Here is a 44,510-nt window from a genome sequence, read left to right on the forward strand (position 1 = left end):
GCATTCTTCAGGCTATAGCCTTACAGGATCAATCACCACCTCCCTAGGAGGTGGTTTAGGGGTGACAACAAAAAAAGGACCCGAAGGTCCTTTTCTGAGGGCAGATAACCTGACGTTACCGGCCGTAATCTGGAGCGGGAAACGAGACTCGAACTCGCGACCCCGACCTTGGCAAGGTCGTGCTCTACCAACTGAGCTATTCCCGCAATGCATTTCCTGTTATCCGTAATGACTGAAACACAGGTAATGTCTTGATGTGCAGCATTTTACTGCCCCGGACGTATCCGTCAACCTGTTTATACCGCCCCACGGTGTGATTGCTGCTATTTACGCCGCTTTGCTTACTGATCGAGCAGATCTTTACGCGCAGCGCTCAGATACTGGAACATCGACCAAAAGGTCAGGACCGCTGCAATATACAATGCCAGGAATCCAGCCACTTCCACCAGATGATTAGGCCGCCATAACAATGCGACCAGCGCCATCATCTGTGCCGTTGTTTTCACTTTGCCTATCCAGGACACCGCAACACTGCTGCGTTTACCAATTTCAGCCATCCATTCACGCAATGCAGAAATAATAATTTCACGGGCAATCATGGTCGCGGCCGGCAGCGTGATCCACCAGGAATGAAAATGTTCCGCCACCAGCACCAATGCAATAGCCACCATCACTTTATCGGCCACGGGGTCAAGGAACGCACCGAACGCCGTCGTTTGTTGCCAGCGACGCGCCAGAAAGCCATCAAACCAGTCGGTAATGGCCGCAATCACAAAAAGTAATGCGCAACACGCCGGAGCCCACTGAAAAGGCAGATAAAATGCCAGCACGAAAAAAGGGATCAGCACAACCCTGAATAACGTGAGGTATATCGGTATATTAAATTGCATAGGGCATTAACAGCCTGGAAAGGGTGATGTTTGCCACTATGTTCCTACATTGCCCCCCCCGTTTCAATGCTACTGTTTGAGAGAATGGAATATTTTTTCTGCCAGCGCACGCGATATGCCCGGGACTTTGGCTATTTCATCGGCGGTGGCATTTTTCAGTGGCTGTAATCCCCCCATATATTTCAGTAACTGCTGACGTCGTTTCGGGCCAACCCCTTCAATTCCTTCCAGACTGCTCGCCGATTTAACCTTCGCCCGTTTCTGCCGGTGGCCGGTTATCGCATGATTATGAGATTCATCACGGATATGCTGAATAACATGGAGTGCCGGTGAGTCAGGGGGTAACGACATCCCTTCCCCCTCTGGCTCCAGAAACAGTGTTTCCAGCCCGGCTTTGCGGTCACTCCCCTTGGCAATCCCCAGTAATAAAGGATGTGCTTTATTCCAGTCGACCTGCAACGAGGCAAACACCTCTTTGGCCTGCCCCAGCTGCCCCTTACCGCCATCGATAATAATGACATCCGGGATATTCTTTTCTTCCAGAGCTTTTCCGTAGCGCCGTTCAAGAACCTGATGCATCGCTGCATAGTCATCGCCGGGGGTAATGCCATTGATATTGTAACGACGATACTCCGCCCTCACCGGGCCATTGGCATCAAACACGACGCAGGAAGCCACCGTTTGTTCACCCATCGTATGGCTGATATCAAAGCATTCCATACGCCGGATATTTGGCAGATGCAGAAAATCCGCCAGTGCTGCCATACGCTGATGCACGGTGGATTGCTGGGCCAGCCGGGAGGTCAGAGCCGTCGCCGCATTGGTTCGGGCGAGTTTCAGGTAACGCGCCCTGTCCCCGCGGGGCTTACTTTGCAGGGTGATCTTCCGTCCTGCCAATCCGGACAAAGATTCACTCAGCAGGCCGGTTTCAGGCAGTTCAAAATCCAGCAGGATATCGCCTGGTAAGGTACGTAACTCACTGCCCTGCAGATAAAACTGTCCCACAAAGGTCTGGATTACTTCGGCCAGTTCGGTATTTGCCGGCACTTTAGGAAAATAACTACGGCTTCCCAGCACTTTCCCCTGGCGGATAAATAACACATGCACACAGGCCATTCCCGAGTCGTAGGCGATACTGATAGCATCGAGGTCATCTCCCTGATTGGAAACAAACTGTTTTTCGGTGATCCGTCTGACTGCCTGAATTTGATCCCTGAGCAGTGCCGCCCCTTCAAAGTCCAGATCGGCGCTCGCCTGCTCCATACGGGCGACCAGCTGACGCAGGACCTGGTCATCCTTCCCGGAAAGAAACAGCCGTACATAGTCCGTCTGTTGCCGGTAATCCTCTTCGGAAACCAGTCCGCTGACACAGGGTCCGAGGCAGCGTCCAATCTGATATTGCAGACAGGGACGGGATCGATTCCGGTAAACATTGTTTTCACATTGCCGGATAGGAAACACTTTCTGTAATAACGCCAGGGTCTCCCGTACGGCCCCTCCGTTAGGAAAAGGCCCGAAATACTCCCCTTTCGCGTGTTTAGCTCCACGATGGTATGCCAGCCGCGGATGCTTATCGCCGCTGAGAAAAATAAACGGATAGGACTTATCATCACGCAATAACACGTTATAGCGCGGCTGATAGAGTTTGATGTAGTTGTGTTCAAGCAGCAGTGCTTCTGTCTCACTGTGGGTCACGGTGACATCGATATGCACAATGTTCGCCACCAACGCTTCGGTTTTACGGCTGCTGACCTGTTTGCGGAAATAGCTGGTCAGACGTTTTTTCAGATCTTTCGCTTTACCGACATAGATCACCTCATCGCCAGTGCCATACATTCTGTAAACACCGGGCTGATGGGTCACTGTGCGGAGAAACTCCGCAGGGTCGAACGTATTATTCACTTCATTCACTACGCGTTACCGGGTTTGAGTGGACAGAAAAAGAGCCTTGCGGGAGGATACTCTCCCGACAGGTAGCGGACTGCAAATACCCCGGGAAGTCTGTGTGCTTCCACGACATCTCAGGTACTGAATTGTGATTCACGGTCGTCATTTCAAGTATCCTGGCAGGGTATAACGAAAAAAAGCAGCTTATGAGCGCAGCTGTACTCTGATGCCTCCTTCCGGCCGCGAATATCGCCGCGCGCCTAAGGATCTCTTCTTTCAGAGCCTACAGTCATGCCGCCTGCCCCGGTAAACCGGACAGCATAAGCAGCCATCCCTGCCGTTCTCAGGACAGTACTTATCTAAGTATAAGCGATTCTGTGCAGATGACCGGTCAGCCGGTGGAATACAGCACAGAGCGCCATGATCTCAGATTTCGGCCATTTCGCCGCGCATTCCATAGCTGACGGCTATTCTGTCACTTTTGATCGGCGGACAGGGCTGAAAATAATGAACCCTGTATTATGATTCTGATATAATCCACGCATTATGGCGATAAAATGCCGTTTAACGGAGTCGGAAACAATGAACTACGCAGAATTTTCTACTGAAAAAAGCCCTGAAGCGCTATCCCGTGAAGTCACTTGTCTGAAAATGATGGTAACTATGATCCTGCAATCTATGAGCCAGGTAGATTCAGGCAAAGCTATCTTAAAAATGGAACGTTATCTGGCGACGGCCGGTGATAACGAAGATACCGCATTACTGGCTGAAACGCTGCGCCAGATTAAAGCGGGCTATCTGCAATAACGCTGAGTCGTCCTGCCTCAGCCTGAGGCAGGATAATACGCTCCCCGAAGCTCCCCGGCCTTACCCCCTCTTTGCTTTTTTCCACAGTGATATTGCCCGTTACTGCAGGTTTTGCCGGTAATTCCGTTGAAAAAAAGTGCGGTTGGACGGCATTCCCGACAAGCTGTTTTTCCGGCAACGCAGAGTATGATAAAAGATGCCTGAACTATTAAGAGATGATGACACAGGTGGCCTGCTCATCAGGCTCTCCGGGAATAACTCTAAGATAACAACAAGAAAGCTATTGCAATCACAGGAACAGATGCATGACACAACATTCTGACAACGATGTGACCGGTGAAGGTTCACACAAGCTGCGGCGAAATCTTCACAACCGTCATATACAGTTAATTGCCATCGGCGGTGCTATCGGTACCGGCTTATTTATGGGATCAGGGAAGACAATCAGTCTGGCCGGCCCGTCCATCATCTTTGTCTATATGCTGATAGGCTTTATGCTGTTTTTCGTCATGCGGGCAATGGGTGAAATATTACTTTCTAATCTGAATTATAAATCGTTCAGTGACTTTGCGGCCGAATTACTGGGGCCCTGGGCCGGGTATTTTACCGGCTGGACCTACTGGTTTTGCTGGGTAGTCACCGGCATTGCAGATATTGTCGCCATCACTTCCTATCTTCAGTTCTGGTTACCGGATTTTTCTGTCTGGATGAGCGCATTGCTATGCATAGCCACCTTCCTGATCCTGAATATCGCAACCGTGAAGCTGTTCGGTGAAATGGAGTTCTGGTTTGCTATCATCAAGATAGTCGCCATTATTGCCTTGATTATTATCGGGATCGTGCTGGTTGCCGTGCACTACCATGCCCCGGGACGACCTGAAGCCGCTCTCAGCAATATCTGGACCCATGGGGGACTGTTCCCGAAAGGTCTGAGTGGCTTCTTTGCCGGCTTCCAGATTGCCGTCTTTGCCTTTGTCGGCATCGAACTGGTCGGGACAACGGCCGCAGAAACACGCAACCCACAGAAAGTGTTACCCAGAGCGATCAACGCGATCCCGCTGCGTATCATCATGTTTTATGTCTGTTCATTACTGGTGATCATGGCTGTCACCCCCTGGAACGAGGTTGTCCCGTCGCGCAGTCCGTTCGTGGAGATGTTCGTACTGATTGGTTTACCTGCTGCTGCGGGTATTATTAATTTTGTGGTGCTCACCTCGGCGGCGTCATCAGCCAATAGTGGTATCTTTTCAACCAGCCGTATGCTGTTTGGTCTGGCCGGACAAGGGGTCGCCCATCAGCGATTTGCGCATCTGTCCAAACGAGCGGTGCCGGTCAACGGCTTGCTGTTTTCCTGCTTATGTTTGCTGGCAGGGATCGCGCTGATTTACCTGATCCCGAATGTGATGACCGTTTTCACGCTGGTCACCACCGTCTCCGCGATACTGTTTATGTTCGTCTGGTCTATTATTCTGTGCAGTTATCTGGTCTACCGTAAAAAACATCCGGAATTGCATGCCGCCTCGGTCTTCAGGATGCCGGCCGGGAAACTGATGAGCTGGGTGGGACTGCTGTTTTTCGCCTTTGTGCTGGTTCTGCTGAGCCTGCAACCCGATACGCGTCAGGCACTGATGGTAACCCCGATCTGGTTTATCCTGCTGGCTATCGGCTGGAAAATGCAGCAGCGTAAATTATCTTAGTGCTTTAACTCCGGGTACGGCATCTTCGCTTTCCGGTGCCGTCCCTGGGGTTATCACACATCAGCTGCCGGTAATTTTTTCTTTTTCCAGCGCAGTTCACTGATCACAACCGCACAAACAATCAGGCAGCCCCCGGCCAGTGCCGGTAAAGGGAGCCTTTCTCCGGCAATTCTGCCGACAATGCCAGCCCATACCGGTTCTCCCGCATAAATAATCGTCGCTTTTGTCGGCGAAACACTTCGCTGTGCCCAGTTCATCGTCAGCTGGATCACCGCGCTGGCAAGCCCCAGACCGCAGGCACTGCCCAGCACCGTCATAGTCATGTCAGGAACCGCTTCCCCGGCGGGCAGCATAAACAGAAACGAAAAAAGTGAGGCCATCAGAAGCTGGATCAGTGTCAGCCGCCGGGTCTCAGTAGTCCCCGCAAAATAGCCTATCAGTAAAATCTCTGCCGCAATCGCCAGCGTACTGGCCAGGGTGACCATTTCCCCGGCCGAAAAGCCTGATGCCGACCGGACAGAGACGCCGGACAGCAGCAACAATCCGGCAAAAGCCAGAACAATCCCGCACCAGGACATAATACCGGGCGGACGGCGGAAGAATAACCACTGCAGTAATGGTACCAGAGGCACATACATGGCAGTGATAAAGGCGGACTGGCTGCTGCTAATCGTTTTCATCCCCAGCGTCTGTAAACCATAGCCGATAGCTATCGCCAGCCCGATACTGCCTCCGGCAATCCAGTCCCGGAGGCTGGCCCCCCGCAGGGTTTTCAGGGAAAACAGCGAGAGGATCAGGGCTGCGGTACCAAAGCGCAGACCGACGAAAAAGAACGCACCGGATACCTGTACCGCATGGTGCACAATAAGAAAGGTTCCCCCCCATAGCATGGTGATAAAAATTAATATCAGCACAGGTCGGGAGAACAACGGGTCAGTGGTATTGTTAGCAACAGAAGACATCTTTGAATAACCAGTCGCGGGAAAAGGAGAGATACCGGGTGCGGTATCGCCGGGCGAATAACCTCTGCCATCGCCGGGAAAGCGCATTGCAGAAACGTCCGGGGTCTCAGAAAAAAAACAGCTCTGCATCACTGCAAAGCTGTTCACTCATTTATGGGTGCTCCCGCCTGGCAGGATAACACGACGCTGACAGCCGATTACCGGCTGGCCGAATGACCAGCCCCTGCTCCGCCACCGTTTTTATCGGCTGACGGGGAATGCCCGTTCTCTGCCGCAGATTTGTCCGCAGAGCGTGCCCCGGCGGGGGCATCAGGGGCTGCCGGCGAGGAGGCTTTCGGTGCCGGCGAGGCTGAGTTCCCGTCGGTGGCAGATCCTGACGCCGCCGGCGTCGTGGCAGCGGTACTGCTGTTGACCGCAGCCACAGGTTCGGTCGGTGCCATATGCGGCTGCATCACGGTCCCCTGCAATGCATCATTCAGCACATTGGTAAAGTCACTCCAGGAACAGTACCCGTTGCTGTCGGTCGGACAGCCGGTTAACTGCAGGGTGACTCGCTCAGGCGGATGCGCAAGGCTCAGAATATCCGCATTGCGAAGCTGCTCTGTGCTCTGATAGACATATTCTATCTTCAGCAGATCTTTATTATTTTGTTTGTCATGCCAGCGTTCAAACATCAGCTGGCCCCCTATCGGCGTCTGTTCATACTGTCCGGGTAACTGATAGGGCTTCACCTTCAGCGCCGCCAGCAGTGAGGCGATATTCGAATCGTGGCCGACCATAAAGGTAAAGGCCGGGGCGGCAGATTTATCCTGATCGATTAACTGACTGCGAATGTAGTCGACCAGTGGGGCGGCCACGTCGTGGGCCACTGCCGGCGTAGTGAATAACACGTCCTGGTAAGCATTTTTAATGGCTGATAAGGCTTTCCATTGCTCAGGCGTGGTGATTTTCCCCCACGCCACCTGGTCTGCAGGGAAGCCCTGGTAATATTGCAGGGTAAAGGCATCCACCAGCGCATTGCCGGTCTTCAGCGGCCCTTCCACCGACGGTTCTTTGCCTTTGAACAGGCTGAATTTATTATCCGCCCCGGTAAGGCTGCATTTATCTTTGCCTTTACACTGAGGCGAGTTGGCATAGCCGACCACGTCTGCCAGTTGTTTGTAAGCGGCCTGCAGTGACTGCTGTTTTTCTTCCTGCGCCATTTGTTCGGCGGCCGTCTTCTTAAACTCTGCACTGTCACTGTTGATGATCGGATTAAAGACCGGATCCATGGTGCCCATATCATCCTGATGTGTTACCGCAATATCACACCCCGGGAATGCGCCGGTGACAAAGTACTGCGCGGTGGCGACGGTACGTTGCAGACTGTTGGCGTAAACAAAGACAGAATTCGGATCAGGACATTGGTTTTTACTGATAACACCCTGTTGCTGAAGCCAGTCATGGGTATATTTCCCCATGTAAATTTCCAGCACACCACCGCGGGTGGTCAGCTCTCCCCCCGGCACCTGCCACTGGGGCCACTTTTTATCAGAAGATTGTTCAAGGATACTGCCGCCATTGGCCAGCGGTGCCCGGAGGTTATGACGACTGAGGATTAAAACCTGCTCCAGTTGCATACCACCGTCTGCGGCAAGCGCATTCAGACTCACAGGCAGTGCTGCCAGTACAGCAAGTGTACACAAGCTCAATTTCTTAATCATTGTACCTATTCCATGAATTCTGAGGGTGTGGAAAAAATTTTCTGACTTCGTCCGGTCATCAATAGCACCTGGCCAGTAACACTGCCGGGGAAGAGCGCCGGATCAAAGACTTTCTGCCACTATATCAAACTTCCCGGACTACGTAAGGGGGAATCGGCTGAATGCCTGTCTGACAGAGATGCGTTGTGACCGGGAGAGTTTACTACAGATAAAAAAAAACCAGCCATCAGGCTGGTCTTTTTCAGAATTTGGCGGAGGAGGAGAGATTCGAACTCTCGGATGGTTTCCCATCGGCGGTTTTCAAGACCGCTGCCTTCAGCCGCTCGGCCACCCCTCCGTTAAGGGCCAGAATAAAATTTCTTTTATCCTGTAAAGCAAGTTATTCACTGCGTGAATAGATGGCGGAGGAGGAGAGATTCGAACTCTCGGATGGTTTCCCATCGGCGGTTTTCAAGACCGCTGCCTTCAGCCGCTCGGCCACCCCTCCGCAATGAGGCGCACTATAAACATCCCCTTCTGTGTTGTAAAGCCCCCTTTGTATCATTTGCCTGAAAAACAGCCGATTAGGCTCTGAGTGCTGCCTAAATCAACAAATTGTGCATCTGTTCAGCAATAAGGCGGGTAAAGATGGGTAAAACAACTTCATACGACAGCCAGCGGACAGTATCCTCCGTCTATTAATAAAATGACCCATCACTATGTTAAGGAGTCTGTATGGACAGAATTCTTGCCCCCGGACAACACAGCCGTTTACTCAGTACCCATAAAGTCCTGCGCAATACCTATTTCCTGCTGGGGCTGACGCTGGCGTTCTCCGCCATCACGGCCACCGCCAGTACCCTGCTCGCATTGCCCGCACCAGGGATGATCCTGATGCTGGCCGGCTTCTACGGGCTGATGTTTTTAACCTATCGTCTGTCGGACCGGCCTGCGGGGATCCTGGCGGCCTTCGCTTTTACCGGATTTCTGGGGTATTGCCTGGGCCCGGTGCTCAACAGTTTTCTTTCCGCCGGTATGGGTGAGGTGATTGCTCTCGCGCTGGGCGGCACGGCACTGGTGTTCTTTTGTTGTTCGGCCTTCGTGCTGACCACCCGTAAAGATATGTCCTTCCTGAGTGGCATGATGATGGCCGGGTTTGTCGTGCTGCTGGTCGGGATGATCGCCAACATTTTCCTGCACCTGCCGGCTTTGCAGATGGCTCTGAGTGCACTGTTTATCCTGTTCTCTGCGGGTGCCATCCTGTGGGAGACCAGTAATATTATCCAGGGCGGCGAAACCAACTATATCCGTGCCACCGTCAGCCTGTATGTGTCCCTGTACAATATCTTTGTCAGCCTGCTGAGCTTACTGGGGTTCTCCCGCAGTAACTGATGTTTCCACACCTGATACCCTGCCTGCGGGCAGGTATCTTTTTATTCCTGACGGCTCACTGCGCAGTCTTCATTATCCGGCATTGATTTCCCGCGTTGATTACACGGAATTTATTCCCGGGATTCACTCCCCTGGCCTTCATTACACTGCATTCATAGCTTAGCTTTTGTTACACTGCCGTTTTTTAGGCTGCGCGCTACATCACGGAGAGCAGGAAAAGTGAATTTTGCAGGAAAAACCCTTGAGACGGATAGCGAAGGCTATCTGAAACATCCGGCAGACTGGTCTGCAGAACTGGCCACACACATCGCCGGTCTGGAAGACATCACGCTGACAGACGCTCACTGGGAAGTCGTTAACTTTGTGCGTGAATTTTATCTGGAATTTAATACCTCTCCGGCTATCCGCATGCTGGTAAAGGCGATGGCCAAAAAGTACGGGGAGGAAAAAGGGAACAGCCGTTACCTGTTCAGACTGTTCCCGGAAGGACCGGCAAAACAGGCCACAAAAATTGCCGGTCTCCCCAAGCCCGCAAAATGCCTGTAGTCCCGTTTAACGCACCGTAAAGCCCCCGGTCTCCTGGAAAATACAGGAGACATCGGTGACACTCTCTACCCTGGCCGCCGGCGGTCCCCCCGCCTTAATCCACTGCAAGACTTTTTCAACGGCCTCCGGTGATCCCTGGAGCAAAATTTCGACAGAACCATCATCGAGGTTAGCCGCATAGCCGGTAAGACGCCCGGCTTCAGCCTGCCGTCGCGTGCTGTCCCGAAAAAAGACACCCTGCACCCGTCCCGTGACTCTGATTTTCTGCGCTATTCTCGCCATAAATTTCCCCTTTATTACTCTGCGGTTTGCTTTTTTCCGATGCCGGACCGACAATGTCCCCCTTTATTTTCTGGTACCCGATAATTATGACTGCCCGTTTGATTCTTTCCAGAGGACGTGAAAAATCCCTGTTACGCCGCCACCCCTGGGTCTTTTCCGGTGCTATTAGCCGCATCGAAGGCAACGCCATCTCCGGTGAAACCGTGGATGTCTGTGACCATAAAGGTCAGTGGCTGGCCCGTGCGGCTTACTCTCCGCAGTCCCAAATCAGGGCACGTGTCTGGACCTGGCAGGCGGATGAGAATATCGATATCGAATTCTTCGTCAGGCGTATCAGACAAGCCGGTCAGTGGCGTGAGTGGCTGGCCCGTGCCGATGACCTGGACAGCTATCGCCTGATTGCCGGCGAGTCAGACGGGCTGCCTGGCATTACTATCGATAAATTTGCCGGCTACCTGGTGGTACAATTGTTATCCGCCGGGGCCGAATATCAGCGCCCTGCTCTGCTCACTGCCTTACAGCAGTGCTACCCGGAATGTTCGGTCTATGACCGATCAGACGTTTCAGTGCGCAAAAAAGAGGGGCTGCCTCTGACCCAGGGGTTTATTTCCGGCCAGCAACCCCCGGAACTGCTGCCGATCACCGAACATGGTATGAAGCTGCTGGTTAATATTAAAGAAGGCCATAAAACCGGTTATTACCTGGATCAACGTGACAGCCGCTTTGCCCTGCGTCGTTATTCAAAAGAGGCCCGGGTCTTAAACTGTTTCTCCTATACCGGAGGCTTTGCGGTTTCTGCGCTGCTCGGCGGCTGTAAAGAGGTGATCAGTGTCGATACCTCTGACGCTGCGCTGGATGTCGCCCGACAGAACGTTGAACTGAACCAGCTTCCCCTGGATAAAGCGCAGTTTATTCGTGACGATGTATTTAAATTACTGCGGACATACCGGGAAACCGGCGAGAAATTTGACGTGATCGTGATGGACCCGCCAAAATTTGTCGAAAATAAAAATCAGCTGGCGGGTGCCTGCCGCGGATATAAAGACATTAATATGCTGGCGATGCAGCTGCTTAATCCGGGCGGGATCCTGCTGACATTTTCCTGCTCCGGGCTGATGACGGTGGAACTTTTCCAGAAGATTATCGCCGATGCCGCTCTGGATGCAGGTAAAACCGTTCAGTTAGTCGATCAGTTGCGCCAGGCCGCCGACCATCCGGTCATCTCCACCTATCCGGAAGGTTTATATCTGAAAGGTTTTGTTTGCTACGTCGAATAACTTGAAAAAATGCCTCCCGCCCCCACATCAGTGAGGATGAAAAAATCAGCGGGAGGTGTTTTATGATCAGTAGTAAATTTGGCATCGGGCAGCAGGTCCGTCACAGATTATCCGGCACTCTGGGTGTCGTGGTGGACGTTGACGCTGAATTTTCACTCAGTCAGCCGGAAGCCGAAGCCCCCGGCGATGATATCCCCGGAGAAACGCCCTGGTATCATGTCGTGATGGAAGATGAATCCGGCGAAACCGTCCACACTTATATTGCCGAGCTTCATCTGACCGGCGAGACCTATGACGAGCATCCTGATCAACCGGTGCTGGATGAGCTGGCGGCAAATGTCCGGCAGCAGTTACGTGTTCCTCACCGGTATCATTGATGGCTTCCACGGCCTTTTAATTCTGCAGAAAGCCCGGAACGATAAATTTCAATTTTCGGGCACAACTCCGTTATCACCTGCAGCCCCGCATCCCGGGCCTCTGTCACGGCCTGCAGATTGACAGTCCCGGGTTGTAACCATAATGTCTTTGCCCCGATAGCGATTGCCTGCCGTGCAATTTCCGGGACCACTTGCGGATTTCTGAACACATCCACCATATCGACTTTCCCCGGAATTTCTGCCAGGGACGCATAACCCGGCATACCGTCAATCACCTTCCCGGCCACTTTAGGCCCGACCGGGATCACATCATAACCGTGTTCCGCCAGCACCATCATGACCTGCCAGACCGGACGCTGCGGATTAACACTCGCCCCCACCACGGCAATACGACGCGTCTCTCTCAAAATCGCCCGGATCCGGGCATCCTGTCGTTCCAATGTTTTTCTCCGATAGCCGGGACTGCCGATCTGCAGAATAGTGGATCTGCTGGCAGAAGAAATGTACCTATTGTGCCTCTCTGCGGCACAATAAATATGACAAAATGTAAATATTAATGCCATAATGAAACTCAGCTTTTTTTCCGTCACCTTACTTAGCCGACCCGGAGCCAAAATGAAGTGTGTAGCTGCAGTTTTCTGCCTGCTGCTTGGTCTGTATACCTCTGCCGCAATGGCTGTCAGCTTCAGGATAAATCCGGAGATCAACTTACTGGTGCTCGACGGCAATAAACTGCCGGGTAGCCTGCTGAAAGGGGCGGAAAGCATTGAGCTTGAACAGGGCCAGCATCAGATACTTTTTACGCTGGTCTCCGCCCCGCACTCCCCGGTATTTATTCTGACCTTCACGGCAGAAAGTCATATTGTCAGTATGGTATTACCCTCTGCCTCTGTGTTAGCTGAACGCAGTGCGTCAAAAAATCTGCAATTACGGTTAGTGGATGAAAACGGCCTGGATATCACAGCCATTCAGGATCATTTGTCCGAAATACAGGATGAAGATTATGTGCGCGCGGTTATCCGTTATAACCGGCAAAACAGAAAAGCCTCGGTGGCAAAGTTCAGTCTTCCGCCCCGGGAAGCCGGTACAGAGGCAGAAAAAGTATCTGCCGGTTCAGTCCCCGCAGCAGCTGCACCGTCTGCCCGCGGTTCCGTGCAGGCTATCCTGCTCTGGTTACGTGAATTCCGAACCAGTTGAAGCCCGGTCAGCCACCGCGCTACACTGCCTGACACTGAATATATGTTTTGAATAATGAGGGTCGGGGATGGAACAGACGGTCAGGACATTAGCGCAGAAAAAACATATCGCCCTGGTGGCTCATGATAACTGCAAATTATCGTTGCTGGAGTGGGTAAAAGCGAACCAGCAGTCACTTGCCCTGCACAGCCTGTATGCTACAGGGACCACCGGCAACCTGATTAATGCCCACTGCGGCCTGCAGGTAAATCCGCTGTTAAGCGGTCCGTTAGGCGGCGATCAGCAGGTCGGAGCAATGATCGCAGAAGGAAAAGTGGATATGCTGATTTTCTTCTGGGATCCGCTGAACGCAGTTCCCCATGATCCGGATGTCAAAGCACTGTTACGGCTGGCGACCGTCTGGAATATCCCGGTCGCGACTAACCGTTCTACCGCCGATTTTATTATTCACTCGCCGCTTTATACTCAGAATGTGGAGATTGCGATCCCTGATTACCCGCGTTATATGGCCGAACGGCTTCAGGAACCGCTGTTGAAAGATCAGTAATCGCTCAGGGTTTCCTCACCCGCGGAACCCCGAGTTTTGCCAGTTCTTCCACGAAATCTGAAGGCGCCGCTTTGTCATACAATAACCAGAGCTGCTTTCTCGCCCGGGTCATTGCGACATAGGCGAGCCTTCGTTCCTCCGCATCCGGAAAGCTTTCCGTTTCCGGTAACAGCCCCTGCTCTATCACCGATTCCGGGGTACGGGCCGGAAAGCCGTCACTGCCGTCGCTTAGTCCGGTGACTATCACATAGTCGGCTTCCTTACCCTTGCTGGCATGGAATGTCATAAATGATAAGTTCAGCCGGGGCCACCGGGTTGAGGCAATATCCAGCAGCGCCGGACGGAGATAGTGATAACGGCCGAGGATCAGGATGCTTTCATCCTGTTCCGCATAGCCGCTCATTTTATTCACCAGCGCTTCCAGTTGTTCTTCCGGCAGCAATGCAATCGACTTTTTGTTGCCCTTATCCTGACTATTCAGTGTCTTTTTCAGCTGTGCAGGATTCTGCTGTACAAAACGATTCGCCACATCCCCGATGCGCTGACTGAAACGATAGGTCTGATCCAGCACACAGACATCCCCGTCACCAAAGATGCCATGAAAACGGGTTGTCAGGTCGATCTCCGCCCCGGCAAAGCGATAAATAGCCTGCCAGTCATCCCCGACCACAAACAATCCGGTGCGCTTATTTTGTTTTCTGAGTGCATGAAGCAGGCCGGCGCGCTGGACCGAGATATCCTGAAACTCGTCCACCAGGATATATTTCCACGGGCTGATAAATCGGCCTTTTTCCAGCAAGGCGATGGCCTGGCGGATCAGTCCGGAAAAATCGACCGCATCTTCCTCTTTAAGATGTTGTTTCCATGCTTTCAGCAAGGGGGCCAGCAGCCTGAGCCGTTTACCGAACAGCGTGCGGATAGCCTCCGGGGCTTCCTCCGTCATTACGGACTGGGAACCCCCGTGGGTTCTTACCAGCGACACCCAGTGTTCCAGACGCCCCGCCAGACGGTTAACTAATCGTTTATCGTTCCAGAACTCTGTGTCAGCACATTCCCAGCCCAGTTCGTCTTCAATCCACTGTCGCCAGCCATTCGCAAACGATTTTTTCTGTGAGCATTGCTGCTGCCAGGTGTCTGTCAGTAACTGACGACGTAACGCGGCGTCACTCTCCAGAGCACTGATTTTTGGCGGCTTATTACTGCTCTGTTGAATAATATGCAGGGCCAGTGCGTGGAACGTCCTGGCCGTCATCCCGGTTTCACCGGTACATTTCTGTACACGCTGATCCATCTCCTTTGCGGCCTCCCGCCCAAAGGAGAGCAGCAATACCTGTTCGGCGGTGGCGTATTTACGGCGTAATAACCAGGCGGCGCGGGCGGCAAGCACCGATGTTTTACCGCTCCCTGCCCCGGCGAGGACCAGTACCTGATCTTCACCATTGATGACGGCACGGCATTGGGACGGATTCAGCGGACTGGATTCCACGGTCGCAAAAAAATCCTGATAACGTTCGAGTATCTGCTCCGTCCATTGCCGGTTACGCACGGTACGCTGCTGCTCTGCAGAAGTCAGCCAGTTCTGACAAAAGGACCAGTGCGGACGACAGGATTCAAATTCCGCAATCCGTTGGGCCGGCAGAGGTAAGGCCGCGAACCGGCCTTCTATTTTTTCACGTACGCCGGAGATATCCGCACGGGTCAGCCAGCTATCCCGTTGCAGCAAGCTGAGTAATTCCTGGTGCAGTGTACTCAATACCTGGCAGCAGACCCTGGCCATCTCTTCGCTCCATTGCTGCCAGGCATTGGCAAGATGCTGGTAAAACTGCTGGGTTTCCTGCCATTCAGTCCCGTGCAGTCGTACCACCTGGTCATCCGGAAGCTGAAATTCGAGTTCTCCCCATACCATCCCTCGTTTACACTGAATACCCAGTAACTGGTTAAAAGGGATGATATATTCATGACGATCGCCGCTGACTTCCACTCCTGCCGGTAGCAGACGCACCCGATTGTAAGGATGCTGAGCCAGCCGTTTACCCATTGAGGTTGCTTTAAGTTCCATGCATCACGCCATTATCTGAGTTATTGCTTTTAAGCAGTTTAACTGCGAGACCTTTAGTGCTCCAGACAAAAAACAGGTTACAATTCTGTAACTGTGCCATGAAGACTCACGGAGATATATTTAATGAGAGCCGTACTGAATATCCTGAATTTCGTTCTGGGGGGATTTGCGACCACCCTGGCCTGGTTATTTGCCACTCTGGTTACCATTGTCTTAATTTTTACGCTGCCCCTGACCCGCTCCTGCTGGGAAATTACCCGCTTATCCCTGCTACCTTTCGGTAATGAAGCCGTTCATGTGGATACACTCCGCCCGGAGAACAGAAATCACCTGCGTAATACTGGCGGTACGTTACTGAACGTTTTCTGGTTTATCTTTTTCGGCTGGTGGCTTTGCCTGGCCCATATTTCTGCCGGTATCCTCCAGTGTGTGACCATTATCGGGATCCCTGTCGGCATTGCGAATTTTAAAATTGCAGCCATTGCTTTATGGCCTGTTGGTCGCAGAGTCGTTTCTGTCGAGGAAGCGAAATTTGCGCGTGAAAACGCGGTCCGTGCCGGTCGCTGAGGATAACGGTAATAATGAATTTCGGATCTGACCTGCTGAACAGCTGGCACACATTTTTAATGAATAAATTATGGCGGGATCCGGCGAGGATATTTCTTGCGATGACCGGTTGCGTGATCCTTTCCTGGTCATTACAAAATATCACCTGGACCATTCCGTTAATTCTGGGGGTCGTCGCCGCTGCACTGGCAGACATTGATGACCGGCTGACCGGCCGTCTGCGTAATATGCTGATCACGCTGGTTTGCTTTTGTATCGCGACGGTCTCGGTCGAAATTCTGTTCCCTTATCCGCCACTGTTTATGATTGGCCTTGCACTCTCCAGCTGGGTATTCACCCTGCTGGGTGCCCTGGGGCAACGCTATGCCACCATCTCCTTCGGCGCGCTGTTGATTGCTATCTATACCATGCTGGGGATCCATCTGTTCTCCGACTGGTATATTCAGCCGGTATTATTGCTGGCAGGTGCACTCTGGTACAATGTTCTGACGCTGATCATGCACCTGTTGTTTCCGGTACAGCCTGTGCAGCAGCAACTCGCAGCCACTTACACTCAGCTGGCCGGCTATCTTGATACCAAGGCTAATCTGTTCGACCCCGATACCGGCGACAGTGACGAACCGTCATTGATCGATGCCGCACTGGCGAACAGCCAGCTGGTATCACAGTTTAATATCACCAAAACCGCCATACAAAGCCGTCTGAATGGCGAACGCGCGGCACGTAATAGCCGCCGTTCTCTGCTCTATTATTTTGCTGCCCAGGAAATTCATGAACGTGCAAATTCATCCCACGTTCAGTATCACCAGCTGCGTAATGAATGGCGGTACAGCGAAATCTTATTTCGCTTCCAGCGACTATTGCATATGCAGGCTAACGCCTGCCGGCAGATTGCACATTCAGTGACCCTGAAAAAACCGTACCAGCATGAACACCGCTTCGAACGGACTTTTTTCCATCTGGAACAGGCACTGAACCGTCTTAAGGCCCAGTATCCGCAGGACCCCAATACCCGTGCTCTGCAATGGTTACTCCGTAATCTTAAAGCGATAGATGATCAGTTGCTTTCCATCGCGTCGGAACAGGTCCTGAATAACCAGTGGCTGAATAGCGACACCCACCTGTCTCAGGAAGGGCTGACCGGCTGGCAGGATATCCGTGTCAGGTTCAGCCGTCATTTAAGCCCGAAATCGTCGCTGTTCCGGCATGCGGTCAGAGTATCAGTGGTTCTCTGCGTGGGCTATGCCCTTATTCAGCTGGCCGGACTGGAACGGGGATACTGGATATTACTGACCAGCCTGTTTGTTTGTCAGCCGAACTATAATGCCACCAAAAAACGGCTTGCCCTGCGTATCATGGGGACGCTGGCCGGGATCATCATCGGTCTGCCGGTCCTCTGGCTGGTCCCTTCGATTCCCGGGGTACTGATCCTGATCGTGGTATCCGGGGTGCTGTTTTTTGTTTTCCGTCAGGTACAATATGCACAGGCTACCCTGTTTATCACCTTGCTGGCGTTACTGAGCTTCAACCTGCTGGGCGAAGGGTTTGATGTTGCCCTGCCGAGGATCGTTGATACTCTGCTTGGCTGCGCCCTGGCCTGGATGGCCGTGGCCTGGATATTTCCGGACTGGCGCTATCGTCAATTACCGGCAGTGGCAGATAAAGCGATGGCGGCCAATGCCCGCTATCTGTCAGCAATTGCCGACCAGTACCATCAGGGTAAGGACAACAGTATGTCATACCGGATAGCGCGCCGGGAGGCACACAACGCCGATGCGGAGTTAGCTCTGGTGATTTCCGGCATGAATGACCCGACGGTCAGCCCTGACCCGGGGAAAGACCCTGGCTTTCGCATCTCTTGTCTCAATCACAGCCTGCTAAGCTACCTGTCTGCATTAGGTGCACACAGGGAGAAAACAGAACAAAGTGATTTTTTACACCTGATGGATGATGCTGTCAGACTGACCCGGGATACTTTGCAGAGTGATTCTGCAAACATGCAGAATACGCTGGACACACTGCATGCACTCATTGCAGAAATTAAGAGTATTGAAGCCAGTTCTGACAGCAGAGAACCCGTCATTCTTCAGCAGATGGGCCTGGTACTGACACTCCTTCCGGAGCTGGTCTCTGTCAGAGAAGAGATAAGCCGCCTTTAGAGGTCATTATTGCGCTTACAGGCTGAACGGGCGGTAGTCTGCTCAAACTGCAGATACCAGTGCTTCAGCTCTTCTTTTACCCCGGCGGACAGCACCTCCTGGTGCTGTCCGAAGATGGCCCCCTGCAGCGCATACAGTGTTTTTAATCCCAGATATTTATTCTTTTTTCTGAGCAACGTCCAGCTCTGTCTGGCCCCTGTCGCACGCAGGTGACTGACCGAAGTAATCCCCGCCTCCTTCAACAGAATTTCCAGCCGTGCACTCAGGTTAGGCAGATCTTTCAACCGCTGCCGGCTAAGCTGTGACTCTCTGAGAGCTCTGGCTTCCTTCAGGGAGCTGTGTGATAACTCCAGTAAAGCCTCTGATTGCTGCCATAGCAGGGGATCAACCTTATAGTAATTCAGGCTGACACATTGCCCCCGCTTGTGAAAGATAAAGGGCTGCAGTCGTCTGTGCTGCAGATAACTTTGCATTTTTTCACTGGCACGGAGATAAAGATCCCCTTCACTGACCAGAGCAAAAACCACCTTCTCCACCGATAACGAGTATCCACCGAACTGTGTGCGGGACTCGATTTTACCGAGCGCTGACAGCTGTTTCTTTGATTCTTCAATGCATTGGCCTGATGTTTTCATCGTTAACCTCCCTTGTTCCGGCAATAGCATAGCTGTTAATAAAATAATATTTATCAACATGTTAGAAGTTAAACAAAACCGATTACCAGTTCAATGAATAAATGCCGCTCTGACGGGCCAGTTTTAGTTTCTGCGATCTGTTTTCAGAAAAATGGTTGATCTTTATGCATGGTCGTAATACTGTATATCTATACAGTTAATTGCGGATGGTTAAAATTATGCATACTCAGCGACTGACAGCGAAAACCTTTAAGGTGCATCATCACCCGGCACAGACTTCGTATACCCGCGGTTGTATCAGTGAATTAAGTTATCAGGGACAAAACCCTGCCCTGCTGAATATGCTGCTGTTTCCGTTACTCAAACAACTGGGTGAGCAGTCACGCTGGCAGTTATGGTTAACCCCCGCACATAAACTGAGCCGTCACTGGCTTCAGCAAGCCGGGTTACCGCTGGAAAAAAGTATGCAGGTCGCTTCGACTGAACGTATCAGCAGCGTCAATGCCATGATTAAAGCGCTACGTTCGGGGAATTTCAGTGTGGTGATCGCCTGGCTTCCGGAAGGTTTAAGCGACGCTGAACGACAGGAACTCGAGCAGGCGGCAATAGAGGGTCATACTCTGGGATTGATCATGCGTGAAGAAAATACCTTTGATTCTCCCGGCAGACAGGAAAATCGATTGAAAATTCATTCGCCCTTACTACATTAATCTTATTTAAGATTATTCTCATAAAAAATAAGCGGCAGATTATTACATAAGCCAGGTGACTCACCATTCCAGAGCCAGCAATGGGTTACCTTAGATTTCAGTTGTCATCCGGACCGGGAGTTCAGTTTCAATTGTAAGTAAATGTGTTCAAATTACTGTTTTTTTACTGTACAACATCATATCTTACTTGTAACTTTCTAATCTCGTTGTAGACTTTACGTCGCCAGGGTGCTCAATAATCTCCTTTTTTGGCAGAGTACAAATCGAGCGAAATAACCCGGCGAAGGATTACAACCAAGAGCAACATTTTTGCTCATTGCCTATTTTGGATGATAACGAGGCGCAAAATGAAAAAGACAGCTATCGCAATTGCAGTGGCACTGGCAGGTTTCGCTACCGTAGCGCAGGCCGCACCAAAAGATAACACCTGGTACACTGGTGCTAAACTGGGTTGGTCCCAGTACCACGACACCGGTTTCTACGGTAACAACTACCACGTCTCTAACGACCCGCATGAAAACCAGCTGGGCGCAGGCGCCTATGCAGGTTACCAGGTTAACCAATACCTGGGCTTCGAGGGTGGTTATGACTGGTTAGGTCGTATGCCTTACAATGGTTCTAACCACGGTGCTTTCAAAGCGCAGGGCGTACAGCTGGCTGCTAAACTGAGCTACCCACTGACCGACGATCTGGACGTGTACACCCGTCTGGGCGGCATGGTATGGCGTGCAGATAGCAAAGATTTCGTCAACGGTAACTCCGACCACGATACCGGTGTTTCTCCACTGGCAGCCGTTGGTGTTGAATATGCTCTGACCAAAAACTGGGCAACCCGTCTGGATTACCAGTGGGTTAACAACATCGGTGATGCAGGTACCGTGGGTGCGCGTCCTGATAACGCCACTCTGAGCGTAGGTGTTGCTTACCGTTTCGGTCAGGATGATGTTGCTGCTCCGGCACCAGCTCCGGCACCAGCTCCGGCTCCGGTTGTTGAAACCAAGCACTTCACTCTGAAATCAGACGTGCTGTTCAACTTCAACAAATCCACTCTGAAAGCAAGCGGCCAGCAAGCGCTGGATCAGCTGTACACTCAGCTGAGCTCACTGGATCCTAAAGACGGCTCTGTCGTTGTTCTGGGCTTCACTGACCGTATCGGTTCTGCTAAATACAACCTGAAACTGTCTCAGCAACGTGCACAGTCTGTTGTGAACTACCTGGTGTCTAAAGGTATTCCTTCAAACAAAATCTCTGCACAGGGCATGGGTAAAGCTGATCCTGTTACCGGCAACACCTGTGACAACGTGAAAGGCCGCGCAGCACTGATCCAGTGTCTGGGTCCGGATCGTCGCGTAGAGATCGAAGTTAAAGGTATCAAAGACGTTGTTACTCAGCCTCAGGGCTAAGTTAACCACGTAATAAAAAACCCCGCGAATGCGGGGTTTTTTTTGCCCTTCTGCTTTTGCCCCCGCGCGATATCACTGCGCGAACTGCGGTTATTTTTTCTCAGGCTGCCCCAGAATAGACTCCAGGTCATGTTTCAGCGATGACATCTGACTGGCGTATTTTTCCTTACGCTCGGCATCTTCAATTAACTGAACGATGGTTTCAGATAACGTACTGTGACGGCGCCGGGCCAGTCCTGCCAGACGTTGCCAGACCAGATATTCAAGGTCTATCGACTTTTTACGGGTATGCTGATGTTCTGCATTGAAATGGCGCTTACGCCGTGCACGGATAGTCTGTTTCATCCGGTTCACTAACCCGGGATTCATATGCTGGTCAATCCACTGGTTAATATCTTCCGGCTGATGTTCAAAAGAGATAAGCCACCGCACGGCCTCCTGTGCCGCACTGTGCTCCGGATACCGGGTGATGGCTTCCCCTTCCCGATGCTTTTTCACCAGGTAGGCCCATTTCCAGCCGGACTCCAGATTTTCAAGTTGCAGATATTTCATCGGGATCTCATCATCTTCAGGTCACCGATTAAGAATAACAGTTTTTCGGGTTGCTGTAGTAAGGATTAATTATGCGGGTCACCGGAGCCGGTCGCTGTATGCCGCACTGTTTCATCCCCTTATTTTCTGTATAATCGATGGTTTATTAACTCCGGATAAATGCGATAACTTTGATCAGAACTCAACTCCCCTGGCAAGCCTTGCAGCCAGATACTTCCCGTTATCAGTCTGCCTTCACACAGTCTGTCCCGGATGAAGGTGATATCCTGTCATCCCTTCAGCCGCGATTAATGAATGCGCTGGCTTATCTGGCATGCAAACCACGTTCACCGGTACTGATAATCCGCAGTCAGGAAAATAGTGATTACCTGTCCTCTATTGCGCAGGCCTATCTGTCGGTTGATGAATCTGCTCAGGAAGCACGGGGATGGAATTATCGTTCTCAGACGGCAGGCCAGTATACCCTTACCCCGGCCCCCCCCGATACTGCCACCTTCAGACAGCAGCCCGGGGTGCATTACGCGGAGTGGATTGAAAGTGCCCAATTGTTTGGTGTCGTCCGCGGCACGCACGGTCACTGGACTCCGGAACCCGGTTTACTGCATGAAGCCAATGGTGGTGCGTTGATCCTTTCCGTGCGTACCTTAATTGCACAGCCACTGATGTGGTTGCGACTGAAAAAATTTATCTCCCGGGGATACTTCGAGTGGCTTTCCCCGGATGATAAATATCCGTTGCCCGTCTCACTGCCGGCAATACCTCTGAAGGTAAAACTGATCCTCTGCGGTGACCGGGATGCGCTGGCTGATTTCGGCGACGAGGAGCCGGAATTTCTGGAAGATGCGCTTTACACGGAATTTGAGGGGCAGTGGCGCATCAATGACGATCAGGATATGGCTCTCTGGTGTGAAGGTGTCAGAGAGGTGGCATTACGTGAAGGGCTTCCTGCGCTGTCCGACGATGCCTGGCCATTACTTATCGGGGAAGGTTGTCGCTATACCGGTGACCAGACATTATTACCCCTTTGTCCGCGCTGGATAAGCCGGCAGTTAACTGCTGCCTTCACTTATGGCGGCGAAATAACAGCACAGAGCCTGCAAGGAGCTCAGGAAGAAAGTCTGTGGCGCGAAAGCTACCTGCCGGAAAGAATGCTGGAAGAAATCGGTGAGCAACAGATTCTGATTGAGACCAGTGGCGAAGTCATCGGTCAGGTCAATGGCCTGTCTGTGCTGGACTTCCCGGGGCACCCCCGCCCCTGGGGTGAACCTTCACGTATTACCTGTGTCGTGCACTATGGTGATGGTGAAGTTATGGACATTGAGCGTAAAGCGGAGCTGGGGGGCAATCTGCATGCGAAAGGGATGATGATAATCCAGGCCTATCTGATTGCAGAACTGGAGCTCGAACAGCAACTCCCCTTCAGCGCGTCGATGGTATTTGAACAATCTTATTCTGAGGTGGATGGCGATAGTGCTTCACTGGCGGAACTTTGTGCCCTCATCAGTGCCTTATCCCGGCAACCGATTTCACAATCCATCGCGGTGACGGGGTCGGTTGACCAGTTCGGTAATGTTCAACCGGTGGGCGGTCTGAACGAGAAGATTGAAGGATTCTTTGCTGTCTGTGCACAACGTGAACTGACCGGTGAACAAGGGGTGATCATTCCGCAAAGTAATGTCCGTCATCTTTCACTGAGCCAGGACGTTGTTGATGCCGTTAAAGCAGGTCAGTTTCATCTGTGGGCGATTGACCGTGCGGATGATGCGGTGGCTATCCTGACCGGCAAAGAGTGGCGCACGGAAGAAGAAACAGATGATCTGTTATCTCTCGTTCAGGAGCGGATTGCCCGGGCGACCCTGCCCGAACCACGACCACGCAGCGGCTTATTTCGCTGGCTGAACTGGTTCAACCAGAACTAATCGGACTTGCTCAGCGTACAGCTGTACGCTATTCTCCGTCATTCATAAATTTAAGGTTAGAAAACTGACATGGTAGAAAAACGCGAATCCTATACTAAAGAAGATCTTGCTGCCTCCGGACGCGGTGAGTTATTTGGCGAGAATGGTCCTCCATTACCTGCCGGTAATATGCTGATGATGGATCGGGTCATCAAAATGTCTGAAACAGGCGGTAATTACGACAAAGGTTTCGTTGAAGCTGAGTTAGATATTACTCCGGACTTATGGTTCTTTGCCTGCCATTTTGTCAATGACCCTGTGATGCCAGGCTGCCTGGGACTGGATGCCATGTGGCAGTTAGTCGGATTTTATCTGGGCTGGCTGGGTGCCGAAGGTAAAGGCCGCGCTCTGGGTGTCGGTGAAGTTAAATTCACGGGTCAGGTATTACCTACCGCGAAGAAAGTGACCTATAAAATTCATTTCAAGCGCGTTATCAACCGTAAGCTGGTGATGGGCGTTGCAGATGGTGAAGTTTTTGTCGATGGCAAACTCATCTATACTGCCAGCGATCTGAAAGTCGGCCTGTTCAAAGATACCGGCGCATTCTGATAAACCCGCTTTATCAGAATAAAGGGGCCTGAGGGCTAATGCCGATCGTTTAAGATAACCTGATCGATCCAGTGTATGATGTAAAAAGGGTTCATGTTCAACATGGACCCTTTTTAAATGGAACTTTCACCCTCACCGGGCATGAATCCATCTCACCGCTTCTGATGAAGTACAGCTTCTTGCAAATCTTCTCCCTGCTGAGCTGATTCCGCTGGCACTTCCTTTTACCGATACTACCACGCTCCACACACGGAAATGACCTCTTGAGTCCATGGTATGGCTGGTCACCGGCATGGCAGCCTTCTCCCTGATTTAACCCGGCCATTATCCGTCGACGATGATCATCAATATCATTAACAAGGTACAGCGTCTTGATGACACGCTCAGCCTCCTCGCCAGCGCTTATGGACGGGTACTCCTGAGCAGGGAAAGGGAACGAAAGTGAGAAGAGTAAGTCAGGGCCTGAAAACCAGAATATCCTCTTCAAAACAATGCCGTTCACTTAAAGTGACCGCTATCAGCCTGAGGGACATTTTCTGTCTCTTCAGGGCCATGTTCGTCCTTCTGGCTGCAAGGTCCTGCAGCGGACCACTCTCAGTAAAGTGACGTAAGGCAGACAATCATCTGCTGAGTTCCGGAATACGCTGTCATCAGAGTGTCATGTTTATCGGGTATTAAAAGAAGGTGTTACCAGGGGGCATGGGGAATACTACGGGTATGATTGTTTTCACCAGGGCTCCGGCCAGCATGCAGAAGCCCTGGTTTTCTCAGGTCCTCAGGGTTAAGCAAATACTGAGCGTTCGGACATGGCTAGCCGCCATCCTCCGAGCCAATGGGAGCGCGTATCGGTCGTCTGGTAAGGACAGTTCTCCTTTGGACGTCCGGTAATCCCGGCCTGATAGCCGCGTGAATGTGCACGATCTAAGCGGTCTCTTTTTTGTCTCTTCATACCTGCTTTCCCTCATTTCGATTAAGGTGGGACGGGATAGAAAGAATTGTGGTCAATTAATGTGCAACCACCCCCTATTTCTACCGTCTCAGGCAGAAAAGATCAATCTCAAATATCGGCTTCAATTGCGGGAATTTCGCATTGCGTTTTGCGTATTGCTGCTAAGACGGGGCCTGCCCACCTCTCCGGAATTATCTGATTCAGCATTCAGCGGACAAAAAAAAACCGCCTGACGGCGGCGGTTTTTTGTGGGGAGTTACTGGCTTATCTGCTGCGCAATCTGCGCGGCTTCCTTTTGCCAGCCTGCGGACAACGTTCTGACCAGGTCCGCATAACCGTCTTTATCCTGCGAGAGGACCAGAGAAAACGGCTGACGGAACGTTTTGCTATTACTTTGCAGTATCCAGGACCCCGTGATCACAGCCTTACCATCATAACGACCGTGGAAGCCGGTGACGTTCACAGACAGCGTGTCGTAATCATTACTCCCTGTCATGGTACCGCTGACCAGCCAGCCCGGTAATTGCTGGCTGAGATTGCTGACCAGTGATTGCTGTAACTGCTGGTCCAGCGGACTGGCCCAGAGATTATTCGCCGCAATAACGTACTGCACATCACTGGTCTGATAAGCGATCCCGTTACCTGACAGATAATCTGACACAGTCACCGGCTCTACCCAAAGAGAACGGGGTGCGCCGGAGACCTGACTGACAGCAACGTCACCGCCTGCCGACGTACTGACTGCGGGTAACTGGTAGTAATGTTTATTCGCATCGCTGCTACAGGCACTGAGGAGCAGCGCAAAGCAAATAGCTAACCCTTTTTTCACTGTTTTGCCCTCTTCGGCTGTGGGTCATGACCCGGGGAGGCCTCAAATACTAAGGCATTACTTTTGTTATTTAAGGTTTTCAGCACAGGCTGCAGCTGCTGCAGAACCTGATCCAGCCGCTGCATGTCTCCGACCAGCTTGTTGTAAGCCGGTGAACCAGGCTGAAGTCCTTTCAGACTGCGGTTAAGATCACGTAATGTCTGCTGCATATCTGCCGGTAATGTTTTCATTGCCGGACTGCCGGTAATTTTATTCACATTATCCAGAGTAGTTTGTAACTCACGCAGTGTTTTCTGACTTTGTCTCAGCGTACCGGTCGCTTCCGTCAGCATCGGTGCCAGTGGCAGTTTGTCCACCTTGTCCAGAATGCTCATGACTTTCTGCTGCAACTGGTTCAGTCCGCCCGCGACCGTCGGGATCACTTCATAACCCGCGACGCTATCAGGCCCGCTGAACTGCGGCACATTATTGTAGAAGTCTAAATCGACATACAATGCCCCGGTGATCAGGTTTGCCGTTTTCAGGCTGGCCCTTAATCCATGCTGACGCCCTTCCTGCAGGTGCTGCTGCAGGTTAAAGTTATCTCCGACACTGGCCGCAAAGCGATCCGGCTCTATCCTGATGAGGACCGGGATACGGTAGTCATTACCCAGTTTTTCATATTTGCCCGGCATGATGTAAGGCACTTTCGCCACGGTACCCAGACGAATACCCCGGAATTCCACCGGTGCACCGGCTTGCAGACCGCGGATCGACTCATTGAAGAACATCAGGAAGTCGGTATGACGCGTATACATGGATTCCTGAATGGAGTTATGGTCATCATACAGATGGTATTCCGCGTGGTTCTTCGCCGGCTCTCCGAGGGTCGCCCCGTCCGGAACTTCAAAGCTGACACCACCGCTGAATAAAGTCGTCAGTGATCCCATCTCTACCCGCATCCCGGAAGCAGACATATCCACCGCAATACCGCTGTCCTTCCAGAAACGCACATTGGTCGTCACCAGACGATCGTAAGGTGCCTGAATAAACAGTTCATAGCTCATAAGACGTTTATCGGTATCGAATTTACTGGTTTCGACCGAGCCGACACGATATCCACGGAACAGCACCGGATCACCGGCATTCAGTTGTCCGGCTTTCATGCTGTCCAGCGTAATACGAATACCTTTGGCATCCGGTGGTGCCAGAGGAGGAGCATCAAGCAACTGATAATGGTCCGGTTCATCACCTTTGGTACCGGCCTGGAGTTCAATATAGGACCCGGACAACAAGGTGCCCAGCCCGGTGATCCCTTCACGGCCAATCTGGGGTTTAACCGTCCAGAAGACTGAATCCTGATGCAGCATTTTCTCCATGCCATTATTCAGCCGGGCTTTGATTTCCACCTGTTTCAGGTCGTCACTCAGTTTGGCACTTTCCACCATTCCGATATCAACGCTCCGGCTTTTAATGGTCGTTTTGCCGGGAACTATCCCTTCGGCATTACTGGTTATCAGAGTGACTTCCGGCCCCTGATGGGAGAAATGATAAAATAGTATCCATCCGCCAATCAGCAGCGTGACAATCGGCACTATCCATACCGGTGACCATCTCTTGATATTTTCTACACGGACTGTTTCGTGATTATTCTGTTTCAACACCAGATTCCTCAACACGATTTTCGGTTTCACGGTCCCACAACAAACGAGGATCAAATGTCAGTGCGGCGAACATCGTTAAAATAACGACGGTAGCAAACAATAGTGCGCCCGGAGCAGGTGTGATATTCATCAGCCCTCCCATGCGTACCAGTGAAGATAAGATGGCTATCACAAACACATCAATCATAGACCAGCGTCCGACGAATTCGACCACGTCATACACCAGATGCATCTTCTCATTGTCCCGTCGTCCCCTGCCACTGGCATTCCAGCTGAGCCAGCCAATAGCCAGCATTTTCAGCGTTGGCACCATAATACTGGCAATAAAGATAATCATCGCCACCGGGTATGAGCCATCGCTCCACAGGAGCACAACCCCGGCCATGATGTTTGAAGGATAAGTCGATCCCAGCGCGCTGGTCACCATAATAGGCATAATATTCGCCGGCACATAAATCATTACCGATGTCAGTAATAATGCCAGTGTCCATTGCAGGCTCTGTCGTTTACGGGCTTCCCCGCGCGTGAAGCATCGAGGACAGGTACGCCTATCCACCGGTAAGATGGCGGTACAGCAGGGACAGGCGCGCATGCCCTGCGCCAGTCCGCTGACCCCCGCAACCGGGGTTTTAAAGACCGGCAGTTCCGGCTGGATATGGAGCCAGAGTTGCCGCTTATCGACACACTGAAAGGCCCTGAGCTGAAGAATACAGAACAGGCACCAGGGCCAGAAACTGATCCCCAGGCCAATTTCACCGTAGGCCATCAGTTTCACAAAACTGACCAGAACCCCGGCCATAAAGATCTCAGCCATTCCCCAGTTACGCAGATGGAAAAATCCCCGTCCCAGCATGACGCGGAAACCGTGCGGCATTTTTACCCGGTTCACCAGCAGAAGCAGGATCACCAGACAACAGGCAGGGATTACCTGTACCAGCATTAAAAAGATGAATGCCAGCGGGCTGAAATCATCGGAAACCATAATATCCGGTATCCGGGTCAGGGAAATTTCACTGCTTATTCCCGCCACGTGCATACTGATAAACGGGAATAAATTCGCCAGTACCAGCATGAGCAGTGCCGAGATGCCATAGACGGTCGGCCGGACACCAGGGTCCGGCCAGCGCATAGACAATGTGGAATGACAGCGTGGACACACCGCTTTTTTCCCCGTACTCAGGGCAGGTAAGCGGCAGGCCAGGTCACATTGCGGACACAGAACCCATGTGTCTGCATCACTAAGCTGCTCACACCGGGTTATGTTCATGGGGGTTATGCTCCGTTTCTCATATTTTCGAGGGTTTCCCATCGGGCAAAGGCCTCTTCCAGCGCCTGCTCGGTGGCCGTGAGTTGTTCTGTCGCTGCCCGCACTTTATCCTGCGGCTGAGTGAAGAAATCAGGCTCGCTCATTTGCGCCTGCAGCTCACCAATCTGCGTTTCCAGCTGTTCCAGCTTCTGCGGCAACTGTTCCAGTTCACGTGCCAGGTTATAGCTGAGTTTGGCCGGTTTTGCGGCATTTTTTTCGGTATTTTTTACCGGTTTATCTGCGCTGCTGGCCGGTTTCGGACTGACTATTTTTTTGGTCTGCAGATAGGCCGCACGCTGTAACTGCGCATCATGATAGCCCCCCACAAAGCGGCCAATCTCACCGTTACCTTCAAAAATCCAGCAATCTGTCACGGTATTATCCACAAACTGACGATCGTGGCTGACCAGCAGGATGGTTCCCTGGTAACCGTCGATCAGCTCTTCCAGTAATTCCAGCGTTTCAACATCCAGGTCATTGGTCGGTTCATCCAGAATCATTAAATTGCTGGGTTTCAGGAACAATTTAGCCAGTAACAGGCGATTACGCTCACCTCCGGAGAGGGCACGGACCGGTGTCATTGCACGTTTAGGGTGGAACAGGAAGTCCTGCAGGTAGCCCAGCACATGGCGGGGTTTACCGTTCACCATCACTTCCTGCTTACCTTCTGCCAGGTTATCCATGACCGTACGGTCCGGATCCAGCTCTGCCCTGTGCTGATCAAAGTAAGCGACTTCCAGTTTGGTTCCGCTGTGTACCCGACCGCTGTCTGCGGCTATATCACCGAGCATCAAGCGTAACATCGTGGTTTTACCGCAACCGTTCGCGCCGATCAGTGCAATTTTGTCGCCACGCTGGACCTGTGCTGAAAAATCGTTAACCAGTGACCGCCCTTCCACCTGGTAACTGACGTTTTCCAGTTCAAAGACAATTTTTCCGGAACGTGAGGCTTCTTCCACCTGCATATTCGCTTTACCCATCACTTCGCGACGTTCGGAACGTTGACGACGTAACGCTTTCAGGGCGCGGACACGACCTTCATTACGGGTACGACGCGCTTTGATCCCCTGACGGATCCACACTTCTTCCTGTGCCAGTTTGCGGTCGAATTCTGCGTTTTGCTGTTCCTCAACCCGCAGGGCTTCTTCTTTACCGAGCACAAAATTATCGTAATCTCCGGGCCAGGAGACCAGTTTACCGCGATCCAGATCCACAATACGGGTAGCCATATTGCGGATAAACGAACGGTCGTGGGAGATGAAGACAATGCTGCCACTGAATGTTTTCAGGAACGTCTCAAGCCAGTCAATGGTTTCGATATCCAGGTGGTTAGTCGGTTCATCCAGCAGTAAGACTTTCGGGTTACTGACCAGAGCACGGCCGAGCGCGGCTTTACGTAACCATCCACCGGATAACGAAGACAGCTCAGTTTCCGGGCTCAGACCGATATTCTGTAAAACATCGTTAATCCGGCTTTCCAGCTGCCAGAGATTATGGTGGTCCAGCAGCGATTGTAACCGAGCCATTTCATTAAGATTTTTCTCGCTCGGATCCTCCATGACCCGATGAGAAATGGCGTGGTAGGCTTTCAGATATTGCGCCTGATCCGCGACACCTTCCGCCACAAAGTCATAGACCGAACCGGTGATATTACGCGGCGGATCCTGTTGCAGTCGGGCTACCACCAGATCCTGCTCGTACACAATACGGCCATCATCCAGCGCGATTTCCTGGTTGATGATCTTCATCAGGGTGGACTTACCGGCACCGTTACGGCCGACCAGACAGACACGCTCATTTTCTTCGATGTGTAACTCAGTGTTATCCAGTAATGGCGCATCACTGAACGATAACCAGGCATTATGTATACTGATTAAAGACATAACTATTTATTCCTTACCCGTGCCAGTGATCAGCCAGCAATTATGAATATGTTTATTTCTGGCAAAATCCTGTGAGAGGGTTTTTTGCGTAATTTCCTGCGCCTGAAGACCCAGTGCAGCCAGCGCGTCATGATCCATTTTGAATCCGCGCTTATTGTTAGAGAACATAATAGTCCCGCCACGACGCAGGAGCCGTTTCAGAGAGCGCATCAGTTCCGGATGATCGCGCTGAACATCAAAGCTCTCTTCCATCCGTTTAGAGTTGGAGAAGGTTGGCGGATCGATAAAGATCAGATCAAACGTCTCGGTCGCATTTTCCAGCCAGCTGAGACAGTCTGACTGTATCAGTCGATGTGCCCGTCCGGATAATCCGTTCAGTTGCAGATTGCGCTCAGCCCACTCCAGATAGGTCCGTGACATATCCACCGTGGTGGTTGAGCGTGCACCGCCCAGCCCCGCATGGACACTGGCACTGCCGGTATAGGCAAACAGGTTAAGGAAGTCTTTCCCCTGACTCATTTCACCTAACATATGACGCGCAATCCGGTGGTCAATAAACAGTCCGGTATCCAGGTAATCCGTCAGGTTGACCAGGAAACGGGCATTATATTCTTTGACTTCAAAAAACTCGCCTTTATCAGAGAGTTTCTGATACTGGCTTTTCCCGCGCTGACGTTCACGGGTTTTCAGTACCAGACGGTTTGCCGGGATCTCCAGCACATTCAATGTTGCGCTGATCACATCGAATAAGCGTTGTCTGGCTTTTTGTGCATCGACGGTTTTCGGCGGTGCATATTCCTGAATCACGACCCGATCCGCATAGCGGTCGACCGCAATATTATATTCCGGCAGATCGGCATCATAAATGCGGTAGCAATCAATGCCTTCCTGTCTGGCCCATTTATCCAGCTTTTTCAAGTTCTTACGCAGGCGATTCGCATAGTCTTCCGCTATTTCGCCCTGACGTGCAGACGCACCGCTCATCAGCTGGTAGTTTTTCTGTATACAGTCGAGCGGGCCGTTTTTCGCTTTAAACTGACGTTCCGCCCGCAGTTGCAGGCAGCTCAGTAACTCCGGCGACCCACTGAAGAGGGATAATTTCCAGCCGCCGAACTCATTCTTCACAATACGTCCCAGCTGACTGTGCAGGGCTATCAGTGCCGGTTCGCTTTCCAGACGTTCCCCGTACGGTGGGTTACTGAGCAGCGTTCCCTTTTCTTCTTCCGGTAAGGTGTTTTTCAGCTGTAAAACATCCTGCTGCTTAAACGTAATAAACGCATTCATCCCCGCTTTACGGGCATTCGCCTGCGCCCGCTGGATCACAGACGGGTCGTTATCAAAACCATAAAAACGGACTTTTTTCCCCTGCATCGCCCGGCCGGCGCGCGCGCGCGCTTCACTCACCACTTCCTGCCACAGCGCGTCGTTATGTCCTTTCCAGGCCAGGAAGCCCCAGTGTTCACGGTTCAGGCCCGGAGCCCGATCCGCCGCGATCATCGCCGCTTCAATCAACAGGGTACCTGAACCACACATCGGGTCGATCATCGGTGTGCCTGGCTGCCAGCCGGAACGCATTACCACCGCCGCCGCCAGGTTTTCCTTCATCGGCGCCTGACCCGTCTGCTGACGGTAATTACGCTGATGCAATGCATCTCCGCTTAAATCCAGAGAGATACTGACTTTATCTTTATTCAGCCAGGCATGGATGCGGATATCGGGATTGTCACGGTTAACGTCCGGGCGCGGCAGATTTTTACGGGTGAAGCTATCGACAATAGCGTCCTTGATCCGCAGTGCACCGAACTGGCTGTTACGGATCACCTCATTGGTCCCGTTGAAATGCACGACAAATCCCTGATGGCTGTCAAACAGTTCAGTCCAGGGAATCGACTGGGCACCGACGTATAAATCGAGATCGCTCCACAGGCCAAACTCTCCTAATGGCAGCAGGATGCGCGATGCAAGGCGGCTCCACATCAGGCTCTGGTAAAGCGTTTTATCATCGCCCTGATAGTGAACACCTCCCGGCACCAGCTGGATATCCTGAGCACCCAGCGATTCCAGCTCAGTTTTTAATAGTTCTTCCAGCCCACGGCCTGTACTGGCAAAAAGAGAATTCATAATTTTTAGGTCTGCTTAATTGAAAATAGTTGCGCATTATAGCGAATCACAGCGCTATGTCATAAAGTTAGCTTCTTTTTGAAAAGTTACCTCACGGGTTCCCCTATGATTAGTTTATCGCGGTTATTTATTCATCCGGTTAAATCCATGCGTGGCACTGCGGTTTCCCAGTCGCTGGTCCGTCCCGCCGGGCTTGCCTGGGATCGATTGTTTATGATCACGGATACCGAAGGCACCTTCATTACCGCACGCCGTTTTCCTGAGATGGTCCTCTTTACGCCGCTGATAATGGCTGAAGGTCTCTTTTTGCAGGCAAATGACGGCAGTCAGGCTTTGGTCCGGTTCGATGAATTCAGTGACGGCGGGGAAACGACCGAGGTCTGGGGATCACATTTTGATGCTTATATTGCCCCGGAAAGCATCAACCGCTGGCTGAGTACGTTTTTCCCCCATCCGGTTCAGTTACGCTGGATAGGTGAAAACCCGGCCCGTCGCGTTAAACGTGCTCCGGAAGTGCCGCTGGGGTTCGCCGATGGGTACCCTTTTCTGCTGATCAACGACGCTTCATTCTATGATTTACAAAATCGCTGTCCTGCCGGGGTCCGTATCGAGCAATTCCGCCCGAATCTGGTCGTCAGCGGCGCACCGGCCTGGGATGAAGATCAATGGGCAGTGATCCGTGTCGGTGAGGTGACATTTGATGTTGCCAAACCCTGCAGTCGCTGTGTGCTGACCACGGTCAGTACTGAACGGGGAGTGGCTCATCCGTCAGGAGAGCCGATGAGGACCCTTAAGACGTTCAGACAGGCGGCCGATGATAGCGGTGATATCGATTTCGGTCTGAATCTGATGGCACGTAACAGTGGAGTGATCCGTTGCGGCGATAGCGTTGTCATCCTGGCCCGTAAACCGGCCCGTCTCTATGCTGAACAGACTCCGGAGAACACCACTGCCACGCCACCCGCCGCCGCGACCACGATCGATATTACCTGTCAGGGTAAAACCTTCCGCGGCAACAATCAGCAGATTTTGCTGGAACAGCTTGAAAATGCCGGTTTACGGATCCCGTATTCCTGCCGGATGGGGTCATGTGGCTGCTGCAGGCTGACATTAGAAAGCGGAGACGTTACTCCGCTGAATGCCGGGGCAGTCGACGGTAACACCCTGCTGAGTTGCAGTTGTATTCCGCAGAGTTCGATCGTTCTCGGGGAAAACCCGCGTTAAACCACCTGGTCGAAGCAGAGTTCCGCGACAGGTTCATAAGGACGTAACCTGTCGTTCATGATTTTAATCGCCTCACCCAGTAACAGCGTTTTACCGGCCAGCAGTAATGACGTCTGAGCAAGAACACAAAGAGTCGCGCTGGTTCCGGCTTCGACAACCAGAAAACGCACCGGCTCCTGCGTGTCAGATAACAGTGCCTCAACCAGTTGCCCGGCTTCCGGCGCACAGCCCGCATGACAGGCGGTAAAGTGCCAGCTTTTGGGCATCAGGGGTTTAAGGAAGCGTCCGGCCACCAGCGCATTCAGGACCAATTCTGCCCGTTGCTGATGACTGAAATCCGCATCGCGGCAACGTTCTTCAAAATTAAAAAAACCGGCAGCATCATCAACACAAAATTTCTGCGATTCGAAAGCATCGGGCGTCAGCATTTTTTTGGAAAAACGCGAACGGAAATGCAATCCCTCGGTTAAATCCAGCATTAATCTGTCCTGCTTCTCATCATAATACCAGTGCCAGCGATCGTCAGGTTTCAATGTCATTTATGGTGCCTCTTAAATTTACGGCAAATATACCGTTGCCTGAATATCCTTCTTTCAGGACTCAATAATAAACAGCCAGGCAGGCCAGCCATCCCTGATCTGAACAAAATATAAACGAGCCAGAGACGTAAATAAACCCCTCTGGCTAAATAATCTGCTTTTTGTGGTTAAATGTTCTTCACAATATCTTTAATCAGACCCGGTCCTTTATAAATAAACCCGGAATAGATTTGGATGAGCGATGCACCCGCCGCTAATTTTTCTTTCGCCGCCATTAATGAATCAATGCCGCCGACACCAATAATTGGCAGTCGTCCCGCTAATTCCTGGTTCAGACGATGAATAATTTGTGTGCTTTTAAGCTGTACCGGACGACCACTCAATCCGCCACTCTCTCCGGCATGTTTCAGCCCTTCCACCAGTGATCGATCCAGCGTGGTATTCGTTGCAATCACGCCATCAATATTATGTCTGACCAGGCTATCCGCGACCTGGATCAATTCTTCTTCCGAAAGATCCGGCGCGATCTTTACCGCCACCGGGACGTATTTAAGATGCCGCTTCTGAAGGTCCTGCTGTTTATTTTTAATTGCCGATAATAAATCATCCAGTGCTTCACCGTACTGCAGCGTACGTAAACCCGGCGTATTCGGGGATGAAATATTCACCGTGATATACCCGGCATGCACATAGGTTTTTTCCATGCAGATCAGATAATCGTCTTTGCCCTGTTCGACCGGGGTATCTTTATTTTTACCGATATTGATACCGATGATCCCTTTAAACTGCGCTTTTTTGACGTTCTCAACCAGATGATCCACACCGAGATTATTAAATCCCATCCGGTTAATAATCCCTTCGGCCTCAACTACACGGAAAAGACGGGGTTTATCATTGCCGGCTTGCGGACGCGGAGTGACGGTTCCGACTTCAACAAAACCGAAGCCCATCATGCCAAAGGCATCGATACATTCACCATTTTTATCTAATCCGGCGGCCAGGCCCAGCGGATTATCGAATTGTAATCCCATACAACTTACCGGACGCGACGGTACACGTTGATGCACGAGGCGTTCAAAGGGTGTGCCACGAATCAGTTTCAACTGGTTAATCGTCAGTTCATGGGCCCGTTCGGGATCGAGCTGAAACAGGGCAGGACGGATGATTGGATATAACATGCACTCTCCTGGATGCTGTGGTCGCGCGCCGGGCTATCGCCCGTGCTTATTTTGCGCCGGAATGGTAATGAGCTTTCGGGAAAAAGTAAATTTCCCTGAATCGCCCGCCGTAATATCAAAAAGCAGAACATTGACTGAATGAAAAAAAACCACCCGGTAACAGGTGGTTTCAGCGTTATTTCATCACTGACTATGCCGCCAGAGCCTTGGTGATTTTTTCATATAAATCACGGGAGAGATTATCGAGGCCTTTGAGTTCCTCAAGTGCCTCTCTCATCAGTTGCTGGCGCTGACTGTCATAACGTTTCAGACGGATCAGAGGTTCGATAAGCCTTGCCGCAATTTGCGGGTTACGTTTATTCAGATCTTTCAGCATCCGGGTGAGGAAGCGGTATCCGCTACCGTCGGTGGCATGAAATGCTGCAGGGTTAGCCGAGGCAAAAGCACCAATCAGTGAACGCACACGGTTCGGGTTGGTCATGGTAAATGAGCGATGGTTCAGCAAGCCTTCCACGCGCGCCAATACATCTGCAGCCGGACTGGTGGCCTGCAGAACAAACCATTTATCCATCACCAGACCATCCTGATGCCAGCGCTCGTCCCATTGTCCCAGCAGTTCATCGGTACATGGCAGTTGTGCACTCACTGCCGCATTCAGCGCTGCCAGTGCATCTGTCATATTGTTGGCCTGCTGATACTGCTGGCGTACCAGGGTATCCGCTTCTTCCGGCTGACCGAAGGCCAAATAGCTCAGACAGACGTTTTTAAGTGCCCGCTTACCAATATCTTCCTGAACCACTTTATATTCACCGCACTGGTTTTCACGGTAACCTTCACGCAACTCCGACTGCAGTTCTTTCGCCAGCGTTCTGATAATGGCTGTTCTGACGGCGGCGATAGCTATCGGGTCAATGAGTTCAAACCATTCCGCCATCTCATTTTCAGAAGGCAGGCTCAGGATAAGCGCCGTCAATGCCGGGTCACGCCCTTTATCGGCCAGTACGGAACGGAAAGCTTCTGCAACGTGTTGTGGCAGCGACAGTGGCTGCTTCTGACGGAAACGTAGCACGTTCAGTTTCACATAGGTGGACAGCAGGCTCTGTGCCGCATCCCAGCGGGAAAAGTCATTGCGTGCATGGCGCATCAGGAAGGTCAGTTGCGCGTCACTCCACTGATAATCCAGTTTTACCGGTGCCGAGAACTCCCGCAGCAACGACGGGACCGGCTGGAAGTAGACATTATCAAACACAAACGTCTGCTCAGCTTCGGTCACATCCAGCACGGATGACACTGGCTTACCCTGGTACTGCAGTGGAATGATGTTGCCTTCACCGTCATAAAGTTCGATATCCAGCGGAATATGTAATGGCAGCTTTTCTTTCTGATCGGCCGTTGCCGGTGTGTGTTGCTTTACATGCAGTTTATAGACTTCATGGTGCGGGTCATATTCATCACTGACGGTCAGCACCGGTGTACCGGACTGACTGTACCAGCGGCGGAATTGTGTCAGACTGACGCCGGACGCATCTTCCATCGCCTGCACGAAGTCATCACAGGTGGCGGCGCTGCCGTCATGACGCTGGAAATAGAGTTTGATACCTTTCTGGAATTTTTCTTCGCCCAGTAACGTATGCATCATGCGGATCACTTCCGATCCTTTTTCGTAGACGGTCAGGGTGTAGAAATTATTCATTTCCATCACCTGATCCGGACGGATCGGATGGGCCATCGGGCTGGCATCTTCCGCGAACTGAGCGCCACGCATCACCCTGACATTTTCGATCCGGTTCACCGGACGCGACCCCAGATCAGAGCTGAACTCCTGATCACGGAAGACGGTAAGCCCTTCTTTCAGACTCAGCTGGAACCAGTCACGGCAGGTCACACGGTTACCGGTCCAGTTATGGAAATATTCGTGACCGATAACGGCTTCAATACCGAGGTAATCTTTATCGGTCGCCGTTTCGGCTTTCGCCAGCACATATTTGGAGTTAAAGACGTTCAGACCTTTATTCTCCATCGCCCCCATATTGAAGAAGTCGACGGCAACAATCATGAAAATATCCAGATCGTATTCGAGGTCAAATCGCTCTTCGTCCCACTTCATACTCTGCTTCAGCGAGGTCATCGCCCAGTCAGCCCGGTCGAGGTTACCCTGATCGACAAAGATTTCTAAAGCGACATCACGGCCTGAACGCGTGGTAAAGGTATCGCGTAAGACATCAAATTCGCCGGCCACCAGCGCAAACAAGTAACACGGTTTAGGGAACGGGTCCTGCCATTTTACCCAATGACGCCCCTCCCCGCAGTCACCTGAAGCAATGCGGTTACCGTTCGACAGTAAATACGGATATTTCTTTTTATCGGCTTCAATAGTGGTCGTGAAACGCGCCAGTACATCCGGGCGGTCAGTATACCAGGTAATATGGTGGAAACCTTCGGCTTCACACTGAGTACACAGCGCCTCACCGGATTTATACAGTCCTTCCAGCGCGGTATTTTGATCCGGGTGGATAGTGTTGACTATCTTCAGGGTAAATTCAGCCGGGACGCCCCGTACCGTCAGCAAGCCTTCTTCAATGCTGTACTCCTGCCACGCTTGCCCGTCAATCTCCAGGCTTTCCAGCGTCAGGGATTCCCCCTGCAGGACCAGGTCTGTCGCCTGCTCATTCAGACGTTTCACCTGGCTGACCGCCGTAACACGGGTCTGTTGCTCATCGAGAATAAATGAGAGATCAATATCGGTGATAGTGAAATCCGGCGCGCTGTAATCGTGGCGATATTTAATTTGCGGTTGATCTGTCATAAATTTTTCCCGGTCATAAAAAAATACACTCGTCATGAGTTTATGCTTCTTAGCGGGCTGTTTCCAGATGCAAAGCGCCTGTCGGTAAATTCTCTCCATCTATTTAACAATAAGCACCTTTAAGTAACGCCCCCCATCGGCAGATATGCTGTGATCTGATTCACTTTTCATCAGATAGCGTTATACTGGAGTAGTTGTTTAATATTCTTAACACTCTCTGGCCAGGCCTGGCGCCGCAGACTTAGGATGCAGATACGCACCATGAAACGATATGCTTCCCCGATAATCACATCACTGCTGGATACTGATGCGTATAAACTGCATATGCAGCAAGCGGTTTACCATCGCTACCGTGATCTGTCGGTCACTGCCGTGTTTCGTTGTCGCGGGGACGACGTGCCGGGCCATTATGCCGGTGAGCTCCGTCAGCAGATTGATATGATGCAATCACTCGCACTCACTGATACGGAGTACCTCTATCTGTCCGGTTTACCGTTCTTTACTGCGGACTATTTGCAATGGCTGAAAACGTTCCGTTTTAAACCTGAGCAGGTGGATGTGCGGGATCAGCAGGGTAAGCTCAGCATTACATTACGCGGCCCCTGGGCAGAAGTTATCCTGTGGGAAATCCCGTTACTCGCGCTGATAAGCGAGCTGGTCCACCGGGATAAGACCCCCTGTATCGGTGTGGACCAGGCCCTGAGTACCCTGCACGAAAAACTGAGCGCGTTCCGTCAGGCCTCGGCGGATATGGATATCTCACGTTTCAGGCTGATGGATTTCGGCACACGCCGGCGCTATTCGCGACAGGTTCAGCACGCGATTGTCGAAACACTGCAGCAGGAAGTTCCCTGGCTTTCGGGGACCAGTAACTATGATCTCGCCAGACGTCTGAACATTTCCCCGGTGGGCACCCAGGCACACGAATGGTTTCAGGCCCATCAGCAAATCAGCCCAGAGCTGGCCTCCAGTCAGCGTGTCGCTTTACAAGCCTGGCTGGACGAATATCCCGACCAGCTGGGGATTGCATTAACGGATTGTATTACTACGGATGCTTTCCTGCGCGATTTCGACCTCAATTTTGCCAGCCGCTATCAGGGCCTGCGTCACGATTCCGGTGAACCGGTAGAATGGGGTGAAAAAGTGATCGCCCATTACCGGAAACTCGGCATCGACCCGCAAACCAAAACACTGGTGTTCTCTGATAACTTAACGCTGGATAAAGCGCTGGCGCTCTACCGGCATTTCGATCCTCAGGTCAGAGTCGTTTTCGGTATCGGGACCCGCCTGACCTGTGATATCCGAGGTGTCACGCCGCTCAATATCGTGATTAAGCTGGTCAGCTGCAACGGTAAACCGGTCGCTAAATTGTCCGACAGCCCGGGCAAAACAATTTGTCATGACCCGTCATTTGTCCGGGCACTTCAGAAAGCGTTCGAGTTGCCTCCGGTCAGACAGGCCAGTTAATGCTGGCCTCAGGAGAACGGACTCTCCTTCCCCTTCACTATGAAATCGCCGACAGTGCGTAATTTTTCTTGTTTCCTGTGAACTCACAAGTAACATATCCGTTTTCCCCGCCAGGGGCATTTATAAACATTATTGAATAGAGAGATAATTATGAGCGTAGTGCCTGTAGTGGACGTACTGCAAGGCCGGGTTGCTGTTGACAGTGAAGTCACAGTACGCGGCTGGGTCCGTACCCGTAGAGATTCCAAAGCCGGTCTTTCTTTTATCGCCATTTATGACGGTTCCTGCTTTAATCCTGTTCAGGCTGTTGTTAATAATTCGCTTAATAATTATCAGGACGACGTCTTACATCTGACCACCGGCTGTTCTGTTATTGTCACCGGAAAAGTCGTGGAATCTCCGGGACAGGGACAGGCCTTTGAAATTGTTGCCACAGCCCTTGAAGTTACCGGCTGGGTGGAAGATCCGGATAGCTATCCGATGGCGGCAAAACGCCACAGCATCGAATACCTTCGTGAGGTCGCCCACCTTCGCCCGCGTACTAACCTGATCGGCGCGGTCGCACGCGTGCGTCATACGCTGGCGCAGGCCATCCACCGCTTTTTCCACGAGCAGGGATACTTCTGGGTATCTACGCCGCTGATCACCGCGTCGGATACTGAAGGCGCCGGCGAAATGTTCCGCGTATCCACACTGGACCTTGAGAACCTGCCCCGCACCGATAAAGGTCAGGTGGATTTCAGTGAAGACTTTTTTGGTAAAGAGTCTTTCCTGACCGTCTCCGGTCAGCTGAACGGCGAAACCTATGCCTGTGCGTTATCAAAAATTTATACTTTTGGTCCGACATTCCGCGCAGAAAACTCGAACACCAGTCGTCACCTTGCTGAATTCTGGATGATCGAACCGGAAATTGCCTTCGCTTCTCTGGATGATGCCGCAGGTCTGGCCGAAGCGATGCTGAAATATGCATTTAAAGCCGTACTGGCTGAACGGGCTGACGATATGGCTTTCTTTGCCGAACGTGTCGATAAAGAAGCCATCGAGCGACTGGAGAAATTCGTTTCAGCGGATTTCGCACAGATCGATTATACCGATGCTATCGATATTCTGCTGAAGAGCGGTCAGACGTTCGAAAACCCGGTCTCCTGGGGAATCGATCTCTCCTCAGAACATGAACGCTTCCTGGCAGAAAAACATTTCTGCGCGCCGGTTGTGGTGAAAAACTACCCGAAAGACATCAAAGCCTTCTATATGCGATTGAACGACGACGGTAAAACTGTCGCGGCCATGGACGTGCTGGCTCCGGGTATCGGCGAAATCATCGGGGGTTCACAACGTGAAGAGCGTCTTGATGTCTTCGATGAACGTCTGGCAGAGATGGGCCTGAATAAAGAAGACTACTGGTGGTATCGTGACCTGCGTCGCTACGGCACCGTTCCGCATTCAGGATTTGGCCTGGGCTTTGAGCGTTTGATCGCCTATGTCACCGGTGTACAGAATGTAAGAGATGTTATTCCCTTCCCGCGGACACCACGTAACGCAAATTTCTAATTGTCAATTAATCAATAACAATTTCATATAGATAATAAAGCCGGCTTCTGCCGGCTTTATTACTTTCTGAAATATTGATTCATCTCACAAAGTTCCGCAAAATTTACATTTTGTAATACATATTTTCTATTTGAAACCAGAACTCTGGTTTTGTAGCATATTCGCGCTAGAAATAGCACCGTATGAATGGAAAGATGCCTCAGACACATAAAGACACCAAACTTCATTAATAGTTCTTGTAAAGAATTGTTGACAGTAGTGGCAGTAGTCTCTAATAAACTCCAACGAGGGTAATAAATGATGAAGCGCAACATTTTAGCAGTTATGATCCCGGCTCTGTTAGTTGCAGGCGCAGCTAATGCCGCAGAAATCTATAATAAAGACGGCAATACGCTGGATCTGTACGGTAAAGTCGACGGACTGCACTACTTTTCAAAAGATACCTCTAACGATGGTGACCAGTCTTACGCACGTCTGGGTTTCAAAGGTGAAACTCAGATCAACAACTGGCTGACCGGTTATGGCCAGTGGGAATATAACCTGCCAGCAAACAATTCAGAAGGTTCTGACGCTTCTACCGGCACTAAGACCCGTCTGGGCTTCGCTGGTCTGAAAGCAGGTCAGTACGGTTCATTCGACTACGGTCGTAACTACGCGGTTGCTTATGACGTTCTGGGCTGGACCGATATGCTGCCAGAATTCGGTGGTGACTTCGGTTACACCGACACCATGACTGGCCGTGCTACCGGCGTTGCTACCTACCGTAACACCAACTTCTTTGGTCTGGTTGATGGCTGGGACTTCGCAGCTCAGTACCAGGGCAAAAACGACCGTTCAGACATCCAGCGTGCTAACGGTGACGGCTACGGTATCTCTACCAGCTACACTTCTCCAATCGGTGTCGCAGTCACAGGTGCATTCTCTTCTCAGGACCGTACCGGTCAGCAGAATGCAGCCGCTCTGGGCAAAGGCGACCGCGCTCAGGTATGGGCAACCGGCCTGAAGTATGATGCAAACAACATTTACCTGGCAGCAACTTACGCTGAAGGCCTGAACGCAACCCCTATCTCCGGTACCGTTAACGGTACTGCAGTATCCGGTTTTGCTAACAAAACTCAGGATATCGAGCTGGTTGCTCAGTATCAGTTCGATTTCGGTCTGCGTCCTTCTCTGGCATACGTTCAGACTAAAGGTAAAGACATCGAGAACGTTGGCGATGCTGACCTGGTTAAATACATCGAAGTGGGCGCGACTTACTACTTCAACAAAAACATGTCTACCTATGTTGATTACAAAATCAACCAGCTGGATGACAACAACAAACTGGGCCTGGCGACCGACAACATCGCTGCTGTAGGTCTGATTTACCAGTTCTAATCCGACAAAGTTTAGTGCTGAAACGGGGTCTTCTGACCCCGTTTTTTTTTATAGGATTCTGCCCCGCTGTACCCGCCTGAAGACTTTCACGCCATTCCTGAGACCGGTTCATTTTAAAACTTTGATCTCCCGCGGATAAAATTACCAAACAACTGTTGGCAATTGCTGTCTCTCGGGATAACCTTGGGTTCAGACGCAAACGTTTATATATATCAATCGGATCTCACTCATGTTTGAATCAATTTCTGCTGCACCAGCCGACCCTATTCTGGGACTGGCCGATCTTTTTCGGGCTGATAACCGACCTGAAAAAATTAATCTGGGTATCGGTGTTTATAAAGATGAGACCAGCAAAACCACTATTCTGACCAGTGTGAAAAAAGCTGAGCAAATCCTGCTGGAAAATGAAACGACAAAAAGCTATCTCAGTATTGATGGCTATCCTGAATTCGCCCGGCTGACTCAGGAGTTGTTGTTCGGCAAAGAGAATCCGATCATCACCGAAAAGCGGGCCTGTACGGCGCAGACGCCGGGAGGTACCGGTGCACTGCGCGTTGCGGCTGACTTCCTGACCCAACAGACAGACGTGAAACGTATCTGGGTGAGTAACCCGAGCTGGCCAAACCATAAAAGTATTTTCACCGCCAGCGGCCTGCAGGTCTGTCATTATGATTACTACGATGCCACAGCCCACCAGCTGGACTTCGGGGGGATGCTGAAATCGCTGGAACAGGCAGCGCCGGGTGATGTGGTACTGTTCCACGGATGCTGTCACAACCCGACAGGGATCGACCCGACACCGGAACAATGGCAGCAACTGGCTGACCTGTCAGTGTCGCGTGGCTGGTTACCTTTATTCGATTTTGCTTATCAGGGGTTCGGACGCGGACTGGAAGAGGATGCTGAGGGGCTGCGTATCTTTGCTAAACAGCACAAAGAGCTAATGGTGTGCAGTTCCTATTCCAAAAACTTCGGTCTGTATAACGAACGTGTAGGCGCCTTCACGCTGGTGGCAGAAAATGCAGAGATCGCTGCGGCCGCATTCAGCCAGGTCAAATTTGCCATTCGTGCGAACTATTCTAACCCGCCGTCACACGGTGCAGCCGTAGTCGCAACGATCCTCGGTAACGAGACGCTGCGGACCCTGTGGGAACAGGAATTATCAGACATGCGTCAGCGTATTCAGCGTATGCGTCAGTTGTTTGTGAATACTCTGACAGAAAAAGGCGCCAGTAAAGACTTTGGGTTTATTCATCAGCAGAACGGCATGTTCTCTTACAGCGGACTGACCACTGAACAGGTTCATCGCCTGCGTAACGACTATGCTATCTACGCCGTGGACTCCGGACGTATCAATATTGCCGGAATGACGCCTGATAATATGTCCGCTCTCTGTGAGTCGATTATCGCCGTGCTGTGATCGATCGCCACTGTGTAAAAGACCACCTTCTTAGAAGGTGGCTTTTGAGAATGCCCCCTGTAAGGGGGGCTACTTTCACCTT

At 51.6% G+C, this 44,510-nt stretch carries 37 protein-coding genes and 3 tRNA genes; 19 read left to right on the plus strand and 21 right to left on the minus strand.

Annotated elements, in window-relative coordinates; all coding sequences use genetic code 11:
* Positions 1 to 130 precede the first annotated feature (130 nt).
* The 3 genes from ABD035_RS17355 to uvrC form a co-directional block, all read right to left on the minus strand.
* Positions 131 to 206, minus strand: a tRNA-Gly gene (locus ABD035_RS17355).
* A 135-nt stretch (positions 207 to 341) separates the two neighbouring features.
* A complete protein-coding gene (gene pgsA / locus ABD035_RS17360) occupies positions 342 to 890 on the minus strand; it encodes a CDP-diacylglycerol--glycerol-3-phosphate 3-phosphatidyltransferase (RefSeq protein WP_212712198.1) in 549 nt (182 codons plus the stop codon).
* 69 nt (positions 891 to 959) lie between these two features.
* The gene (uvrC, locus tag ABD035_RS17365; RefSeq protein ID WP_343871381.1) at positions 960 to 2,792 is read right to left on the minus strand and encodes an excinuclease ABC subunit UvrC; all 1,833 of its coding nucleotides are present in this window, start codon (positions 2,790 to 2,792) and stop codon (positions 960 to 962) included.
* Between the two features lie 567 nt (positions 2,793 to 3,359).
* Between uvrC and ABD035_RS17370 the strand changes: the two genes are divergently transcribed.
* Positions 3,360 to 3,584 carry a DUF2594 family protein gene (locus ABD035_RS17370; RefSeq protein WP_212712197.1) on the plus strand — a complete coding sequence of 75 codons (225 nt, stop codon included), beginning with the start codon at positions 3,360 to 3,362 and terminating at the stop codon, positions 3,582 to 3,584.
* A 305-nt stretch (positions 3,585 to 3,889) separates the two neighbouring features.
* Positions 3,890 to 5,281, plus strand: a complete 1,392-nt coding sequence (cycA, locus tag ABD035_RS17375) for a D-serine/D-alanine/glycine transporter (protein ID WP_212712196.1) — start codon at positions 3,890 to 3,892, stop codon at positions 5,279 to 5,281.
* Positions 5,282 to 5,334: 53 nt separating this feature from the next.
* On the opposite strand, the gene ABD035_RS17380 is transcribed toward cycA, so the two are convergent.
* The 4 genes from ABD035_RS17380 to ABD035_RS17395 all read right to left on the minus strand — a co-directional run bounded on the left by ABD035_RS17380 (position 5,335) and on the right by ABD035_RS17395 (position 8,433).
* The gene (locus ABD035_RS17380; protein ID WP_343871357.1) at positions 5,335 to 6,243 is read right to left on the minus strand and encodes a DMT family transporter; all 909 of its coding nucleotides are present in this window, start codon (positions 6,241 to 6,243) and stop codon (positions 5,335 to 5,337) included.
* Positions 6,244 to 6,440: 197 nt separating this feature from the next.
* Positions 6,441 to 7,946 carry a bifunctional glucose-1-phosphatase/inositol phosphatase gene (gene agp, locus ABD035_RS17385; protein ID WP_343871358.1) on the minus strand — a complete coding sequence of 502 codons (1,506 nt, stop codon included), beginning with the start codon at positions 7,944 to 7,946 and terminating at the stop codon, positions 6,441 to 6,443.
* 249 nt (positions 7,947 to 8,195) lie between these two features.
* Positions 8,196 to 8,283 (minus strand) — tRNA-Ser (locus ABD035_RS17390).
* Positions 8,284 to 8,345: 62 nt separating this feature from the next.
* Positions 8,346 to 8,433: transfer RNA gene (locus ABD035_RS17395), tRNA-Ser, on the minus strand.
* Between the two features lie 227 nt (positions 8,434 to 8,660).
* On the opposite strand from ABD035_RS17395, the gene yccA reads away from it, so the two are divergent.
* Together yccA and ABD035_RS17405 are read left to right on the plus strand one after the other, a co-directional pair.
* Positions 8,661 to 9,317, plus strand: coding sequence for an FtsH protease modulator YccA (gene yccA, locus ABD035_RS17400; RefSeq protein ID WP_212712193.1), 657 nt, complete (start codon positions 8,661 to 8,663; stop codon positions 9,315 to 9,317).
* Between the two features lie 219 nt (positions 9,318 to 9,536).
* Positions 9,537 to 9,863, plus strand: a complete 327-nt coding sequence (locus tag ABD035_RS17405; RefSeq protein ID WP_343871360.1) for a TusE/DsrC/DsvC family sulfur relay protein — start codon at positions 9,537 to 9,539, stop codon at positions 9,861 to 9,863.
* Positions 9,864 to 9,869: 6 nt separating this feature from the next.
* On the opposite strand, the gene yccX is transcribed toward ABD035_RS17405, so the two are convergent.
* Positions 9,870 to 10,145 (minus strand): acylphosphatase, encoded by a 276-nt coding sequence (gene yccX, locus ABD035_RS17410; protein WP_212712191.1) that lies wholly within the window; start codon positions 10,143 to 10,145, stop codon positions 9,870 to 9,872.
* Between the two features lie 86 nt (positions 10,146 to 10,231).
* On the opposite strand from yccX, the gene rlmI reads away from it, so the two are divergent.
* Both rlmI and hspQ read left to right on the plus strand, forming a co-directional pair.
* Positions 10,232 to 11,422, plus strand: coding sequence for a 23S rRNA (cytosine(1962)-C(5))-methyltransferase RlmI (gene rlmI, locus ABD035_RS17415; RefSeq protein ID WP_343871361.1), 1,191 nt, complete (start codon positions 10,232 to 10,234; stop codon positions 11,420 to 11,422).
* A 62-nt stretch (positions 11,423 to 11,484) separates the two neighbouring features.
* Entirely contained in the window at positions 11,485 to 11,799 is a 315-nt protein-coding gene (gene hspQ, locus ABD035_RS17420) for a heat shock protein HspQ (protein ID WP_212712189.1), read from the plus strand.
* Here hspQ and ABD035_RS17425 read toward each other — a convergent pair.
* The gene (locus ABD035_RS17425) at positions 11,793 to 12,206 is read right to left on the minus strand and encodes a CoA-binding protein (protein WP_425579738.1); all 414 of its coding nucleotides are present in this window, start codon (positions 12,204 to 12,206) and stop codon (positions 11,793 to 11,795) included. The genes hspQ and ABD035_RS17425 overlap by 7 nt on opposite strands.
* 208 nt (positions 12,207 to 12,414) lie before the next feature.
* Between ABD035_RS17425 and ABD035_RS17430 the strand changes: the two genes are divergently transcribed.
* Both ABD035_RS17430 and ABD035_RS17435 read left to right on the plus strand, forming a co-directional pair.
* Positions 12,415 to 12,996 carry a YccT family protein gene (locus tag ABD035_RS17430; protein WP_343871363.1) on the plus strand — a complete coding sequence of 194 codons (582 nt, stop codon included), beginning with the start codon at positions 12,415 to 12,417 and terminating at the stop codon, positions 12,994 to 12,996.
* Between the two features lie 67 nt (positions 12,997 to 13,063).
* Complete coding sequence (locus tag ABD035_RS17435; protein ID WP_212712186.1) at positions 13,064 to 13,543, plus strand: methylglyoxal synthase; 480 nt, start codon at positions 13,064 to 13,066, stop codon at positions 13,541 to 13,543.
* Between the two features lie 4 nt (positions 13,544 to 13,547).
* Here ABD035_RS17435 and helD read toward each other — a convergent pair whose 3' ends face one another.
* Positions 13,548 to 15,602, minus strand: coding sequence for a DNA helicase IV (gene helD / locus ABD035_RS17440; protein ID WP_343871364.1), 2,055 nt, complete (start codon positions 15,600 to 15,602; stop codon positions 13,548 to 13,550).
* 123 nt (positions 15,603 to 15,725) lie between these two features.
* Here helD and ABD035_RS17445 point away from each other — a divergent pair, with 123 nt between their 5' ends.
* The gene (locus ABD035_RS17445) at positions 15,726 to 16,169 is read left to right on the plus strand and encodes a YccF domain-containing protein (RefSeq protein ID WP_212712184.1); all 444 of its coding nucleotides are present in this window, start codon (positions 15,726 to 15,728) and stop codon (positions 16,167 to 16,169) included.
* 14 nt (positions 16,170 to 16,183) lie between these two features.
* Positions 16,184 to 18,328, plus strand: a complete 2,145-nt coding sequence (yccS, locus tag ABD035_RS17450) for a YccS family putative transporter (protein ID WP_212712183.1) — start codon at positions 16,184 to 16,186, stop codon at positions 18,326 to 18,328.
* On the opposite strand, the gene ABD035_RS17455 is transcribed toward yccS, so the two are convergent.
* The gene (locus ABD035_RS17455) at positions 18,325 to 18,963 is read right to left on the minus strand and encodes a TfoX/Sxy family DNA transformation protein (RefSeq protein ID WP_343871365.1); all 639 of its coding nucleotides are present in this window, start codon (positions 18,961 to 18,963) and stop codon (positions 18,325 to 18,327) included. The two genes, yccS and ABD035_RS17455, sit on opposite strands and share 4 nt — an antisense overlap.
* 218 nt (positions 18,964 to 19,181) lie before the next feature.
* Here ABD035_RS17455 and sulA point away from each other — a divergent pair, with 218 nt between their 5' ends.
* Positions 19,182 to 19,673: an SOS-induced cell division inhibitor SulA gene (gene sulA / locus ABD035_RS17460; RefSeq protein WP_212712181.1), complete on the plus strand. Its 492-nt coding sequence runs from the start codon at positions 19,182 to 19,184 to the stop codon at positions 19,671 to 19,673.
* A gap of 347 nt (positions 19,674 to 20,020) precedes the next feature.
* Positions 20,021 to 21,076, plus strand: coding sequence for a porin OmpA (ompA, locus tag ABD035_RS17465; protein ID WP_343871367.1), 1,056 nt, complete (start codon positions 20,021 to 20,023; stop codon positions 21,074 to 21,076).
* A gap of 90 nt (positions 21,077 to 21,166) precedes the next feature.
* Here the strand turns inward: ompA and matP are convergent, their stop codons facing one another.
* Entirely contained in the window at positions 21,167 to 21,628 is a 462-nt protein-coding gene (gene matP / locus ABD035_RS17470; RefSeq protein WP_212713820.1) for a macrodomain Ter protein MatP, read from the minus strand.
* Positions 21,629 to 21,798: 170 nt separating this feature from the next.
* Between matP and ABD035_RS17475 the strand changes: the two genes are divergently transcribed.
* Together ABD035_RS17475 and fabA are read left to right on the plus strand one after the other, a co-directional pair.
* On the plus strand, positions 21,799 to 23,547 hold the full coding sequence (locus tag ABD035_RS17475) for an AAA family ATPase (protein ID WP_343871369.1): 1,749 nt from the start codon (positions 21,799 to 21,801) through the stop codon (positions 23,545 to 23,547).
* A gap of 69 nt (positions 23,548 to 23,616) precedes the next feature.
* On the plus strand, positions 23,617 to 24,135 hold the full coding sequence (gene fabA / locus ABD035_RS17480) for a bifunctional 3-hydroxydecanoyl-ACP dehydratase/trans-2-decenoyl-ACP isomerase (RefSeq protein WP_025902821.1): 519 nt from the start codon (positions 23,617 to 23,619) through the stop codon (positions 24,133 to 24,135).
* Between the two features lie 781 nt (positions 24,136 to 24,916).
* Here fabA and rmf read toward each other — a convergent pair.
* The 6 genes from rmf to rlmKL form a co-directional block, all read right to left on the minus strand.
* Positions 24,917 to 25,084 carry a ribosome modulation factor gene (rmf, locus tag ABD035_RS17485; RefSeq protein ID WP_212713822.1) on the minus strand — a complete coding sequence of 56 codons (168 nt, stop codon included), beginning with the start codon at positions 25,082 to 25,084 and terminating at the stop codon, positions 24,917 to 24,919.
* Between the two features lie 256 nt (positions 25,085 to 25,340).
* Positions 25,341 to 25,913, minus strand: a complete 573-nt coding sequence (gene pqiC, locus ABD035_RS17490) for a membrane integrity-associated transporter subunit PqiC (RefSeq protein WP_212713823.1) — start codon at positions 25,911 to 25,913, stop codon at positions 25,341 to 25,343.
* Positions 25,910 to 27,553, minus strand: coding sequence for an intermembrane transport protein PqiB (gene pqiB / locus ABD035_RS17495; protein ID WP_343871370.1), 1,644 nt, complete (start codon positions 27,551 to 27,553; stop codon positions 25,910 to 25,912). Before pqiB ends, pqiC begins: the two co-directional genes overlap by 4 nt.
* Positions 27,540 to 28,823 carry a membrane integrity-associated transporter subunit PqiA gene (pqiA, locus tag ABD035_RS17500; RefSeq protein ID WP_343871372.1) on the minus strand — a complete coding sequence of 428 codons (1,284 nt, stop codon included), beginning with the start codon at positions 28,821 to 28,823 and terminating at the stop codon, positions 27,540 to 27,542. Before pqiA ends, pqiB begins: the two co-directional genes overlap by 14 nt.
* Positions 28,824 to 28,828: 5 nt before the next feature.
* On the minus strand, positions 28,829 to 30,745 hold the full coding sequence (locus ABD035_RS17505; RefSeq protein WP_343871373.1) for an ABC transporter ATP-binding protein: 1,917 nt from the start codon (positions 30,743 to 30,745) through the stop codon (positions 28,829 to 28,831).
* Positions 30,746 to 30,751: 6 nt separating this feature from the next.
* The gene (gene rlmKL / locus ABD035_RS17510; RefSeq protein WP_343871375.1) at positions 30,752 to 32,866 is read right to left on the minus strand and encodes a bifunctional 23S rRNA (guanine(2069)-N(7))-methyltransferase RlmK/23S rRNA (guanine(2445)-N(2))-methyltransferase RlmL; all 2,115 of its coding nucleotides are present in this window, start codon (positions 32,864 to 32,866) and stop codon (positions 30,752 to 30,754) included.
* A gap of 105 nt (positions 32,867 to 32,971) precedes the next feature.
* On the opposite strand from rlmKL, the gene ABD035_RS17515 reads away from it, so the two are divergent.
* A complete protein-coding gene (locus ABD035_RS17515; RefSeq protein WP_343871376.1) occupies positions 32,972 to 34,090 on the plus strand; it encodes a YcbX family protein in 1,119 nt (372 codons plus the stop codon).
* On the opposite strand, the gene ABD035_RS17520 is transcribed toward ABD035_RS17515, so the two are convergent.
* The 3 genes from ABD035_RS17520 to pepN all read right to left on the minus strand — a co-directional run bounded on the left by ABD035_RS17520 (position 34,087) and on the right by pepN (position 38,613).
* Positions 34,087 to 34,629 carry a cell division protein ZapC gene (locus tag ABD035_RS17520; RefSeq protein ID WP_212713829.1) on the minus strand — a complete coding sequence of 181 codons (543 nt, stop codon included), beginning with the start codon at positions 34,627 to 34,629 and terminating at the stop codon, positions 34,087 to 34,089. The two genes, ABD035_RS17515 and ABD035_RS17520, sit on opposite strands and share 4 nt — an antisense overlap.
* 167 nt (positions 34,630 to 34,796) lie before the next feature.
* Positions 34,797 to 35,807: a quinone-dependent dihydroorotate dehydrogenase gene (pyrD, locus tag ABD035_RS17525; protein WP_343871377.1), complete on the minus strand. Its 1,011-nt coding sequence runs from the start codon at positions 35,805 to 35,807 to the stop codon at positions 34,797 to 34,799.
* A 190-nt stretch (positions 35,808 to 35,997) separates the two neighbouring features.
* On the minus strand, positions 35,998 to 38,613 hold the full coding sequence (gene pepN / locus ABD035_RS17530; protein ID WP_343871378.1) for an aminopeptidase N: 2,616 nt from the start codon (positions 38,611 to 38,613) through the stop codon (positions 35,998 to 36,000).
* A gap of 261 nt (positions 38,614 to 38,874) precedes the next feature.
* On the opposite strand from pepN, the gene pncB reads away from it, so the two are divergent.
* The 4 genes from pncB to ABD035_RS17550 all read left to right on the plus strand — a co-directional run bounded on the left by pncB (position 38,875) and on the right by ABD035_RS17550 (position 44,428).
* Positions 38,875 to 40,080, plus strand: coding sequence for a nicotinate phosphoribosyltransferase (pncB, locus tag ABD035_RS17535; RefSeq protein WP_343871379.1), 1,206 nt, complete (start codon positions 38,875 to 38,877; stop codon positions 40,078 to 40,080).
* A gap of 150 nt (positions 40,081 to 40,230) precedes the next feature.
* A complete protein-coding gene (gene asnS / locus ABD035_RS17540; protein WP_212713833.1) occupies positions 40,231 to 41,631 on the plus strand; it encodes an asparagine--tRNA ligase in 1,401 nt (466 codons plus the stop codon).
* Positions 41,632 to 41,928: 297 nt separating this feature from the next.
* A complete protein-coding gene (ompF, locus tag ABD035_RS17545) occupies positions 41,929 to 43,008 on the plus strand; it encodes a porin OmpF (RefSeq protein ID WP_305803614.1) in 1,080 nt (359 codons plus the stop codon).
* A 229-nt stretch (positions 43,009 to 43,237) separates the two neighbouring features.
* Positions 43,238 to 44,428, plus strand: coding sequence for an amino acid aminotransferase (locus ABD035_RS17550; protein WP_343871380.1), 1,191 nt, complete (start codon positions 43,238 to 43,240; stop codon positions 44,426 to 44,428).
* Positions 44,429 to 44,510: the final 82 nt, after the last annotated feature.

This window comes from Tatumella terrea, assembly GCF_039523755.1.
Classification (GTDB): domain Bacteria; phylum Pseudomonadota; class Gammaproteobacteria; order Enterobacterales; family Enterobacteriaceae; genus Tatumella; species Tatumella terrea.

Coding starts and splice junctions, on each gene's coding strand:
- rmf (WP_212713822.1), bottom strand. CDS start 25,084: ATGAAGAGACAAAAAAGAGACCGCTTAGATCGTGCACATTCACGCGGC.
- yccS (WP_212712183.1), top strand. CDS start 16,184: ATGAATTTCGGATCTGACCTGCTGAACAGCTGGCACACATTTTTAATG.
- pepN (WP_343871378.1), bottom strand. CDS start 38,613: ATGACAGATCAACCGCAAATTAAATATCGCCACGATTACAGCGCGCCG.
- matP (WP_212713820.1), bottom strand. CDS start 21,628: ATGAAATATCTGCAACTTGAAAATCTGGAGTCCGGCTGGAAATGGGCC.
- ABD035_RS17455 (WP_343871365.1), bottom strand. CDS start 18,963: ATGAAAACATCAGGCCAATGCATTGAAGAATCAAAGAAACAGCTGTCA.
- pncB (WP_343871379.1), top strand. CDS start 38,875: ATGAAACGATATGCTTCCCCGATAATCACATCACTGCTGGATACTGAT.
- cycA (WP_212712196.1), top strand. CDS start 3,890: ATGACACAACATTCTGACAACGATGTGACCGGTGAAGGTTCACACAAG.
- ABD035_RS17505 (WP_343871373.1), bottom strand. CDS start 30,745: ATGTCTTTAATCAGTATACATAATGCCTGGTTATCGTTCAGTGATGCG.
- ABD035_RS17430 (WP_343871363.1), top strand. CDS start 12,415: ATGAAGTGTGTAGCTGCAGTTTTCTGCCTGCTGCTTGGTCTGTATACC.
- rlmKL (WP_343871375.1), bottom strand. CDS start 32,866: ATGAATTCTCTTTTTGCCAGTACAGGCCGTGGGCTGGAAGAACTATTA.
- rlmI (WP_343871361.1), top strand. CDS start 10,232: ATGACTGCCCGTTTGATTCTTTCCAGAGGACGTGAAAAATCCCTGTTA.
- yccX (WP_212712191.1), bottom strand. CDS start 10,145: ATGGCGAGAATAGCGCAGAAAATCAGAGTCACGGGACGGGTGCAGGGT.
- ompA (WP_343871367.1), top strand. CDS start 20,021: ATGAAAAAGACAGCTATCGCAATTGCAGTGGCACTGGCAGGTTTCGCT.
- ABD035_RS17550 (WP_343871380.1), top strand. CDS start 43,238: ATGTTTGAATCAATTTCTGCTGCACCAGCCGACCCTATTCTGGGACTG.
- ABD035_RS17370 (WP_212712197.1), top strand. CDS start 3,360: ATGAACTACGCAGAATTTTCTACTGAAAAAAGCCCTGAAGCGCTATCC.
- helD (WP_343871364.1), bottom strand. CDS start 15,602: ATGGAACTTAAAGCAACCTCAATGGGTAAACGGCTGGCTCAGCATCCT.
- asnS (WP_212713833.1), top strand. CDS start 40,231: ATGAGCGTAGTGCCTGTAGTGGACGTACTGCAAGGCCGGGTTGCTGTT.
- agp (WP_343871358.1), bottom strand. CDS start 7,946: ATGATTAAGAAATTGAGCTTGTGTACACTTGCTGTACTGGCAGCACTG.
- yccA (WP_212712193.1), top strand. CDS start 8,661: ATGGACAGAATTCTTGCCCCCGGACAACACAGCCGTTTACTCAGTACC.
- pyrD (WP_343871377.1), bottom strand. CDS start 35,807: ATGTTATATCCAATCATCCGTCCTGCCCTGTTTCAGCTCGATCCCGAA.
- ABD035_RS17520 (WP_212713829.1), bottom strand. CDS start 34,629: ATGACATTGAAACCTGACGATCGCTGGCACTGGTATTATGATGAGAAG.
- fabA (WP_025902821.1), top strand. CDS start 23,617: ATGGTAGAAAAACGCGAATCCTATACTAAAGAAGATCTTGCTGCCTCC.
- pqiA (WP_343871372.1), bottom strand. CDS start 28,823: ATGAACATAACCCGGTGTGAGCAGCTTAGTGATGCAGACACATGGGTT.
- ABD035_RS17380 (WP_343871357.1), bottom strand. CDS start 6,243: ATGTCTTCTGTTGCTAACAATACCACTGACCCGTTGTTCTCCCGACCT.
- ABD035_RS17445 (WP_212712184.1), top strand. CDS start 15,726: ATGAGAGCCGTACTGAATATCCTGAATTTCGTTCTGGGGGGATTTGCG.
- ompF (WP_305803614.1), top strand. CDS start 41,929: ATGATGAAGCGCAACATTTTAGCAGTTATGATCCCGGCTCTGTTAGTT.
- pgsA (WP_212712198.1), bottom strand. CDS start 890: ATGCAATTTAATATACCGATATACCTCACGTTATTCAGGGTTGTGCTG.
- hspQ (WP_212712189.1), top strand. CDS start 11,485: ATGATCAGTAGTAAATTTGGCATCGGGCAGCAGGTCCGTCACAGATTA.
- ABD035_RS17435 (WP_212712186.1), top strand. CDS start 13,064: ATGGAACAGACGGTCAGGACATTAGCGCAGAAAAAACATATCGCCCTG.
- ABD035_RS17515 (WP_343871376.1), top strand. CDS start 32,972: ATGATTAGTTTATCGCGGTTATTTATTCATCCGGTTAAATCCATGCGT.
- sulA (WP_212712181.1), top strand. CDS start 19,182: ATGCATACTCAGCGACTGACAGCGAAAACCTTTAAGGTGCATCATCAC.